The organism is Burkholderia sp. BDU5, assembly GCF_001522845.1.
Lineage (GTDB): Bacteria > Pseudomonadota > Gammaproteobacteria > Burkholderiales > Burkholderiaceae > Burkholderia > Burkholderia mayonis.
On sequence record NZ_LOWC01000082.1, the window covers coordinates 1 to 57,671 of the forward strand.

Consider the following 57,671-nt stretch of genomic DNA (forward strand, 5'->3'; position numbering starts at 1 on the left):
CTCGCCTCAAGCGCCGGAACCTCCCACTTCTTCTTTCGCGTCGCGTTTCCGTTACCGCGAAAGAGGCGTGATTCTAGGCACCATTCCGCTTTCGCGCAAGCACTTTTTAAGGGTCTCATTAAATTTCTTGTATCGACGTGGCGCACCCGGTCGATACAGCGCGTTCACCGGCGTCCGGCAGCCGCCACCAAGCGTTCCAGAGGCACTGCGTCGGCCATCGCCGCATACCCCGCATCGCTCGGATGAATATCGTCACCGCTGTTATAGCGGCGCTGTAGTTCCGACGGCTTCGACGGATCACGCAGCGCGGCATCGAAATCCACCACGCCGTCGAACGCACCCGACGCCCGAATCCACTCGTTGACCTGGCGGCGGATCGCGTCGCGCGCAGGCGGCAACGACGCAGGCGTCAGCGTCGCACCGAACACCGCGACGCCGCGCGCATGCGCGGCAGCAATCACCCGGCGGTAGCCTTCGATCAGCGCCTGTGCGTCGACCTGCGTGTGCGGCGCATCGCAATCGAGCCCCGAACGGGCGGGCATCGCCGCGAAATTGATGTCGTTGATGCCGATCAGCAGCACCGCGACCTTCACGCCAGCGAGCGTCAGCACGTCGCGCTCGAAACGACGCTCGAGCGCGACGCCGTAGCAGCGGGAGTCGCTCAGCAGCCGGTTCCCACTGATGCCGAGATTCACCACGCCGATGTCGTGCGCTCCCGCGCGCTCGAGGCGGGCCGCGAACGCATCCGGCCAGCGCCGATTGCGGTTCAGGCTTGAGCGCAGGCCGTCGGTGATCGAATCGCCCACCGCCGCGATCGTCGCCGCGCCCGGCTGCGCCGCCTCGACCGAGAGCTCGGCCACCCAGGCGGACTGTGTGAAGTGCGTCCGGTATGCGTCGGGCGCAACGTCACCCGCATGGTTGCCCGGCGTCGACACGTAATTGACCTGACTCGCGACACGATGCCAGACCGTCATCGTCTGGCGACCATTCATATATAGGCTGAGCGCGTATGGTTCGCCAGCCGTCACGCCGTATGCGACCGGATCGCTTTCCCGCTCCTGACCAGCCGGCACTTCGATCTCGCGCCGCCCGCCGAATGTCACGGCCGCCAAACGGTCGTCCGTCACTGCGGCGCCGCCCGCCGAGCGACCGATGCTCACCTCGCCGATCACGAGCGGCGTCTTGCCGTACGCATTGCTCACGCGCACACGGATCGCCCGTCCCGAGAGCGTCGGATAGACGATCTGGCGGACAGTGCGGCCCGCGACGTCCGGCGCACGATACAGCGGCGGCGGCGCCGCGAGATCCGGAATCGGCTGCAGCGCCGTCGCCCATGACGCGACCCAGCGGGTCGGCTGTGTCGGTGCGGTGGCTTGCGCGGCGCTCGCCATCTGGGATGCGACCAGCGCGAGATAGCATGAAAGAGCGAAAAGCCAACGTCGGGGCGTCATTCGAAACTCCTCACTGCAAAACTTTGGATTGTGCCTGATGTCGGTCCGCGCGCTCCGTTGAACGAGGGAATCATGCTCGGCGCCGGCTTGTCGGTTCTCGGGCCGCTGACCAGCAATCTATGAATCCAGCGAGTCGGGTTCGGGGTTCGGACATTCCAGAACAGAATTCAGGCGTCTACCTCGCAACTCGGTGCGATCCTTCAGCAGAACCGGCACGCCACCCGCAGCAAATCGCCGTCACCCGATCCGCGAATCTCGCTCATCCGCTAAAATGATTTATTAACCGACCGGTCGGTTGGTTTATACTGCGTGAACATTCCACCTGGACGAGAACATCGCCATGTACACGCAATCCCTCGACATCCCCGGCAACGTCGCGCCGCTCGATGCCGCCGCCGATTCGTCTGAACAAGCCGGATTCGATGCCGTCATCGCCGCCGACGGCAAGATCGAACCGCAGGACTGGATGCCCGACGCCTATCGCAAGACGCTCGTGCGGCAGATTTCGCAGCATGCGCACTCGGAAGTCGTCGGCATGCTGCCGGAAGGCAACTGGATCACGCGTGCGCCGAGCCTGAAGCGCAAGGCGATCCTGCTCGCAAAGGTCCAGGACGAAGCCGGTCACGGTCTCTATCTATATAGCGCCGCGGAAACGCTCGGAGTGTCGCGCGACGCGCTGATCGACGCACTGCACGCGGGCAAGGCCAAGTACTCGAGCATCTTCAATTATCCGACTCTCACGTGGGCGGACGTCGGCGTGATCGGTTGGCTCGTCGACGGCGCCGCGATCATGAACCAGATTCCGCTCTGCCGCTGCACGTACGGCCCGTATGCGCGCGCAATGATCCGCGTCTGCAAGGAGGAATCGTTCCATCAGCGGCAAGGTTTCGACGCACTGCTCGCGATGATGAAGGGCACCGACGCGCAGCGCGCGATGGTGCAGGACGCAGTGAACCGCTGGTGGTGGCCCGTGCTGATGATGTTCGGCCCGCCCGACGCCAATTCCGTCCACAGCAACCAGTCGGCCAAATGGGGGATCAAGCGGATCTCGAACGACGACCTGCGGCAGAAGTTCGTCGACGCAACGGTCGAGCAGGCCAAGGTGCTCGGCGTCACGCTGCCCGACCCCGATCTCAAGTGGAACGACGCGCGCGGCCATTTCGACTACGGCGCGCTCGACTGGGACGAATTCTGGCGCGTCGTCAACGGCGACGGCCCGTGCAACAGGGAGCGCCTCGCGACCCGCGTGAAGGCGCACGACAACGGCGCGTGGGTCCGCGAAGCCGCGCTTGCGCATGAGGAAAAGCGCCGCCGCCGTGCGCAGCAGCAAGCGGCATGACGCGCGCGAAGCGCGACGCCGCCATCCGTATTCAGGAGATTCAGGAGAAAGCGATGAACAAAGAATGGCCAATCTGGGAAGTCTTCGTGCGCAGCAAGCAAGGGCTCGACCACAAGCACTGCGGGAGCCTGCACGCGGCCGACGCGTCGATGGCGCTGCGCATGGCGCGCGACGTCTATACGCGCCGCCAGGAAGGCGTGAGCATCTGGGTCGTGCCGTCGGCAGCGATCACCGCGTCCGATCCGAACGAAAAGGCCGAGATGTTCGAACCGGCGGGCGACAAGATCTATCGCCATCCGACGTTCTACACGCTGCCCGACGAAATCAACCACATGTGAGCGGCAGGCCATGACGACGACCCCACAACACCTCGCCTACTTGCTGCGCCTCGCCGACAACGCGCTGATCCTCGGTCAGCGCAACGCCGAATGGTGCGGCCACGGTCCGGTCCTCGAGGAAGACATCGCGCTCACGAACATGAGCCTCGACCTGATCGGCCAGGCGCGCCTGCTGTATACGCACGCGGCCGAGCTCGAGCGGCAGCTCACCGGCGCCGCGCGGACCGAGGACGACTACGCGTACTTCCGCACCGAGCGCGAATTCGCGAATTACACGTTCGTCGAGCTGCCGCACTACGGCCCGCTCTGCGGCACCGCGCACGCGGAGCTCGACTACGCGGTGACCGTCGTGCGCAACTTCTTCTATTCGACGCTGATGCTGCATGTCTGGAGCGCGCTCGAGGCGTCGGGCGACGCGCAGCTCGCGGCGATCGCGGCGAAGTCGCTGAAGGAGACGCGCTATCACGAGCACCACGCGCGCGAATGGCTGATCCGCTTCGGCGACGGCACCGATGAGTCGCATCGCCGCGCGCTCGCCGCGCTCGACTATCTGACGCCATACACGCGCGAGTTCTTCGCGGCGGACGCCGTCGACGACGCGGCGGCCGCGGCCGGCATCGGCCCGGCGATCGCGTCGCTCGAGCCGGCGTGGCGCGCGGACGTCGATGCGACGCTCGCCGAGGCGACGCTCGCGCTGCCTGCGGCCGGCGAATACGTGCCGACCGGCAAGCGCGGCGAGCACTCCGAGCACATGGGCTATCTGCTCGCGGAGCTGCAGAGCGTCGCGCGCCAGTATCCGGGCGCGTCCTGGTAAGCCCGGGCGCGACGAACGACGAACGACGGAACCAGACGATGTCAGCCCTCCCCGCATCCGCCTCCGACCAAACGACCACCGCCATCGACGGCGCGGGCAACGGCCGCACCGCCTCCGCGCACGGCGACGCTCCGCTCGTCGCCCGCGCATGGGTCGCGCTCGAAGCCGTGCCCGATCCGGAAATTCCGGTCGTGTCGATCCGCGATCTCGGCATCCTGCGCGACGTGCGCCATGCCGCTGACGGCACGCTCGAAGTCGTCATCACGCCGACCTACTCCGGCTGCCCGGCAATGCAGCAGATCGCGGAAGATATCGACGCCGCGCTGCGACGGGCCGGTATAGCGCCGCACCGGACCGTGACCGTGCTCGCGCCCGCATGGACGACCGACTGGATCACCGCCGACGCCCGCGAGAAGCTCCGCGCCTATGGCATCGCGCCGCCCGTCGGCCAATGCGGCAGCGTCGGCGACACCGGCACCGCCCTCGCGCAGCGCGTCGTGCGCTTCATGCCGAAGCCGCTCGCCGCGCCCATCTGTCCACGCTGCGGCTCCGCGCACACCGAGCGGCTCGCGCAGTTCGCGTCGACCGCGTGCAAGGCGCTCTATCGCTGCGTCGACTGCCGCGAACCCTTCGACTACTTCAAACCTTATTGATATGGCGACTCCGCAATTCCATCCACTGCGCATTCGCGACGTGCGGCCCGAGACCGCCGACGCCGTCACGGTGTCGTTCGAGGTGCCGCCCGAGCTGCGCGACGCGTACCGCTTCACGCAGGGCCAGTTCGTCACGCTGAAGGCGCACGTCGACGGCGAGGAAACCCGCCGCTCGTACTCGATCTGCGTCGGCACGACCGACTACGATCGCGACGGCGAGCTGCGCATCGGCATCAAGCGCGTGCGCGGCGGCCGCTTCTCGAACTTTGCGTTCGATACGCTCAAGCCCGGCCATATGATCGACGTGATGACGCCGGATGGCCGCTTCTTCACGCACCTGAACGCCGACCACGGCAAGCAGTACGTTGCGTTCGCAGGCGGCTCGGGGATCACGCCCGTGCTCGCGATCGTCAAGACGACGCTCGAGCTCGAGCCGCGGAGCGCGTTCACGCTGATCTACGGCAACCGCAGCGTCGACTCGATCATGTTCGCCGAGGAACTCGAGGATCTGAAGAACCGCTTCATGGATCGATTCGTTCTCTATCACGTGCTGTCGGACGACTTGCAGGACGTCGAGCTGTTCAACGGCGTGCTCGACCAGGCCAAATGCGCGGCGTTCCTCGATTCGCTCGTGCCCGCCGCGACGATCGACGAAGCATTCATCTGCGGCCCGGCGCCGATGATGGATGCCGCCGAGGCCGCGCTCACCGCGGCCGGCGTGCCGCACGAGCGGGTGCACGTCGAGCGCTTCGGCACGCCGCTGCCGCAGGCGGGCGTGCCCGCCGTCGAGATCACCGACGACATGCCCGCCGCCGACCTCGAGATCGTGCTCGACGGCAAGAAGCGCAAGCTGCGCCTGCCGTACGAAGGCGTGAGCCTCCTCGACGTCGGGCTACGCGCGGGCCTCGCGCTGCCGTACGCGTGCAAGGGCGGCGTGTGCTGCACGTGCCGCGCGAAGGTGCTCGAAGGCGAGGTGCGGATGGAGAAGAACTACACGCTCGAGCCGCAGGAAATCGCCGACGGCTTCGTACTCACCTGCCAATGCCATCCGGTCAGCGACAAGGTCGTCGTCAGCTACGACGATCGATAGGCGGCGTCTTGCCGCGCGGTTACTCGCCGCCGCCCATCTCGCTTACACTAGGGGCCGCCCGCGGGCCGGACGCACGATGCGCCGGCTCCCGGGCGGCTTTTCTCATGTTGACGACAGGCCAATGAGCACCATCCACGTGACCATGGGCGGCTCCGCCGCCGCTTCTCTTCGCATCGCGCTCGCCGACGCGGGCCGCGACGAAAGCGTCGTCGAGCTGTTCGACGATCTGTCGATCGGCCCGCTGCGCGGCGCCGACGACACGCCGGAGGTCCGCGCGGCGTTCTGGGAGCGCGTGATCGGCGACGTGCAGCAGGACTGGACGGCCGGGCTCGGCGACGACTCCGCGACACTCGAGACGCTCGCGGCCGGCACGGGCCAGGTTGTCGTCTGGCACGCGCACAGCGTCGCCGATCAGCTGATGCTAAGGCGCGTCGCCTACCATCTGCGCAACACGCCGCAGCGCCTCAACGAGGTGCGGCTGTCGAGCGCGGACATCGACGATCCGCAAGCGTGGGTGCGGCTGCGCGCCGACCAGGCGACGGCCACCGGCATCTTCTCGCCCGCCCAGCTCCTCGCGAAGCTGCCGGAAGCGGCGCCGATCTCGGTGCTGCGGATCAGCCGGCTCGCGCTCGAATGGCAGGAAGCGAAGCAAGCGAACGCCGAGCTGCGCTACTGGATCTGCAATACGTTCAAGAGCGGCCACTACGCGGACATCGACGCGCTCGTGCTCGAGCATGCGCCCGACGAATGGGGTCCCGCCGCGCGCACGGTCGGCGCGGTGATGGCGTTCGCCGACCGCGGCCACCTGTTCGTCGGCGACACGATCGCGTTCTGGCGCTGCCGCGAGCTCGCGGCGGCCGGCCGCATCGAGCTGCAGGGCGCCGCCCATTCGATCGACCATCTGAAGACGGCGACGCTGCGCGTCGCGCCCGCCGTCGCCGTCCCCCGCTAACCCGACCCCGCATCCATCACACACCGAATCACATGGCCCGCACCCGAGCCCCCGATCACGAATCCCAGCGCGAACAGATCCTCGATCTCGCCGCCGCCAAGTTTGCGCAGACGAGCTACCCGAGCACGTCGATGACCGACCTCGCGAACGCGAGCGGCACGTCGAAGGCGCGGCTTTATCACTATTACGAGGGCAAGGAAGCGATCCTGTTCGACCTGCTCGACCGCTACACGAAGCGGCTGATGCTGATCATCGCCGAGGTCGAGGGCGCGAGCCAGCGGCGCGGGCTCACCGAGCGCGAAGCGTTCGCCGAGCTCGTGCAGGCGTTCCTCGTCGAATACGAGACGTCGCACAGCCGCCACGTCGCGCTGCTGAACGATGTGAAGTACCTCGAGGACACGCAGCGCCAGATCATCCTCGGCCGCCAGCGCGACATCGTCGCCGCATTCGCGCGCCAGCTCGCGCGCGCGTATCCGGAGCGAATCTCGAAGGACAACCAGACGCCCGTGACGATGATGGTGTTCGGGATGATCAACTGGACGTTCACGTGGCTGAAGCCGGGCGGCCGCCTCGGTTATCGCGACTTCGCCGAGCAGGTGATCGGCATGATCGAGCACGGCCTGGGCGGCTGAATCGTCTGATTTATTGCGGGGCAGCATACGTTGCGCCAACGTAACAGTGCGACGCTTTGCATACACCTCCATCAAAAATCCTTAAAATATCAATAAAAACAGAGACTTATTCTCTCGAATCAGTGAGTCTAGAGTCCGGCCTCAACACGAATATCCGGGTTTTCCCCAATCTCCGCACGGCCGTTCAGCTAAAATTGCGCTGCGCTGCACAATTCTGCTGCACGGTCTTTATGAGGAACCCACGATGAACAAGCCAGACCTTCGCCCTGCCGATGCGGTCGGCGTCGCCGGTCCCGCGCCAGTTCTCGTTCGGGAACTGGCTTCCGGCGACCGTCAACAACTGCTCACCCACTTTCTCGCGCTCGACGAAGACGATCGTCTGCTGCGCTTCGGTCAAGCGGTGCCCGATCACGTGATCGAGAATTACGTCCGCACGATCGACTTCGGCCGCGACACCGTGTTCGGCGTGTTCGACCACGCGCTCGAACTGATCGGCGTCGGCCATCTCGCCTATCTGCCCGCGGAAGGCGACAAGCGCACCGCCGAATTCGGCGTGTCGGTGCTCGAACGCGCGCGCGGCCAGGGCGTCGGCTCGAAGCTGTTCGAACGCGCCGCGATCCGCAGCCGCAACACGCACGTCACGACGCTGTACATGCACTGCCTGTCGCGCAACGCGACGATGATGCACATCGCGAAGAAGTCCGGAATGCGCATCGAGTACGCGTACGGCGAAGCCGATGCGTATCTGTCGCTGCCGCCCGCCGACCACTCGACGATCATCGCCGAGATGATGCAGGAGCAGGCGGCCGTGTTCGACTACGCGCTCAAGCGCCAGGCGCGACGCGCGACGCAGATCTTCGAATCGCTGCTGCCCGCGGGCCTCACCGCGTAACGCGCGGCGCTTCGCATCCGCCGAGCAGGAACGAAGACGGGCGGCCCACGACGGGCCGCCCGTTTCCTTTTCGGCGACGCAAGATTCAGCGGATCGGCAGCGCGGTCGTCTCCTTGAAGCGCTCGAGCGAGAAGCTCGTTTTCACGTCGATCACCGACGGATGGTGCAGCAGCTGCTCCTGCATGAAGCGAGAAAAATGCGCCATGTCCTCGACTTGCACGCGCAGCAGATAGTCCATGTCGCCCGTCATCGCGTGGCACGCGACGACCTCCGGCCACGCCTGCACCGCCGCGCGGAACAACTCGGCGTGCGTCGCGCCCGCGCGCGCGGACGTCTCGTCGCCGCGCGCGGGCACGACGCCGCCGCGCTTCTCCAGGCGCACGCTCACGTAGGCGAGCAGGTCGAGCCCGAGCTTCTGCGGGTCGAGCAGCGCGACATAGCCGGTAATCACGCCCATCTCCTCGAGCCGGCGGATTCGCCGCAGACACGGGCTCGGCGACAGATTCACCCGCTCGGCGATGTCCTGGTTCGACAAGCGCCCGTTCTCCTGAAGAATCGCAAGAATGCGCCGGTCAATCGCATCCAATTCCACGTGCGCCATTTCCTGCCTCCCTGCCTGTTCGTGCGGACGAGAAATTGCGCAAGCGTAGCGTTACACGACAAAGTTCGCAAGTTTCCGCCCTGCCCGCCCCGCTACACTTTGCCGCAGATACTCACCTAAGACGCATGCCCCGCCGAGGGCTAGGAGACGCTATGCAATTCCCCACCTGGGACAATCCCGTCGGTACCGACGGCTTCGAATTCATCGAATACACCGCCCCCGATCCGAAAGCGCTCGGCCAACTATTCGAGCGGATGGGCTTCACCGCGGTCGCCCGTCACCGCCACAAGGACGTGACGCTGTACCGCCAGGGCGACATCAACTTCATCATCAATGCCGAGCCGGCCTCGTTCGCGCAGCGCTTCGCACGGCTGCACGGGCCGTCGATCTGCGCAATCGCATTCCGCGTGCAGGACGCCGCGAAGGCATACAAGCACGCGCTCGAGCTGGGCGCATGGGGCTTCGACAACAAGACGGGCCCGATGGAGCTGAACATCCCGGCAATCAAGGGGATCGGCGATTCGCTGATCTATTTCGTCGACCGCTGGAAGGGCAAGAACGGCGCGAAGCCGGGCGCGATCGGCGACATCAGCATCTACGACGTCGATTTCGAGCCGATTCCGGGCGCCGATCCGAACCCGGTCGGCCACGGCCTCAGTTACATCGATCACCTGACCCACAACGTCCATCGCGGCCGGATGCAGGAATGGGCGGAGTTCTACGAGCGCCTGTTCAACTTCCGCGAGGTCCGCTACTTCGACATCGAAGGCAAGGTGACGGGCGTGAAGTCGAAGGCGATGACGTCGCCGTGCGGCAAGATCCGGATTCCGATCAACGAGGAAGGCTCGGACACCGCGGGCCAGATTCAGGAATACCTGGACGCGTATCACGGCGAAGGCATTCAGCACATCGCGCTCGGCGCGACCGACATTTACAAGGCGGTCGACGGCCTGCGCGCGAAGAGCGTGGCGCTGCTCGACACGATCGACACGTACTACGAGCTCGTCGATCGCCGCGTGCCGAACCACGGCGAGCCGCTCGACGAACTCCGCAAACGCAAGATCCTGATCGACGGCGCGCGCGACGACCTGCTGCTGCAGATCTTCACCGAAAACCAGATCGGGCCGATCTTCTTCGAGATCATCCAGCGCAAGGGCAACCAGGGCTTCGGCGAAGGCAACTTCAAGGCACTGTTCGAATCGATCGAGCTCGATCAGATCCGCCGCGGCGTCGTGCAGGACAAGGCGTAAGCGAGACCGCGCGAAGCGCCGCCGCGAACGTGCCGCGCGCCGAGCGCGGCCGCGCAAACAGAAAGGGCGGGAATCCCGGGATTCCCGCCCTTTTGCGTTATCGATCATCGGGCGACGGGCCGGCGATCGCGCGCCGTCTCGCGCCGCGCCCGTCGCGGATCACATTTGCGCCGCGCCGCCGCGCTCGCCGGTCGCGGCGCCCGCGAGCGCCGGCGCCTCCGCACCGCCCGCTGCCGCAAGCTGCAGCATCTGGGTGCTCGCCGTCGCCAACACGCTCGCGCCTTCCGAGCGCGCCGGCCCGCTCATCGCGAAAAACGCCGCGGACACCATCAGGAAATTCTGGATATATCGAGTCTTCATTGCACCTCCATTGCAACCGTCCGGCACGCATTCGCGCCGCCGGCACGAGCCGGCGCCGCCCGGCGCAACCGGACAGGGCCCCAGAGACTAACGGCATTCGCCGCGCGAGGCCCGCCGTTTTACATGCGCTTACAGCCTGTAACGCATTGATTCCTCACGTTTTCGAGTTGCACGCCACCGATTTTTGAAGCGCAGCGGCGGGTTTTTCCCAGTGCTACCATCGAACGAAACCCGCCAATATTCGGGCCGACTGACGCGTCCACAAGACGCCGACGCGCCGTTAGTTTTGGCGATCCCGAACCGGGTGAGGAGACACCGCATGAACGCCCCGCTAGACGCAGGCCAGCGCGCATCGCTCGAAGCCGCGCTGCAATCCGTCACGCTAGACGACAAATACACGCTCGAACGCGGCCGCGCGTACATGAGCGGCATCCAGGCGCTCGTGCGCCTGCCGATGCTTCAGCAGGAGCGCGATCGCGCCGCAGGCCTGAATACCGCCGGCTTCATTTCCGGCTACCGGGGCTCGCCGCTCGGCGGGCTCGATCTGTCGCTGTGGAAGGCGAAACAGCACCTCGCCGCGCATCGGATCGTGTTCCAGCCCGGCCTCAACGAAGACCTCGCGGCGACGGCCGTCTGGGGTTCCCAGCAAGTCAATCTATATCCGGGCGCGAAGCATGACGGCGTGTTCGCGATGTGGTACGGCAAGGGCCCGGGCGTCGACCGCACGGGCGACGTGTTCAAGCACGCGAACTCGGCCGGCTCGGCGCCGCACGGCGGCGTGCTCGTGCTCGCGGGCGACGATCACGCGGCGAAGTCGTCGACGCTCGCGCATCAGTCGGAGCACATCTTCAAGGCATGCGGGCTGCCCGTGCTGTTCCCGTCGAACGTGCAGGAATATCTCGATTTCGGTCTGCACGGCTGGGCGATGAGCCGCTACTCTGGCCTGTGGGTCGCGCTGAAGTGCGTGACGGACGTCGTCGAATCGTCGGCTTCCGTCGACATCGATCCGCATCGCACCGAAATCGTGCTGCCGTCCGACTTCATCATGCCCGACGGCGGCCTGAACATCCGCTGGCCCGATCCGCCGCTCGTGCAGGAAGCGCGCCTGCTCGACTACAAGTGGTACGCGGCGCTCGCATACGTGCGCGCGAACAAGCTCGACCGCATCGAGATCGATTCCCCCAACGCGCGCTTCGGCATCGTCACGGGCGGCAAGGCGTACCTCGACGTGCGCCAGGCGCTCGTCGATCTCGGTCTCGACGACGAAACCTGCGCGCGGATCGGCATTCGTCTCTACAAGGTCGGCTGCGTGTGGCCGCTCGAGGCGCAAGGCGCACAAGCGTTCGCGCGCGGGCTCGACGAGATCCTCGTCGTCGAGGAAAAGCGCCAGATTCTCGAATACGCGATCAAGGAAGAGTTGTACAACTGGCCGGACGGCCAGCGACCGCGCGTCTTCGGCAAATTCGACGAGAAGGACGGCGCGGGCGGCGAATGGTCGGTGCCGATGGGCAACTGGCTGCTGCCCGCGCACTACGAGCTGTCGCCCGCGATCATCGCGAAGGCGATCGCGACGCGGCTCGATAAGTTCGAACTGCCGTCCGACGTGCGCGCGCGGATCGCCGCGCGGATCGCGGTGATCAACGCGAAGGAAACCGCGCTCGCGAAGCCGCACGTGACGATCGAGCGCAAGCCGTGGTTCTGCTCCGGCTGCCCGCACAACACGTCGACGAACGTGCCCGACGGCTCGCGCGCGATCGCGGGCATCGGCTGCCACTACATGACGGTCTGGATGGACCGCAGCACGAGCACGTTCAGCCAGATGGGCGGCGAAGGCGTGCCGTGGATCGGCCAGGCGCCGTTCACCGACGAAAAACACGTGTTCGCGAACCTCGGCGACGGCACCTACTTCCACTCGGGCCTCCTCGCGATTCGCGCGGCGATCGCGTCGAAGGCGAACATCACGTACAAGATTCTCTACAACGACGCGGTCGCGATGACGGGCGGGCAGCCCGTCGACGGGGTGCTGACGGTGCCGCAGATCACGCACCAGCTCGCGTCGGAAGGCGCGAAGAGGATCGTGATCGTCACCGACGAGCCGCAGAAATACGACGGCCACACGTCGCTGCTCGCGCCGGGCGTGACGATCCATCATCGCGATCGGTTCGACAACGTCCAGCGCGCGCTGCGCGAGATCGAAGGCACGACGATCCTGATCTACGACCAGACCTGCGCGACCGAGAAGCGCCGCCGCCGCAAGCGCGGCGCGTATCCGGATCCGGCAAAGCGCGTCGTGATCAACGAGGCGGTCTGCGAAGGCTGCGGCGACTGCTCGGTGCAGTCGAACTGCCTGTCGGTCGAGCCGCTCGAGACCGAATTCGGCACGAAGCGGCAGATCAACCAGTCGACCTGCAACAAGGATTTCTCGTGCGTGAAGGGCTTCTGCCCGAGCTTCGTGACCATCGAAGGCGGCAAGCTGCGCAAGCCGAAGGCCGCGTCGGCCGACGCGCGCGCGCTGCCGCCGATCCCCGAGCCGGCGCTGCCCGCGATCGACCGCGCGTACGGCGTGCTCGTCACAGGCGTCGGCGGCACCGGCGTCGTGACGATCGGCGCGCTGCTCGGAATGGCCGCGCACCTCGAAAGCAAAGGCGTGACGGTACTCGACGTGACGGGCCTCGCGCAAAAGGGCGGCGCGGTGATGAGCCACGTGCAGATCTCGCACGCGCCCGCCGACATCCACGCGACCCGCATCGCGATGGGCGAAGCCGATCTCGTGATCGGCTGCGACGCGATCGTCACGGCGGGCGACGAATGCACGTCGCGGATGCGTCACGGCGTGACGCGCGTCGTCGTCAACAGCGCGAAGACGCCGACCGCCGAGTTCATCAAGAATCCGAAGTGGTCGTTCCCGGGCGCGAGCGCCGAGCTCGACATCCGCGCGGCGGCGGGCGATGCGGTCGATCTCGTCGACGCGAGCCGCTTCGCGGTCGCGCTGCTGGGCGACGCGATCTACACGAATCCGTTCGTGCTCGGCTACGCGTGGCAGCGCGGCTGGCTGCCGCTCACGCACGCGTCGCTCGTGCGCGCGATCGAGCTGAACGGCGTGCAGGTCGAGCAGAATCGCGCGGCGTTCGAATGGGGCCGTCGCGCGGCCTTCGATCCGGCGAGCGTGCGCGCCGGGGCGGCGGGCGGTGTGCAAGCGGGCGCGACGGTGATCTCGCTGCATACGAAGAAGGCGATCGACGCGCTGATCGCGACGCGCGTCGAGCACCTGAGCGCGTATCAGAACGCCGCGTACGCGGCGCGCTTCTCGGCCGCCGTCCACAAAGTGCGCGAAGCCGAGCGCACGCTCGGCGCCGACACCGCGCAGGAGCCGCTCACCGAGGCGGTCGTGCGCAATCTCTACAAGCTGATGGCGTACAAGGACGAATACGAGGTCGCGCGGCTGCAGTCCGATCCAGCGTTCGCCGCGAAGCTCGCCGAGCAGTTCGAAGGCGACTGGAAGCTCAGGTTCCACCTCGCGCCGCCGCTCTTCGCTAAGAAGGATGCGCGCGGCCGCCTCGTCAAGCGGCAATACGGACCGTGGATGATGCCGGCGTTTCGCGTGCTCGCGAAGCTGAAGTTCTTGCGCGGCACCGCGCTCGACGTGTTCGGCCGCACCGACGAACGGCGCACCGAGCGCGCACTGATCGGCGAATACGAGGCGCTCGTGCACGAGCTGCTCGACGGCCGGCTCACGCGCGACACACTGCCGCTCGCGATCGAGCTCGCGAGCCTGCCGGACGGCATCCGCGGCTATGGGCACGTGAAGGAGAACAACCTGCACGCGGTGCGCGGAAAGTGGGAGCGGTTACTCGCGCAGTGGCGCTCGCCGGAGGGCGGCCAGACGCGAAACGTCGCGTAGCGCGGCGGCCCGCGATCCGCCGCGCCGGCGACGGCGCAAACCGCGCGGACGACGACGCGACGACGCGACGCCGGACCCGCCGCCGGCGCACGCGGGCATCGGCGTTCACCGCCGGGCGAACATGCGATGCTCGTCGCTCGACAACGGCGCGACGGCGGGCGCGACAAATCCGGCGCCCGCAAATCGCGTGCTTCGCACGCCGCGCATGCGCCAATGAAAAAAGCGGCCACCCGACCGGGCGACCGCCTTTCGTCTCGTCCCGACGCCGCATGCCGGGAAGGCTTGCCGCGTCCGCATCCGTCCGCGCGTTACTTCACCTGAACGTTCGCCGCGGCGACGGCCGTCATGTTGATGATCCGACGCACGGTCGCGGCCGGCGTCAGGATGTGCACCGGCTTGCTCGCGCCGAGCAGGAACGGGCCCACCGTCACGCCTTCGCCGCCGACCATCTTCAGCAGGTTGTACGCGATGTTCGCCGCCTCGACGTTCGGCATGATCAGCAGGTTCGCCTCGCCCGACAGCGTCGTGCCGGGGAACGCGGCCTTGCGGACCACTTCGGAGAGCGCCGCGTCGCCGTGCATTTCGCCGTCGACTTCGAGGTGCGGCGCACGCTCGACGATCAGCTTGCACGCTTCGGCCATCCGGCGCGACGACGCCGACGGCGCGCTGCCGAAGTTCGAGTTCGACAAGAGCGCCGCCTTCGGCGTGATGCCGAAGCGCTCGATCTCGGCCGCGGCCTGGATCGTCATGTCGGCGAGCTGCTCGGCGCTCGGCTCTTCGTTCACGTACGTGTCGCACATGAACAGGTTGCGGCCCGGCAGCATCAGCAGGTTCATCGCCGCGAAGTGCTCGGCGCCCGACGCGCGGCCGAGCACCTGCTCGATGAACTTCAGGTGGCTGTGATACGTGTCGATCATCCCGCAGATCATGCCGTCGGCGTCGCCGAGGTGCACGAGCATCGCGCCGATCAACGTGTTGAACTTGCGCAGCGCGGCCTTCGCGACTTCGGGCGTCACGCCGTCGCGCGCGCCGATCTCGTGGTACGCCTGCCAGCATTGCTGGTAGCGCGGATCGTCCTCCGGATTGACGATCTCGAAATCGACGCCGCCCGTGAGCTTCGAGCCGATCTTCTTGAGACGCATCTCGACGACGGACGGACGGCCGACGATGATCGGCTTCGCGATCTTTTCCTGCAGCACGAACTGCGCGGCGCGCAACACGCGCTCGTCCTCGCCCTCGGCGAACACGATGCGCGCGGTCTTCGTCTTCGCGGTCGCGAACACGGGACGCATCACCATGCCGGTGCGGTAGACGGTCGCGCCGAGCTGCTCGCGGTACGCATCCATGTCGGCGATCGGGCGCGTCGCGACGCCCGATTCCATCGCGGCCTGCGCGACGGCGGGCGCGATCTTGATGATGAGGCGCGGATCGAACGGCTTCGGAATCAGGTATTCCGGGCCGAATTCGAGCGAGTGGCCTTCATACGCCTTCGCGACTTCCTCGCTCTGGTCGGTTTCCTGCGCGAGTTCGGCGATCGCGCGCACGCACGCGAGCTTCATCTCTTCGGTGATCGTCGTCGCGCCGACGTCGAGCGCGCCGCGGAAGATGAACGGGAAGCACAGGACGTTGTTGACCTGGTTCGGGTAGTCGGAGCGGCCCGTCGCGACGATCGCGTCCGGGCGCACCGCCTTCGCGTCTTCCGGGCGGATTTCCGGCTCCGGGTTCGCGAGCGCGAGGATGAGCGGCTGGTCCGCCATCGTCTTCACCATGTCCTGCTTCAGCACGCCCGCGCTCGAGCAGCCGAGGAACACGTCCGCGCCCTGGATCGCGTCGGCGAGCGTGCGCGCGCCGGTCGTCGCCGCGTAGCGCTGCTTCGACGGATCGAGGCTGCCGCGCCCCTCGTAGATCACGCCCTTCGAATCGGCGACGAGCACGTTCGCCTTGTCGAGGCCGAGCTTCACGAGCAGGTCGAGACACGCGATCGCCGCCGCGCCCGCGCCCGAGCAGACGAGCTTCACGCTCGACAGATTCTTGCCGACTACCTTCAGGCCGTTCAGGATCGCCGCCGACGCGATGATCGCGGTGCCGTGCTGATCATCATGGAAGACGGGGATCTTCATCCGCTCGCGCAGCTTCTGTTCGATGTAGAAGCACTCGGGCGCCTTGATGTCCTCGAGGTTGATGCCGCCGAGCGTCGGCTCGAGCATTGCGATCGCCTCGACGAGCTTGTCCGGATCGGACTCGGCGAGTTCGATGTCGAACACGTCGATGCCCGCGAACTTCTTGAACAGGCACCCCTTGCCCTCCATCACCGGCTTCGCGGCCAGCGGGCCGATGTTGCCGAGGCCGAGCACCGCGGTGCCGTTCGTCACGACGCCGACGAGATTGCCGCGCGACGTGTATTTTTGCGCGTCGAGCGGATCGGCGTAGATCGCATCGCACGCCGCGGCGACCCCCGGCGAATATGCGAGCGACAGATCGAGCTGGTTCGACAGCGGCTTGGTCGGCGTGACCGAAATCTTGCCGGGTTTCGGATTCTGGTGATAGGCGAGAGCGGCCTGCTTCAGTTGTTCGTCCATGATTGACCTGCGAGAGACTGACGTAATTATCTAAAGACTCAGTACCGAGCACCGGGAGCCGCGGATGCGGGAATCGAAGGGATGGTCGACTGTGGCGGCCGTCGCGAGCCGGATCGGCGCGACATGTAACCTTGGCGGGTGGCAAGCGGAAAGTACAAAGCACCGAGCAAATACTGAGGGTCGCCTAGTGTACACCGCGTGCAGGCCCGTCAGTTGCTGCGCCGCGGCAGCCCGTTGCTTCGGCGTGCTTCCTTTCAATGCCGCAAGCAAGCGGCAAATCCGCCTGTCCGGACGCTCGCGCGACGCCCGCAGCCACCATCCGGCCGCCGAAAATCTGCCGCCCGGGCGGCGTCGCGCGGCTCGAAAAGCGCTCAAATCGGGTAAAATAACGGGCTACGCGCGCAGCGATGCGGCTCGACGCCGGCGGTCACGCCCACGTCGGCCCGCAGCCCGGCCCTCACGGCCGGAATCACGCGAGCTGCGCCACCGGGCCGCGCCCGCCCCTCGCTCACCATCAAGGAACGCCCCCATGACAGGCTTCGATCGTCAGACGATCTCCGACACGACCGCCAAAATCCTGCTCGAAGTGCAAGCGGTGCACTTCAACGCCGACAAACCCTTCATCTTTACGTCCGGATGGGCGAGCCCCGTCTACATCGACTGCCGCAAACTGATCTCGTTTCCGCGCGTGCGCCGCGGCCTGATGGAAATGGCGGAAGCGACGATCCTGCGCGACGTCGGCTTCGAGCAGATCGACGCGGTGGCGGGCGGCGAAACCGCCGGCATCCCGTTCGCCGCATGGATCGCCGACCGGATGATGCTGCCGATGCAGTACGTGCGCAAGAAGCCGAAGGGTTTCGGCCGCAACGCGCAGATCGAGGGCCACCTGGAAGAAGGTTCGCGCGTGCTGCTCGTCGAGGACCTGACGACCGACAGCCGCAGCAAGATCAACTTCATCAACGCGCTGCGCACGGCGGGCGCGACGGTAAACCACTGCTTCGTGCTGTTCCACTACGACATCTTCAAGGAAAGCGTATCGGTCCTGAAGGACATCGACGTCGACCTGCACGCGCTTGCGACGTGGTGGGACGTGCTGCGCGTCGCGAAGGCGTCGGGCTACTTCGAAACGAAGACGCTCGACGAAGTCGAGAAATTCCTGCACTCGCCGGCCGAATGGTCGGCCGCGCACGGCGGTGCGACGGGCGCGCAGGCGTAACGCGAGCCCGCTTCGCCAGCGAGAAGTCCGCGCTGCGCAAAGAACCGCCTGCCGTCGATGACGGCGGGCGGTTTTTTTATGCGCGCGCTCGCGGCCGGCGCGATCTTTCGGTCAGGCGTGCCGCGTCGTGACGCGTTTCTCGCCGTGTGGCGCGTCGGTTCAGCGCTCGTCCGCGGCCTTTACTTGGCCGCACGGCGCGCCGCCCGCGATCGCCTGCCGCGTGCCGACCGTTTCGTCACCCCGCAATCCGCGTTACGCCTGCTGCGGGCTGGCGGCATCTCCATCTTGTCGCACGTCGCCGCCTCGCCCCCGCCTCGCCCCCGCCTCGTCCCGCCTCGTCCCGCCTCGTCCCGCCTCGCACCTGACCGCACCGCCGACCGCGCCTCTCGAATGCTCGTCCGGTCGTGCGTCACCGGCTCCCGATGCCGGGCTGCCCCCACTGCCACCCGTTTTTTGTCGCGCCGCCGCCGCGTTTCGAGCCGCCGTTGCACGTCACTTCCGTATCGCGATGCATGCACCCCGCGCCGTCCCGGCGGCAACAACCGCCCCGCAGCCGGAACCAGCGGCAGACGCCGTCGCACGAAGTTGACGAGACTGCCGCCGCCATGCGTCCCCTAATGCTAGACTTGGCCTCATATTCGGGTTCGAGCATCACATCTCGACAACGATCAGCGCCGGGTCGCCCCGGCACAAGTGACGGGAGAAGGGCCATATGCGTGTGGGTCGCCGAGTCGTTCCGCCTGGTTCGCCCCGTCGTCTGCTTTCGCTCGCCCTCGCCTGCGTCGCCCTTTTCGATCTGCTCGCCGGTTCGCGCGCGCTCGCCGAAGACGCGTTCACGCTGACGAGCGACGACCTGCGCCCCGGCGGGCGCGTCGGCGCGGTGCTCGTATTCAATCAAGGCGACTGCAAGGGCGGCAACCGCTCGCCGCAACTCGCCTGGCGCCACCCGCCGCCCGGCACGAAGGGCTTCGCCGTCACGATGTTCGATCCCGACGCGCCCGGCCGCGGCTGGTGGCACTGGGCCGTCGCCGGCATCCCGGCGAACGTGTCGAGCCTGCCCGCCGACGCGAGCGCGTCCGGCTATCTGCGCAAGCTCGGCGCGACCGAGGCGCGCAACGATTTCGGCGTCGACGGCTATGGCGGCCCGTGTCCGCCGCCCGGTAAGCCGCACCGCTACGTGATCACCGTCTACGCGCTGAAAGCGACCGACTTGCGCGTCGCGACGGGCCGCCCCGCACAGATGTTCGACCATGAGATCGGCACCGAGACGATCGGCTCCGCGCAACTCGTCGTCACATACGGCCGCTAGTCTCCGACGAGGTGCGGCGCGCTCGCGATTCGCTCCATCCGGGAAATTCAGTCGCACGCGACAGCGGTCGTACGCGTCATTTCGCACCGCTACACTCTTTTCGCCTGCCGTCCGCACGCGTCGCCGCGGGCAGCCATCGTCCGCCGCGCGGCCCGTCCGGGACGCGCGGCTTCGTCGTCTCATCTTGGAGAAACGGGAATGTCGAACATCGTCATCGTCTATCACAGCGGCTACGGCCACACGAAAAAGCTCGCCGAATCCGTGCTCGCGGGCGCGCAGGACGCGGGCGCGAACGCGCGGCTCGTCGCCGTCGGCGATCTCGACGACGCCGGCTGGGCCGCGCTCGACGCCGCCGACGCGATCGTCTTCGGCGCGCCGACCTACATGGGCGGCCCGTCGGCCGACTTCAAGAAGTTCGCCGATGCGACGTCGAAAGCGTGGTTCGGCCAGAAATGGAAGGACAAGATCGCGGCGGGCTTCACGAACTCCGCGTCGATGAACGGCGACAAGTTCTCGACGATCCAGTATTTCGTCACGCTCGCGATGCAGCACGGGATGGTGTGGGTCGGCACGGGCCTGCTGCCCGCGAACACGAAGGCGTCGACCCGCAACGACATCAACTACGCGGGCGGCTTCACCGGCCTCCTCGCGCAATCGCCGTCGGACGCGTCGCCCGCCGAAGCGCCCGCGAGCGGCGATCTCGAGACCGCGAAGGCGTTCGGCGCGCGCGTCGCGGCCGCGACCGCCCGCTGGCTCGCCGGCCAGTGATCCGCGCGTGATCCGCCCTTGATTCGCCCTTGATTCGCCAAGGGGCCGAATCACTTGCGCCGCCCGGCCGGCTTTTTTCGGCCGGGCCGGTTACGATGCCGCGCATCACGTCTTAAAATGGCGTTTTTCACGGCGGCGACGCGCCGCCCGCCCCGATCCAGCGAGAGCGAGATGAGCACGAAAGTTTTTGTCGACGGCCAGGAAGGCACGACCGGTCTGAAGATCTTCGAATATCTGTCCGCGCGCAGCGACGTCGAAATCCTGCGCATCGACGAAGCGAAGCGCAAGGACGTCGACGAGCGCCGCCGCCTCATCAACGCGTCGGACGTCACGTTCCTGTGCCTGCCCGACGCCGCGTCGCGCGAATCGTCGACGCTCGTCGAGAACCCCGACACAACGCTGATCGACGCGAGCACCGCGTTCCGCACGAGCGCCGACTGGGCGTACGGCCTCCCCGAGCTGAACCGCGCGCAGCGCGAGCGCATCCGCGCCGCGAAGCGCATCGCGGTGCCGGGCTGCCACGCATCGGCGTTCGTGCTCGCGATGCGCCCGCTCGTCGACGCGGGCGTCGTCGCGCCGGATTTCGCCGCGCACAGCTACTCGATCACGGGCTACAGCGGCGGCGGCAAGAAGATGATCGCCGATTACGAAGCGGGCGGCGCGAAGCTCGCGAGCCCGCGTCCGTACGCGCTCGGCCTCGCGCACAAGCATCTGCCGGAGATGGCCGCGCACACGGGCCTCGCGAGCGCGCCGATCTTCACGCCGATCGTCGGGCCGTTCTACAAGGGCCTCGCCGTCACCACGTACTTCACGCCGAGCCAACTCGCAAAACGCGTGACGCCGCAGGACGTTCAGCGCGTGCTCGCCGAGCACTATGCGGGCGAGGCGTTCGTGCGCGTCGCGCCGTTCGACGCGGCCGAGAACCTCGACGAAGGCTTCTTCGACGTGCAGGCCTGCAACGACACGAATCGCGTCGACCTCTTCGTGTTCGGCACGGCGGAGCGCTTCGTCACGGTCGCACGGCTCGACAACCTCGGCAAGGGCGCGTCAGGCGCCGCGATCCAGTGCATGAACCTCAACGTCGGCGCGGCCGAGGACACGGGGCTCAAGCGCTGAACGACACATTGCTTGCGGCACAAGACAAGCCGGCCCGAGAGGCCGGCTTTTTATTGCATCGAATGAGAATTGAAAATTATTCAAATAACGCCACGGCATTGACAGATATTTACAAACTTTCATTTCCATCCAAAAACAAATCTTGAAAACTACAAAGCCGTAATGACTATCCCGGATAGGGATTCACCCGATGCACGTGCTGAAAATGCTTGATCCAACACCACCCGACACAAAAAAACCCTGTAAAAACAAGGGCCACCACATTCCGCCGGACGAATTTCAAACCTTCATCTCGTTTTAATTTCCTCGCTTCCGCCTCTTGCTTCGCCATCCCGAATACAACGGAATGTTTAAATTGTCTTATTTAGACGATTCCATCAATTGACAGCTGAAAACGACGCAGCCAAATTAGCCCACACAATTAAACACATTGGAGACAGAGGCATGTCGGACGCCTTTTCAAAAGGGGTGGCAATGGCCATAGCCCTCGCCCCTTTGTTCGCCGCCTGCAGTGGAGGGGGCGGCGGCACTCCGGCTCCCATCGACGTTACACAATGCTCCGGCGCGAGCTGCGGCGTCCAGGGACCGCCGAGCTCGGCCGCGGGCAATACGTCGCTTTGCCCCGCCAGTGCGGACATAGGCAGCAGCACGTATCTCGGCGGCGCAGGCAGCGGTGAAATCGTGAGCCTGAACATCAACGCGGCAACGATGACGTACACGCTCAAGTGGCTCGAGTCGCCGATTCCGCTCGCGACCGGGACGGTCACGCCGACGCGCGCCGGCACGACGATCACGGGCAGCGTCGCGCACCCGCCCGCCGGCACGCTGCCGACCGCCGAGCAGACGCGCTGCGCGTTCGTGCTGCTGCCGGGCAGCGGCACGTCGCCCGCGACGAACTCAACCTACTCGACCGCAGCGGACTTCAACCAGGCGAACCCGCCGATGATCCTCGTCGGCTTCGGCGTCGCGGGCGGCGGCATCCCGGGCGCGACGGTTCAGTACAGCGGCCTCACGATCATCCCGGGCGTGCTGCAGAACATCGGCCAGGTGCCGCAGCGTCACTTCGACTTCTATCCGTTCCTCGCCTTCTCGAACACGACGGCCGATCTCACGAAGCTGCCTGGCACGTACAACGCGCTCCTCTATCACCTCGTGCCGTCGGGCAACTACGCGACGAAGGGGATCAATTCGAGCGAGACATTCGATTCGAACGGCGCGTGCACGTCGACGAGCACGTCGGGCTGCATGACGACGGGCAACCCGTGGACGTCGAGCGGCAGCGGCTACTTCAACAGCACGCAGGCGCCGCAGGTCCTGCCGCAAACGCAATTGCCGCTCATCGGCGCGACGGGCAAGTCGGCGGTCGCGCACATGGTGCTCGGCCAGTTGAACGGCGCGACCGTGCCCGTCGTCGTGCGCACGGGCAACGTGAACCTCGGCACGCCGCCGCTGCACACCGACGCGCAGGTCGACGACGAGTCCGGCATCGCGGTGCTCGGGCCGGCAACGGCGCTCGCGCTGGGCAGCGTCGACGGCGGCTATGCAGGCGCGGACTCGAACTTCAAGTACACGGCGACGGTGGTCAAGGGGACGACGGCCACGTTCGTCAATCCGAGCACGCAACAGGCGGAAACCGGCCTCAACCTCGACTACGGTCAGTCGACGCCGGGCCTCCTCGGCGTCACGACGACCGATACGTCGGCGCCGGGCTTCGTGATCGCGAACGGCGGACTGTTCGCGGCGCTGATCCAGGGCACCGTCAACGGCGGGATCACGCAGAGCTCGGCGATCGCAGGACAGACGCCGTCCGCGCCGTACTTCGGCGTCGGCGCGCAGGTCAGCAAGTAACGAGACCCGAACGCACGATCCGGCGCGACGCATCGCGCCGGATCGTGCCGCAGCGGGCGAAATCGAGAGCGGCCGACAGGGAGCTGGCCGCCGGATAAAGACAATTCTGGAGTTTGGAGGAGCAACATGAAGCAGCGGAATCTCATTTTGGCGATGGCCTGCGCCGCGCCCTTCATTTCGGCGTGCAGCGGCGGCAGTAGCGGCAGCGATTCGCAGCCGCTCGTCGAAACGGCACTCTGCCCGTCGACGGTCGACTACAGCACGGTCTACACGGGCGGCGGCGGCGACGGCGAACTCGTCAAACTGCAGATCGACACGACGAAACTCACCTGGCAGATCACCTACGTCGCGTCGCCGATTCCGCAAACGACGGGCACCGCCGCGCCGTCGCGCGCCGGCACGACCCAAAACGGCACGCTCACGCAGGAAACCTTGCTGCCGACGCAAAAGCTCAACAACTGCGCATACCGCCTGAACGGCGCGAGCCTCGATCCGAACCGGCCGGCGCGCATTTTCCTCGGCATGGGCATCGTAGGCGGCACGATTCCCGGCGCGGAGCTTCAGTACGGCGGCCTGCTCGGCCAGGGCGCGATTCCCGACACCAAGTTCCCGTACTATCCGTTCATCGCATTCTCAACGCTCGAAACCAACATCGCCAAGCTCGCCGGCACGTATAGCCAGCTCGGCTACGGTCAGGTGGCGTCGCAAAGCTTCGCGCCCGTAACGATCGACGCGAAGGTGACGATCAACCCAGACGGCACCTGGATCCGCTGCGACTCGACGGGCATCTATGCGGGCACTTGCCGCCAGCCCGGCACGAACCTCGTGCAATCGCCGAACGGCACCGGCGCGTTCGAGACCGATCACTTCCAGAGCCAGCTGAAGCCGACGCTCTCGACGGTCCCGCAAGCGAAGGGCTTCCTCATCGTCGGCAAGGTGAACAACCAGCTCGTACCGGTCATGATCCGCACGGGCGTCGCCAATCCGAACCCGACGCCCGACGCGAACGGCGTGCCGGGCCTCACCGCCGACGACGAATCGAGCATCTCGCTCCTCGCGCCGCAGACGGCGATCAACGTCGGCTTCGTCAACGGCGAATACATCGGTGTCGACAGCCAGTTCGACTACCGTTCGACGGTGCTCGTCGACAAGCAGGCGACGCTTCTCGATCCGTTCAATCCGTCGCAAGCATCGCTCGCCACCGCGCTCAATCTCGACTACACGCAGACGGTGCCGGGCACGATCACGTCGACGCACGTCGGCGCGAGCAGTTCGACGCCGACCGGCAAGTTCATCTTCACCGGCGCGGGCGGGGCATTTGGCTTCCTCGATATGTCGAACTCGTCGTCGCCGTATTTCACGGTCGGCGCCTTCGTGCAATAAGCGCCAGAGAGGCCGTATGAAAAAAATACTCTGCGCGGCGCTCGGCGCCGCCGCATTGACGCCGCTCGCCGCTCACGCGCAAAGCGCGGGCAGCAACGTCGTCACGCTCGGCTGGTTCCACGTGATGCCGCAGCAAAGCACCACGCCGCTCACGACGAGCGTCGCGCCGACGCCGATCAACACGCCGCTCGGGCTGACGGGATCGTTCACGTCGCCGGGCACCGGCACGCGCACGAGCGGCGCGGACACAGTCGGCCTGACCACGAGCCACTTCCTGACCGACAACATCGCGGTCACGACGGTGGCGGGCGTGCCGCCCGTCTTCAAGATCACCGGGCAAGGCACGATCCGCCCGCCCGGACCGGCGGGCGCGCTCGCGTCGCAAAACCTCGGCGATCCGCAGATCAACCCGATCGTCAAGAGCGTGCGTCAGTGGAGTCCGGCCGTGCTGTTCCAGTACTACTTCGCGCAGGCGAACTCGAAGGTCCGGCCGTTCGTCGGAATCGGCGTGTCGTACAACTGGTTCAGCGATCTTCAGCTGAACCGCAACTTCGTGAAGTCGACGCAGGACAACCTCGGCGCCGTGCTCGCCGCGGGCGCCGGCAAGCCGGGACCGACGCAGGTGTCGGCGAAGGCGTCGTCGTCGTGGCAGCCGGTGTTCAATGCGGGCATCACGTACAACTTCACCGATCACTGGGGCCTGCTCGCATCGGTCACGTACATCCCGCTGAAGACGACGTCGACAGTGACGATCAAGGCCGCCGACGGGACGGTGCTGGCGGAATCGAAGAACGAGCTGAAGGCGGATCCGATCGTCAGTTTCGTCGCAGTGTCCTACAAGTTCTGACGGAGGGTCGGCGCGGGCGTCGCTCGAATGCCGATGAACCAAAAAAAAGCCCGCCTGAAGAGGCGGGCTGAATCCATATCAGAGGAGACATGGAGGAGACGGTTCAAACTATACCGGTTTGTTTGACGCAATGCAACATTCCCATCGAGAAAATACGGATTTTCCCTTGAATGCCGGCTCTAATGAGCCGGCATTTTTGCTTCGTCCCCTGATCGCCTGCGGTTTTCCGCCTCCAGCACCGCGACGAGCCGCTCGCGCAGCAGCTCGACCGGCCGCATCAGCCGCCCCGGCAGCACGCCGTGCACGAGCCACACGTTGATCCCCGGCTCGACGTCCGCCGTGTCGACGACCTGCAGCGCATCGCGGTGCGGGCTGCGCGCGAGCGCGGCCGTCGACGCGATGCCGAGCCCCGCCCCGCGCGCGACGAGCGACAACTGCAAGTCCGAGCCGAACGCCTCGACCGCGACGTCGAACGGCAGTCCCGCCGCGCTGAACGCGCGGCTCAGCGCCGAGCGCATCCCGCAACCATCCTGGCTCAGCACCCACGGATAGCGCGACAGCGCGTCGAGCGGCACCGGCCCCGGCGGCAGCGCGAAGTCGCGCGCGGCGACGAGCACGGTCGGCTGCACGCCGAGCAGCGTCGACACGAGCGTCTCCGGCATCGGGAAGCTCGCCGGCATCATCACCGCGGCGGCGTCGAGCGCCGCGCGCTCGACGCTTTGCAAGAGCGCCGGCGACCAGCCGGCCGTGATCCGCAGCGTGAGGCGCGGAAATGCTTCGCGCAGCCGGTCGATCGGCCCTTCGAGCGCGAGCTCCGACAGAAACGGCGGCACGCCGATCCGCAGCTCGCCCGCCGGCTCGCTGCCGGGCGCGGCGACGGCGAGCAGTTCGTCGACCGAGCGCAGCACGTTGCGCGCGAGCGCGTAAACCTCGCGGCCCGCCGCGCTCGGCTTGAGCGGCTTGCTCTGCCGGTCGAGGAGCGGCACGCCGAGCGTCGTCTCGAGGTTCTGCACGCGCCGCGTGAGACCCGGCTGCGTCAAATGGAGCTTGGTCGCGGCGGCCACCATCGAGCCGCTGTCGACGACCGCCACGAAAGCTTGGAGATCGCGCGTATTCAAAACAAACTCGCATAAACATATTAAAGATATTTCAATTGTCGCATAACAAGCGCGTCTCTACGATGAGAGCTCTTCACGTTTCCAAGGCCATTTCGATGAACCGCTCAGCCGATCTTCGCGCCGACTCGCTCGCCAACCGACCGTGCGCCTCTCCCGCGCTAACGCTCACGCCCGCGCTCACCGTGTTCTTCTCCGTGACGGTCGGCGTGATCGTCCTCAACCTGTTCGCCGCGCAGCCGCTGACCGGCCCGATCGCCGCCGATCTGCGCCTGCCGTCGAGCCTGACCGGGCTCGTCGCGATGCTGCCGCAGCTCGGCTATGCGGCAGGCCTCGCGCTGCTCGTGCCGCTCATCGACCTGATCGAGAACCGCCGGCTCATCGTAACGACGCTCGCCGTCTGCGCAGCGACGCTCGCGCTGCCCGCCGTCACGCGCTCGGGCACCGTGTATCTCGCCGCGGTGTTCATCGCGGGTGCGGCATCGAGTGTGATCCAGATGCTCGTGCCGATGGCAGCGTCGATGGCGCCGGAGAAGAAGCGCGGCCGCGCGGTCGGCAACGTGATGAGCGGCCTGATGCTCGGCATCCTGCTGTCGCGGCCGCTCGCGAGCCTGATCGCCGGCACGGCCGGCTGGCGCGCGTTCTACGGCACGGCGGCCGCCGCCGACATCGCGATCGCCGCGGTGCTCGCCGCGAAACTGCCGCCGCGCGCGCCGTCGCTGTCGACCCGCTATGCAGCGCTGCTCGGCTCGCTCTGGACACTCGTCTCGACCGAGCGCGTGCTGCAGCGGCGCGCGCTGTCCGCCGGGCTGTCGATGGGCGCGTTCAGCGCGTTCTGGACCGCGATCGGCTTGCGTCTCGCCGCCGCGCCGTTCGGCCTCGGGCTGCATGGAATCGCGATGTTCGCGTTCGCCGGCGCGACGGGCGCGATCGTCACGCCGTTCGCGGGCCTCGCCGGCGACCGCGGCTGGGAGCGCGGCGCGTTGCGCGGCGCGCATGTGGCGATGCTCGTCGCGTTGGCGGCATTGGGCGTCGCGGGCGCGGACTGGGGCGGCTTCGACGCGACCGCACACCCGATGCTCGCACTCGCGTTGCTCGTCGCCGGCGCAGCGGCGCTCGATGCAGGCGTCGTCGCCGACCAGACGCTTGGCCGCCGCGCGATCAACCTGCTGAATCCCGCCGCGCGCGGGCGGCTCAACGGGTTGTTCGTCGGGTTGTTCTTCGTCGGCGGGTCGCTCGGCGCGATGCTGGCGGGCGCGGCGTGGGCATGGGCGGGCTGGGGCGCGGTATGCGCGGTGGGCTTCGCGTTCGCGGGCGCCGCGTTCGCGCTGGACTGGGTCGCCGTGCGGCGGCGTACGGAATGCTGAAAAAACGACGCCCCGCGTCGTCGCCGATGCAGAGCGTTTTCGCCGTTTATGGAAGCGCGATCGGCGTGCTGCGATTCATCGACGCTCGAGGTCGCAGTCGACCGCGCGGAGCGGCTTCATCGCCGCCCGAGATTCCGCGGGACTCGAGGCCGCCTGTCGCTTCGATTCGTGCGAGCCGGCAACGCGCCTGCAACCGCGTTTCGTCAGTCGGCGTGCCGCGAACTTCGGCGCGAGCCGCCTGCGCGCTTTCGCCATCTCACGAACGGCGATGCGGCGCGCGTGCGGCGGCTTTACCGCTTCGCCGACTCATCACTGCGCCGACTTGACGACTCACCGGCTGAAGCACGCCGCTCAGTGCCGCACGAGCGCCATCATCGCGCCGAAGCCGACGAACAGGCCACCCGTCAGACGGTTGAAAATCTTCGCGACGTTCGCACTCCGGAGCGTCACGCCGATCCGCGTGCCGAACGACGCATACACGATGTACCAGCTCACCTCGATGACCGCGAATGTGGCGACGAGGATGCCGAACTGCGGCAGCGTCGGCACGGACGCGTCGATGAACTGCGGCAGGAGCGCGGCGGCGAACAGGATTGCCTTCGGGTTGCTGCCCGCGACGAGAAAGCCATTTCGAAAGAGCGCCCAGCGCGACGCGGACGCGCTCGCGCGGCCCGCTTGCGGCGGGGCGTCGGCGGCATCCGCGGCGGATTCCGCGTCGACGCGCGCGCGCCACGCCTTCACGCCGAGATAGATCAGATACGCGGCGCCCGCGAAGCGGAGCGCATCGAACATCGCCGGCCACGCTTCGAGGAACACGCCGAGCCCCGCGGCGGATACCGACAGCATCGCGACGAGCGCCGTCATGCAGCCCGCCATTGTCGCCGTCGAACGCCGCAGCCCGTGACGCGCGCCGTGCGTCATCACGAGCAGCATGTTCGGACCGGGAATTGCCGACACGACGAACACCGTCGCGACAAACAACCACCACGTATGCAGATTCATTACCGCCCCGCTATCGAAATGGAAATGGAAGCGTCGATTATGCCGGGGAACGTGCGTCGTTGTCTGCGGCGGGGCGGCCGCAAGCCGCTCGCGGCTCCGGTACGCGTCACCGCCCCGCCCGGCGCGCCGCGACCTGCCCGAGCACTGCGAAATCCTTGTCGCCGTCGCCGTGCGCGACCGCTTCGATCAGGCTGTCGCGCACGACGCTCGCGACAGGCAGCGGCACCGACAACGCGTCGCCCGCCTCGAGCGCGAGCCGCACGTCCTTCAAGCCGAGCCGCGCCTTGAAGAGCGCCGGCTCGTAGCGCGATTCGGCGATCATCGCGCCGTAGCCCTGATAGACGGGGCCGGGGAACACGCTGTTCGTGATCACGTCGAGATAGTCGTTCATCGCGACGCCGTGCGCGGCGAGCAGCGCCGCCGCCTCGCCCATCGTCTCGATCGCCGATGCGATCGTGAAGTTGGCCGCGATCTTCACCGCATTCGCGTGTTGCGGCAGCGAGCCGAGCCGCCAGGTCTTCTGGCCGATCGCGTCGAACGCGGGCTGCATCCGGTCGATCGCCTCTGCGGGTCCGGCCGTGATGATCGTCAGGCGCGCCGCCGCCGCGACGTGCGGACGCCCCATCACGGGCGCCGCGACATAGTGGATCCCGCGCGCCGCGTGCGCATGCGCGAGCTGCTCGGCGAGCGCGACGGAGATCGTCGCCATGTTCACGTGGATGAGGCCGCGAGGCGCATGCTCGAGGAGCGACGCGTCGAACACGCCGCGCGCAGCCGCGTCGTCGGCGAGCATCGAGAACACCGCGTCGCCCGTGAATGCTTCGGCGACCGTCGCGACGTGCTGCGCGCCTAGTTCGACGAGCGGCGCAACGCGTTCGGCCGAACGGTTCCACACCCGCACGCGATGCCCCGCCTTCAGTAGATTCGCCGCGATGGCGCCGCCCATCTCGCCCACGCCGATAAATCCGATGTCCATGTCCTGTTCCTTGTATTCGTCATATCCGTCGAAAGCACGAGTAAAGCACAGGCGCGCGACATTTGCCGTCTCGCACCCATCGACTCGCACGACGTGCGGGAAACGCGCGGCGGTGCGATACTTCATCGATGGTCACCGTGACTTTCCGCTTCTATGAGGAGTTGAACGATTTCCTCGCGCGGCCGCTGCGCCGCCGAGCATTCGAGCACGCGTGCATGCGCGGTGCGAGCGTCAAGCATGCGATCGAAGCGCTCGGCGTCCCGCACACCGAAGTCGAGCTGATTCTCGTCAACGGCGAATCGTCGCCGTTCGGCCGCGTGCTCGAGCACGGCGACCGCGTCGCCGTCTACCCGGCCTTCGAAGCGATCGACATCCGCCCGCTGCTGCGCGTGCGCGCTGCGCCGCTGCGCGTCACGCGCTTCATCGCGGACGCGCATCTCGGCGGGCTTGCGCAATTGCTGCGTCTCGCGGGCTTCGACACGCTGTACGACAACCACTATCCGGACGACCTGATCGAGGCGATCGCCGCGCGCGAAGCGCGGATCGTCCTCACGCGCGATCGCGAGCTGCTCAAGCGCCGCACGATCACGCACGGCTGCTACGTGCGCGCGCTGAAGCCGCAGGCGCAGCTGCGCGAGCTGTTCGACCGGCTCGATCTGGCCGGCAACGCGCGGCCGTTCCGGCTGTGCCTGTCGTGCAACGCGCCGCTGCGACGCATCGATCCTGCCGAAGCCGAAGGCCGCGCGCCGCAAGGCGTGCTGCAGCGCCACACGCGTTTCGTCACCTGCGACGTGTGCCGCCGCGTGTTCTGGGAAGGCTCGCACTGGCAGCGAATGCGCGCGCTGATCGATCACGTGTCGCAACCGAAACCGCCGCACGCGTGACGCGCGCGTAAAAACAAACCCCGCGTTCGCGAGAACGCGGGGTTCGTCATGACGAGCCACGACGGCGGCGATGCGCCGCCGCGGGCAAGCGCTTACTGCTGCGCGCCCTTGCCGTTCGTACCGGCCGCCGAAGCGGCGGAGGCCTTCGCCTTGGCCTTCTCCGAACCGTGCAGCTTCAGCTCGTGCTTCGGCTTGCTCTTGTCATGCTTGACAGCCGAAGCAGCCGCCGGCGCCGAAGCTGCCGGTGCCGATGCTTGTGCGAACACGGAAGCCGAAGCGAATGCGATAGCGGCGGTTGCCACCGAAGCGATGATCTTCTTCATTGTTTTTCCTTGAATATCCAAACGGAAATATCCGGTTAATCACGATGCGTTGGAGCGCATCCGGCGCCGGTATTGTTCGAGGTTCACGATGCGCACCCTACAAAATGCAAGGATTTCGTCAGCGTGAACACTCGTGCGCCGGTTCTATAACGCAGCGAATGCACGCCGCGTTGACACGCTCCGCACGTCTTTCGAGCCGATTCGAATTTGGCTCGAAACATCAAATAGATAGCACGATCGTCCGGAATTTCCTGGATCTCGGTCAAATGCATCGCACTGAAATGGCTCGCGCCATTCGAATCTCGCGCTTTAACCTGTCCGATCAAATTCGAAGCGAATTCGATTCGATGAGCGAATGTGTCGCATCTCGCCGGCTGGTCGCGATGGAAACGACGCCGGGCGACGCCGCGCTGCGGTCGCGCGCATCGTGAAAGCATCGCATCGAATGGCAGGACGCCGGCGAGCGCGGCGAAGCAGTCGCCGAACGTGGCGAAGCGATGGTGCGGGACCGATGACCGGCAATCGTGCGCATCAGCGAACCCACGCGTGAAGCGCGACATGTAGTGCGAATGTTCGATCCGCGCATCGCGCATGCGTGCCGGTATGTGCCGGTACATGTCGATACGCGCAACAATCGATGCTCGACACGCCACACCGTTCTCGCAAGACGCGCGGCATGCCGGCGCGCTCGACATCGGCCGACCGCGCACGACCGCACGCCGCCGTGCGATGCCATCGCGTTTGCCCGGCGTTCGATTCGCGCACGATGCACGTCGTCGTAAACGATCGCAATCGGCGCGATGCGCGCGAACGAAAACAATTTTTAACACAAACGATGCGCCTGCCTTGTTAGGCTCGCGACACGCTCGGATTTTCCTCAATCTCGTCGGCGCACCGCCCTTCACGCGACGTCGCGCATCGGAACGATGCGGAATGCATGGAATCCGGATGCGTTTTTGCCGAATGACTCACCTTGGATCGCCCATGAAATCGACTCGGATTCTCGCCAGCTGCGCGCTCGTCGGCGCCGTCGCGGCGCTCGCTGGTTGCGCAGGCTCACCGGCGAACGGCCCGCAGGCCGAATCGCCCAGCGGCCGGATCATCTACGTCGCGTCGCCGCGCAGCCCGACCGACGTCGAGCGCTGCCTGACGAGTCGCGTGCCGCAGGCGCGCGTCGCGCAGCACAATCCGACCACGGTCCTGATCGGCCCGTACTCGTCCGATTCCGATTGGACCGTCACGCTCGCGCCGACCGCGTCGGCCGGCACGAACATCGGCGTCTATCGCCCGCGCAGCGGCGACGGCGATCCGGAGGAGTCGGAACTGCGCTTCCACATCGCGCGCTGCGCGGTCTGATGCGCATCGAACGACGAACGTCACGCAACGCGCATCGCCGCAAGCGAGCGGCGCGCGATCGATGCCCTCACTGCGTCGCGGCTGCGCGCCGCGCACTTCGCCACGTCGCGCAGGCCACGAGCAGCAGCAGCACGCCGATCAGCGCGAACGGCGCCTGCGGGCGCCAGTCGTACAGCGCGGTGCCGACGAGCGGCGCCACGATCATGCTGAGCCCCTGCGCGACCGACATCGTGCCCGCACACGCGCCCTGCTCGCGCGCATCGACCGCCGCGCTCGCGAGTGCGGCGACGGCCGGAAACGACGCCCCCATCCCGAACGCCGCGACGAGATAGCCCGCGCAGACGGCCATCGGCTGCGCCGGTTCGACGAGCAGCACCGACGCGAATCCCGCCGCGCTCGCGAGCGCGCCCCAGCGCAGCCATTGCAGCGGCGCGATGCGCGGCAGCCGCGCAACCGCCGACTGCATCACGATCAGGCCAAGCCCCGCGCAGCCGAGCGCATAGCCGACGACGGCCGCCGCGTGCCGCGCGTCGACGTGCAACCAATCGATCACATAAAACCCGAGCGCGCTGTTCGCGATCGCGATGACGCTGTACAGCGCGAATGCGCTGAGCCACGGCCTCCGGATCCGCGCGTCGGTCATCTTGAGCCGCGGCGGCGCACCGCGCGCCTCGCGCGGCCGCGCATCATCGAGGCGGCCGAGCCCCGGCAGGCCCGCGAGCGGCAATAGCGCGAACACGGCGAGCGTCGCGGCAAGATCGTAACGGCCGATCCAGCCGGCGAGCGGCGGCGCGATCACCATGCCGATCGCGCCCGCCGCGCCGAAGCGCGCCATCGTCGCCGCACGCCGCTGCGGCGCGGTGCGGTCCGCGATCCACGCGGTCGCCGCGACGGGCAGCCCCGCAAAGCAGCCGCCCATCGCCGCGCGCGTGACGAACAGCGCGGCCAGGCTCAGCGCGAGCGACGGCACGCCGTTCGCGCCGTCTCGCAGCGCCCACCACACGTAGAGCGCGAGCAGCAGGTAGCAGGCGACAAAGCCCGCGATCGCGGTTCGCATCGCCGGCACGCGGCCGCGGATGTCCGCGGCGCGCCCCCAGCGACGCGCAGTCGCAATCCAGACGACTCCGACGACGGCGATGACCGCGCCGATGTGCGACGCCTGCAGATGCAGCATCCGCGCGAGCGGCGCCGCGATCGCGACGAACGCGTAGTTGCCCGCCATCATCGTGAAGTTCGCGATGAGGAGCGGCGTCAGCGGCAAGCCGGCGCGCTCGGCGGCGGCCGGGGTTTCAACGGAAGTCGTGGACATGAGGCTCCTGTTCGTTCGATGAATGGATGCGCAACGCGCGCGCGGGCGCGTCAACGGCGCGCGACGTGAGCGGCGAGACGCGCGTGCGCGGCGACGAGCGCCGCTTCGGTCGCGTCCCAGCCGAGACAGGGATCGGTAATCGAGCAGCCGTAGCGCAGCGCGTCGGCCCCGTCGTCGAGCGACTGCCGCCCTTCTTCGAGAAAACTCTCGAGCATCACGCCGCGGATCGAGCGATTGCCGGCGCAGATCTGGTCGACGATGTCGTCGAGCACCGCGACCTGCCGCGCATGCTGCTTGTCGCAGTTCGCATGCGAGCAATCGACGACGACGTTCGTCGGCAGCCGGTTCGCGCGCAGCGCGTGCTCGGCCGCCGCGACGCTCGCGGCGTCGTAGTTCGGGCCGTCGCGGCCGCCTCGCAGCACGAGGTGCGCGTACGGATTGCCGTCGGTGTGCCGCACGACCGGATAACCTTCGTCGTGCAAGCCGATGAACGCGTGCGGCCGCATGCTGCTCTGCATCGCGTGAATCGCGATCTCGACGCCGCCGTCCGTGCCGTTCTTGAATCCGACCGGCATCGGCAGCCCCGACGCCATCTCGCGATGCACCTGCGATTCGGTCGTGCGCGCGCCGATCGCCGCCCAGCTCACGAGATCCCCGAGGTAATGCGGCGTGACGAGATCGAGCGCCTCGATCGCGGCCGGCAGCCCAAGCGCGTTCACTTCGCACAGCAGCCGGCGCGCGGTCGCGAGCCCTTCGTCGATCCGATAGCTGCCGTCGAGGCGCGGATCGTTGATGAGCCCCTTCCAGCCGACCGTCGTGCGCGGCTTTTCGAAATACACGCGCATCACGACGCAGAACACGTCCCGCACCGCATCCGCGAGGCGCGCGAGATGCAGCGCGTAGTCGAGCGCCGCCTGCGGATCGTGGATCGAGCACGGTCCGACGATCGCGAGCCAGCGCGGATCGCGCTGCTCGAGAATCGCCTGCACTTGCCGTCGGCCCGCGTCGACGGTCGTCTGGATGGTCGCCGAGAGCGGATAGCGGCGGCGCAGCGCGGCGGGCGTCGGCAGCCGCATGCCGACCCGCTGCCGCGCGACGCTCGCACGCGCCCCGGCCACGCCGCCGTTCGGGTACAGGGTGATGTTTTTCATAACCGGATAGCGAGAGAAGAGAAGTAGCCGGTGCGCCTGTCCGCCGCGCGCCGGCTGCCGCGTCACGCACCGAGCGTCGCGCCGCCGTCGACGCACAGGCTGTGCAGCGTCACGTGGCGCGATGCGTTCGACAGCAGGAACAGCACGACCGACGCGACGTCGTCCGGATCGGCGATCCGGCGCAGCGGGATGCCGGTCCGGAACGCGGGCAGCGAGCCCGCGATCACCGCGTCGACGCTGCGCTCGTCGGTCCAGAGCTGGCGCTGCATCTGCGTGTCGGTCGAGCCGGGCGCGACGACGTTGCAGCGAATCCCGTGCTCGGCGAGTTCGAGCCCGAGGCATTTCGTGAATTGATGCGCGGCCGCCTTCGACGCCGCATAGGCCGCCATCTGCGTCCGCGGAACGAGCGCCGCGTTCGAGCCGACCGTGACGATGCTGCCTGCGCGCCGCGGGATCATCCGCTGCGCGACCGCGCGCGACAGATGGAACACGCCGTGCGTGTTGACGGCGAAGCTGTGCGCCCAGTCTTCGTCGCTCAGCGTGCGGACGTCGGCGAGACGCAGGATGCCCGCGACGTTCGCGAGCATGCCGATCGGGCCGAGCGTCGTATCGATGCGTTCGACGGCCGCTCGCACCGCGTCGGCATTCGCGACGTCGACGTCGAACGGATGGATGCGCCCGCCGACCGATTCGGCATCGGCTGCGAGCTGCGCGAGCGCATCCGCACGCACGTCGAGCGCTGCGACGGCGATGCCGCGCGCGGCCAGCGCACGGGTGACCGCCGCGCCGATGCCCTGCGCGGCGCCGCTCACCACGGCGACGGTCCCCGGAAAATCGGTGAAGGTGCTGCTCATCGGATCAAGCTCCTGAAAAATCGTCGAAGTTGCGCGCGTCCCAGCGAAGACGCTCGGCGAGCGCCGCGCCGATCTCGGCCATCGGCGCGGGATCGGACATCCCGTCGTGCGAGCACGCGAGCGTGCGGCACGCGAGCGCACCCGGCCGCAGATGGACTTCCCATGCGCCGGGCGCCGGCGCGTGCGCTGGATTGCGGGCCGCACGAAACAGCAGCACCTCGCCGTCGTAGCGCGGCGTCTTGCTTGTACGGAACAGCCGCATCTGCCGCAGCATCTGCTCCGCATGCGCGTCGAGGCCCGCCGCGCCGAGCGCGGCGAACGCGCTGTTCGCACGCAGCAACCGCTGGCGCAGCACGTCGTCTGCGACGCCTTCGGTCTCGAAATCGCCGTTCGCGGTCAACAGGATCTGCAACGCATCGCGCAGCGTCGGCATTGGATGCGCAGCCCACGCCGACGCGGGATAGCTGTCCATCAGCGCGAGCAGGCCGATCGCGTGCCCGTCGCCGCGCAGCTTCGCGGCGACGCCGTGCGCAAGCGCGCCGCCCAGCGACCAGCCGAGCAAGTGGTACGGCCCGTCCGGCTGCAACGCGCGCACGCGCGCCGCATAGCACTCGACGAGCGCATCGAAGTTTCGCGCTTCGCACGTCTCGCCGATCGCCAATTGCAGACCGTGCACGGTCGCATCCGGCAGATGGCGCGCGACGCGCAGATAGCCCCATGCGAGTCCGTCGGCCGGATGAATGCAGATCAGCGCAGGCGCGCCTGCCGGGCCGGACTGGATCGCGAGCGTCGGCGCGAACGCGTCGTGCGCGGTCCGCGGCCGGTGATACGCGAGCGGCGCCGTCAGCGCGTGCGCGAGCGCCTGCACGGTCGCGTGACGGAACAGCATCGACACCGGCACGTCGCGCCGCAGCTCGATTGCAAGCTGCGCGGCCGCCTGGATCGCCTGCAGCGACTTGCCGCCCAGGTCGAAGAAATTCGACGCGCTCGTCAGCGACACGTCGCCGAGCACCTGCCGCCAGACCTTCATCACCTGCCGTTCCAGCGCGCTCGCGCCGACATCGTGGCCGACGGCATCCGCCTGACGCTGCGTCGCACGCTGCAGCAGCGCCTTGCGGTCGGTCTTCCCGTTCGGATTGCGCGGTAGCGCGTCGAGCACGTGCCACGCGTCGGGAATCGCGGGCGACGGCAGCGATTGCGCAAGCAGCGCGCGCAGCGCGTTCACGTCGCGTTCGCCCGCGACGAACGCCGTCAGCGTGCAGATTCCCGCGCCGCGCGCCACCGGCACGACGGCGGCTTCGCGCACGTTCGGCATCCGAAGCAACAAATTCTCGATCTCGAGCGGCTCGATGCGCAGGCCGCTGATCTTCACCTGATGATCGATGCGGCCGGCGAATCGCAACTGCCCTTCGTGCAAGTGCGCGAGGTCGCCCGTTCGATACGCGCGCTCGCCGGTGTCCGGCAGCGCGACGAAACGCGCGGCGGTCAGTTCGGGACCGTGCAGATACTCGAGCGCGAGCGCATCGCCGACGAGCACCAGCTCGCCGACTCGCCCGGCCGCGACCGGATACAGCCGCTCATCGACGATCCGCGCATCGACGCCCGGGCGCGGGCGGCCGATCGGCACTGCGTCGCCTGCGGTCCAGACGGCTTGCGGGCCGCCGACGCGTGCGGCCGTCGCGATGATCGTCGCTTCGGTCGGCCCATACGTGTTCATCAACACTTGCTGCGGCAGCAGCTCGCGCCAGCGCGCGATCCGTTCGGGCAGCGCGGCCTCGCCGCCGACGATCGTCAATCGCACGCCGCCGAGCTGGCGCGCGGCCTCGGCATCGAGCGCGTGCGCGAGCACGTGCCAGTACGCGGTCGGCAAATCGAGTACGGTAATCCCGAGACGCTCGATCGCGGCGGCGAACGTCGCGACCGAATCGAGCATCGCGTCGTCGCGCAGCACGAGCGTCGCGCCGCGGCAGAGCGTGACGAAGATCTCCTCGAGACTCGCATCGAAATGCAGCGGCGCGAACTGCAGCACGCGATCGGCCGGGCCGACGCCGTACAGCGCGCGCGTGCTCGCGACGAACTGCGCGAGCGCGAAGCGGCCGACCAGCACGCCATTCGGTCTGCCGGTCGAGCCGGACGTGTAGAGCAAATAGGCGGGATGCCGAGGGTCCGGTTCGATGCGCAGCGCGGCGTCGAGGAGTGCGCTGCGCGTGGCGTCGGCGTCGGCGTCGGCATCCAATGCATCCGATGCGCCGAATGCGTCGATCTCGTCGAGATCGAGCGTCGTCGCCGCGCCTGCATTGCGCCGCCATGGTGCACGCGTCAGCACGAGATCAGGTGCGGCGTCCGCGAGCACGCTCGCCATGCGCTGCGCGGGACCGTCCGGATCGAGCGGCACGAACGCCGCGCCGATCTGCAGCACGGCAAGCATCGACGCGATCGCATCCAGCGAGCGCGGCGCAAGTATCGCAACCCGGCTGCGATCGTTCGCGCCGTGCTCGGCAAGCGCGGCGGCGATCGCATCGACACGCGCGAGCAGCGCCCGGTAATCGATCCGCGTGTCGCCCGCTTCGATCGCGATCCGGCTCGGCGCACGCTCGGCCGCCTGCCGTACGAGCGCGAGCACGTCAACGACGGGTTCGACAAGCGGCTCGCCGCGGCAAATCGACGACGGCGGCAGATCGCGCAGCAACGGCTCGAGCGGCGCATCCGGCTCGTGCGCGGCGAACGCGAGCAGCCAGCCGGACAGGCTGTCCGCGAGCGCCGACGCGCGCGTGTCGTCGTACGCATTCGGATTCGCTTCGAGCGCGACATGCCATGCGCCGTCGCGCACAACGAGCGTCACATTCAGATCTTTGACGGGGCCGCCGCTCACGGGTCGCGTGTCGCTCTTCAATCCGGCGAATGCGATCCGCCGGTCGAACGGCATCAGATTCACCGCCTGGTTGAACAGAAACGTGTTGTGCTCGAGCAGGCCGAGATCGCCGCGAATCCATCCGTAGCGGTAGTACAGATGCGGCCGGATCGCACGCAGATCGCGGATCGTGTCGGCCGCGAGCGTGCGCGGCGTCGCGTCCGCGCGAACGTGCACGCGAAGCGGCACGATGTTCATCGCCATGCACGGCACGTTGAGCGCGGGCGTGCCGAGGCGGTTCATCACTGGCAGGCCGAACGTCAGGTCGCGCTGGCCCGCCTGCTTGCCGAGCCATACGCCGATCGCGGCCAGCATCCAAGCGGTCCATTCGGCGCCCGCGCGCTCGGCGGCCGCGCAAAGCGTGCGGACCTGCGCCGGCTCGAGCGTCAGCACGCGCCGCCGCGCCGTGTTGCCGACGTCCCGCTTCGGCGCGATCTCGGCGGGTGCGGGCACGTCGCGCAGATGCTCGATCCAGAACGCGCGATCGCGCTCGAAGCGGCCCGTCTCGCGATACGCGGCTTCCGCTGCGACGACTCGCTCGATGTTCCAATCGGGCAGCGCAGGCAGCGGCGTCGCCGCGACGCGCGCGTTGTAGCGCGCGGCCGCCGCTTGCTGGATCAGGCTGTAGCCGAACCCGTCGATCGCTATGTGATGAATCTGCAGATACCACCAGTGGCGCTGCGGCGACAGCCGCAGCAACGCAGTTCGGTACAGCACGTCCGACGTCACGTCGCAGCAGACCGACAGCGACGCCTGCATCCACGCATGCGCGGCCGCGCCGGGATCGTCGTGCGCACTGAAGTCGACGACGGGCAGCCGCGCGCACGCGGGACGGCGATGCTGCCAAAGCGTGTCGTCGGCCCATTCGAAGCGCATGTGCAGCGTGTCGGCGCGATCGATCACTTCTTCGACGCCAGCGACAAGCGCGTCGACGTCGAGCACGCCGACGAGCTCGATCGCCTCGGCTGTGAGATAGCCCGGATCTTCCGGGTCGACCTGTTGCGCGACCCAAATGCCGTATTGCGCGGAGGTCGCGCGCATCCGTTGACTCGTGTGCTGCATGTAGCCTTGTGCGGAAGAAGAAAAGAATAGGCGATGCGCGTCAGGCGCGCCGCCAGTCGACGACCAGTTGCTTGTTGCGCGCCATTAGCGCGAGGTGCTCGTCCATCACGTACTGGATCTGTTCGAGCTTCTCGATCGAATCGGCTTCGCAGCGGATGCTCAAGGTGTCGTCGGTGCGCAGCACGTGGCACTTGCCGTACGGAAAGTCGATCGCCGCGCGATGCGCGTCGAACGCGACCGGCACCTTGATCGCGTAGTGCTTGCACATCTTGAACAGCACGCGGTCGGCCTGCGGCACCGTGAGTTCGGCGGTGCTGACGAGGAGCGCATCCGACGGCGCGTTCGAATCCGGCTGTTGCATCGTCGTTCCCCCCGTCATGCGGCCACGCGGTCCGCGCGTTGAAGCAGTTGCGCCCATGCGGCGAGCGTCGGCGCTTCGGCGAGCTGCACGAACGACACGTCGCGCCCCGCCTGACGCCACGTCTCGACGAGCGTCATGATCCGCACCGAGTCGAGCCCATGGTCGAGCAGGTTGTCGTGCGGCGGCAGGTCCGCTGCGGCGATCTGCAGCAAGCGCGCAACCTGCGCCGCGACGGCCGCGATCGATTCCGGCTCGGCCGCGGCCCGCCGATCGTCGGCGAGCTCGCGCGCGAGCACGACCTTGCCGCAGCGGCGCGCGACGTAATCGAGCGCCATCCGATGCTCGTGCTCGGAGAAATCGGCGAGTGCATCGGCAACGAAGAACGGCTGGACATCCTTCATGAACGCCTCGCATGCGGTCATCAGGCAGCCGATATGCGCATAGATGCCGCAGATCGCGAGCTGGTCGCGCTGCGCGCCGCGCAGCATCGATTCGAAATCCGAACGTTGAAATGCGCTGTAGCGCCACTTGTCGAGAACGATGTCGCCCGATGCCGGCGCGAGCGCCGAGCAGATCGGCGCGCGCCCGGGCTGCGCGGTCAGGCCCGGTCCCCACATGTCGGTCAACAGCCCGCGCTCGGCGGCCGATTGCTGCGGCAACTGCGCGGTGTAGTACACCGGCATGCCGTTCGCGTGCGCGAAATCGATCAGGCGACGCACGTTCGCGATCGCATCGGGAATCGGCGCCGCGTCGCGATCGTAGAAGTCGAGGAAGTAGTCCTGCATGTCGTGCACGAGGAGCGCCGCGCGAGCGGCGTCGAAGCGCCATGCGACGCGACTCTCGGGGATGTCCGCAGGCATCGGATATGAAGGGATCTTCGGAATGGCCATATCGATCTTGAAGTTATTTTGGAGTGTCAAGGAACGCCGCACGCGAGGTCAGCCGACGGTCGCTTCGGCCGTGGCCAGCCGATTCGCGATGTCGCTGCGCAGCGCTTTCTTGTCGGTCTTGCCGACGGGCGTCTTCGGGAATGCGCCGACGAATTCGATTCGATCGGGAATCTTGTAGGCGGCGATGCCTTGCTCGCGCAGGAAGCGCAGCAGCTCCGTCGCGCGCGGCGTCGGCTCGCTGCCGATCACGTACGCGCAGCTCTTCTCGCCGAGATACGGATCGGGCATCGCGACGAGCGCCGCGTCGACGACGCCCGGATGCGCGAGCAGCAGATGCTCGACCTCTTCGGCCGCGATCTTCTCGCCGCCACGGTTGATCTGATCCTTCGCGCGCCCTTCGACGACGAGATGACCGGCCGCGGTCATCCGCACGCGGTCGCCCGTCCGATAGAAGCCGTCCGGCGTAAACGCGCGCACGTTGTGCGCGTCCGCTTTGTAGTAGCCTCGAATCGTGTACGGCCCGCGCGTCAGCAGATGCCCTACCTCGCCCGGCGCGACCGGACGATCGCCGTCGTCGACGATGCGGATCTCGTCGTCCGAGGAAATCGGCCGACCTTGCGTGTGGACGACCACGTCGACGGGATCGTCGAGCCGCGTGTAGTTGACGAGACCCTCAGCCATCCCGAATACCTGCTGCAGCTTCGCGCCGAGCTCCGGCTCGATGCGCCGCGCGAGTGTCACGTCGAAGCGCGCGCCGCCGACCTGCACGACGCGCAGACTCGCGAGCGCGACGCGCCGTTTCGCGGCGGCGGCAAGCCACACGGGAACGAGCGACGGCACGAGCGCTGCGATCGTCACGCGTTCGCGCTCGATCAACGGAAATGCCTGATCGGGACTGCCGCCGTCGCACAACACGACGGTGGCGCCTGCGTACAGCGCGCCGAACGTGCCGGGCGAGCTCAGTGCGTAGTTGTGCGCGACGGGCAGCGCGCACAGGTAGACACTCGCTTCGTCGAGCCCGCAGATGCGCGCGCTTTCGCGGATGCTGTACAGATAGTCGTCATGCGTGCGTGGAATCAGTTTCGGCGTACCCGTGCTGCCGCCCGACAACTGCAGAAACGCGACTTCGTGCGCGCCTGGGCCGTCTGGCAGCGCGATCGCTTCGTCGTCGCCCAGATCGGCCAGCGCGACGTGCTCGCCCGCATCGCCGACGATCAGCACGTGCTCGAGCGTCGGCGCTTCCGCCTGCACGGTCTTCGCGAGTGCGCGGTAGTCGAATCCGCCGTGCCGGTCCGCCGCGACGTATGCGACCGCTTCCGCGTGCCTGCAAAAGTGGCCGATCTCCTGCCTGCGATGCGCGGGCAGCGCGAACACGGGCAGCGCGCCGAGCCTGAACAGCGCGAAGACGACCGCGAAGAACTCGACGCAGTTCGGCAACTGGACGACGACGCGATCGTGCGGACGAATACCGCGCGCCGCGAGTCCGCGCGCGACGCGCGTCGCTTCGTTCGCGAGCCGCCGGTACGACCAGCGCGTGTCGCCGTCGACGAGCGCGATGCGCTCGCCGTGCCGCGTGGCAAGCTCGTCGAGCAGGTCTCCGAACGATTGCCCTTGCCAATAGCCTTTGCGCCGATACTCGGCTGCGACGCCGTCCGGCCACGGCGTCCAATGCGCGAGCGTCATGCGACGATCCCCGAGGCCGCGTCGGTCGTGTCGGTCGCATCGGTTGCCGCCGTTCGATCGACGCCCATCGCGTCGAGCATCGTGCGGAACTTCGCGGCCGTTTCCGCGAGCTCCGCTTCCGGCCGAGAATCGCCAACGATGCCCGCGCCCGCGAAGAGCCGTAACGTGTCGCCCCGCGCTTCCGCGCAGCGGATCGTGACGATCCACTCGCCGTCGCCGCGTGCATCGACCCAGCCGAGCGTGCCCGCATAGAAGCCGCGATCGAACGGCTCGGCGCGCAGGATCGCTTCGCGCGCGTCGCTGCGCGGATGGCCGCAAACGGCTGGCGTCGGATGCAGCGCGAGCGCGAGCGCCAGCGCATCGGCGCTCGTTTCGCCGGTGACTTCGGTCGACAGATGCCACATCGTCTGCGTATGGACGAGCGACGGACGCGCGGGCACGACGAGCTTCTTGCAGAACGGCGCAAGGCTTTCCTTCACCGCGTCGACGACGACGCGATGCTCGTCGAGATCCTTCGCCGACGCGAGCAGCGCCTCCGCGCGCCTGCGGTCTTCGACCGGATCGCTGCTGCGCGGCGCGGACCCGGCGAGCGGATTCGCGCGCATCACGCCCTGGAAGCGGCTGACGAGCAGCTCGGGGCTCGCGCCGAGCAGCGTGCGCCCGTCTCCGACGTCGACCGAAAACGTATAGCCGTGCGGATTGCGCGCGGCGAGCCTTTCGATCAGCGCGCGCACGTCGACCGGCTGCGTGCCCGTCAGCTCGAGCGTGCGTGCGAGCACGACCTTGTCGAGATGCCCGGCGCGAATGCTCGCGACCGCTTGCGCGACGGCGGCCGCATAATCGTCGCCCGACGGCGTCGCGCGCGTGTCGTAGCGATGCGCGGCGGGCGGCGGCGCCTGCACGTCGGCGAGCGGGCCGCCGCGCAGCATCGCGCGCACGACGCTGAGCGCCGCGGGACGCTCGACGTCGAACGGCACCGCGCCGACGACCGCCGCATCGTCGTGCCCCTGCTCGCGAGCTTGCGCGAGCGCACGCTGCACGCGCGCGCCGAGCGGCTCGTCCGCATGCGGCACTCGCTCGACGATGTCCTGCGCGAGCAGCGTATGGCTCGGCGTCGCGAAGAAGAGCGCCGCATCGGGCTCGTATGCGTCGAGCATATTCTGGATAACTGATAAAGACTCAGGCTTGGGAAGCGCGTTCACGTTCTGCTCTCCGAATTCGATTCGTCTGGATCGACGCGCCGCGTCGCGCGGCGCGTTCGCATTACATCTCTGCGGTGAGACTCACCGCGATGCGGCGGCCCTGGTCGACGAGCCAGTTGCCGCTCAGGCCGGTCGCCCGCGTGCGGTCGTCGATCGGCACCATCCTGTTCGTCAGGTTCAGCACCGCGAAATTGACCGAGAGGTGCTTGTCGATCCGGTAGCGCCCGCCGATGTCGAACGTCGTCGTCGACGGCCGTTCGCGCACGCCCTGCGCGCCGTTGCGGAATGCGGCCCAGTACTCGGTGCCTGTGTAGTTGACGTTCGCGTACAGATCGAGGCGCGGCGTCGGCGTCCAGTCGACCTGCACGTTGAATTTGTGCTTCGGCGTCTTGTCGAGCGGGAAGCCGTCGAGCGAGCTGCCGTTGAACGCCTTCTCGCCGCTGCCCTCGCGGCGCGATTGCGTGAACGTGTACGCGCCCGAGAGCTTCACTTGCTTCACGACGCGCGCGCCCGCGCCGATTTCGAGCCCGTACAGCTTCACGCGGTCGACGTTGTCGTACACGTAGATGTTGCGGCCGGGCGAGTGCGGATCGGCGACGCCCGAGTCGTAGCTCGCGACCTTGTTCTTGAACAGGTTGTTGAACAGCGTGAGGCTCACGTGGCTCTCGCCGCGGTCGTACCGGATGCCGAGCTCTTCGCTCAGGCTCGTTTCCGGCTTCAGGTCCGGATTGCCGCACAGCGTGCCGGGCACCGCGCCCGCCGCGCCGCCCGACGTCATGCAGTAGCCGGCCGTGCTCTGGCGCAGCGAAGGCGGCTTGAAGCCGGCGGACACGCCGCCGCGCAGCGTGAGCGTCGGGCTCAGCTTGTAGACGCCATACGCGCGCGGGCTCACGTGGCTGCCGTAGCGCTCGTCGTGGTCGAGCCGCACGCCCGTCGTCAGCGTAAAGCGGCTGTCGAAGAAGTAATCGTTCTCCGCGAAGAGCGCCCACGCATTGCGCTGGATGCTGTCCGAGTTGACGCCGTAGCCCTTCGGCACCGCATCCTGCCGCCCCGCGCCGGACAGCCGCGACCAGATGTGCTGCGCGCCCGCCGTCAGGATGTTGCGCTCGCCCCACCACGGCACCTCGACCTTGCCTTCGAGCACGGTGTCGGTGATCGCCGGCTTCACGGACGACGGCGCGAGCGCCGTCCATTGCTCCTGCGTGCCGCGCTCGCCGTACAGCGACAGCGTCGAATTGCCGAAGCCCCAGCGGCCGTTGTGCGTGATGCCCCAGTAGTCGCGCACGTGGCGCGTCTCGACGATCGTCGTCGCGGCCGTATTCGGCTTCGCGGGCGCGATGCTCTTGCCCGGCGTGCTCAGATAGCTGAACTGATCGTGGCCCGCGTTCAGCGTGATGTCCTGATTGCTCGCGGGCTTCGCGGTCAGCTTCACGTCGAAGTTCGCGACGCGCTGTCCGTTCGCGCCGCTCGTCGCGCTCTTCGGGTAATAAATGCGGTCTTCGCTCCGATGCAGCGCGCGCCCCGACACCTGCAGGCCGAGCACGTCGCGCTTAAGCGGGCCGCCGACCCAGAAGTCGACGCTTTGCGTGTCGCCCTGATTCGATTCGAGCTGGAACACGCTGCCCGCCGTGACAGTGCCGCCCCAGCGCTTCGGCACCTTGCGGGTGATCACGTTGATCACGCCGCCCATTGCGTCGGCGCCGTACAGCGACGACATCGGCCCGCGCACGACCTCGATCCGCTCGATCGCGGAGAGCGGCGGCAGCAGGTTGCTCTGCACACCACCCGTGCCGCGGTTCATCGTCTCGCGGGTGGTCTGGCGGCGGCCGTCGACGAGGATCAGCGTGTATTCGCCGGGCATCCCGCGAATCGAGATGTCCTGATCGTTCGGCGACGCGCCGACGACGCTCACGCCCTCGACCTTGCCGACGATGTCGGCGAATGACGTGTACGGCTTCGCCTCGATCTCGTCGCGGGTGATGACGGAGATGCTCGCGGGCGCCTCCTTGATCGCCTGCTCGCGCTGGCTGGCGGTCACGACGATCGCCTTCAGCGCGGCGGCATCCTCGACGGGCGCGGGCTCGGCAGCCTGCTGAGCCCATCCGACGGACGCCCCCATCATGTATAGACCGGCGGCGACCGCCGGCTTTATCGCAAAGCCTGGAACGTGACTCGACATAACGACTTTCTAGTTCGACAAATGGAATTGATTCTCATTTCCATTATCAATGACGAAAGGCGTTGATAGATTTGTGAAAGGTACGAAATTGTTTGCGCAACGCGACGTCGTGCTCGACGCCGCGCGCGACGCTCCGTGCTCAGTGCTGGCCGCTGCGGCGCGCGAGCTTCGGCGTCACACCGAAGCGCCGCTTGTACGCGGTCGCGAAGTTCGCCGCGCTCGTGTAGCCCGCGAGCGCCGCCGCCTGCTTGACGCTGATCGCGTCGCGCTCGAGCGCGAGGCGCGCGCGCTGCAAGCTGCTTTCGCGCAGGAAGTCGAAGATCGTCGTGCCATAGACGCTGCGGAACTGGCGCTGCATCGCGTTCGCGTTCATCCCCACCTGGCGCGCGATGTCGTCGAGGGACAATTGTTGCGCGGCCTCGCTGCCGAGGAACGCGCGCAAATCGGCCATCCGGCGATAGCCGCGCGAGCCGAGGCTCGCCGCGTCCGACGCCGCGCCCGCCGCGGGCAAATGCTGGTCGGCTTGCAGCGGCGCGAGCGCTTCGGCGAGCAGATCGAGCACGCGGCTTTCGAGGTAGATCGCCTGGAGCATCGGCTGATATGCGGGCGGCCGCACGATCTGCTCGGCGAGCGCGATCGCGCGCGGCGTCGGCTGCCAGAAGCGCACCGACAGATGCGCGGACAGCAGCGAATCGAGCCGCTCGGGCATCGCCGCGCGGCTTGCCGTCTGCAGGTGCTGCAGCCATTCGCCCGAGATGCCGAGACTCAAGCGGCGCGCATAGCCGCCCTTGCTGATGCGCCGGCTGAACGTGTCCGGCTCGACCGCGTTCACGAGGAACGCCCGCATTTCGCCCAGCGGCTTGCGGCCGAGCGGCCGGGCCTGCCGTGCGTCCGGCCGGCAAGCGGTCGTCAGCACGATGCGGCGATCGCCGTACGACACGTCGAGCTCGCCTTCGAGCAACAGCACGAGATGCAGCCCCGCTGTGCATTGACCGGACATGACCGCGTCGAACTCGTCGATTGCGTCGTCCGCATGAACACGCAGGCCCGGCCGTACTTCGCGGACCTTGGCGACATGCGCCGCATGGTCGCGGCGACCGGAAGGAAACAGGTTTTCTACGCGCGCATTCAATTTCTTCGACCCCGCCCGCACTTCGCTCGCCCCTCGACGCCGCGGCCCGGCGACGCACGTCGCCGCTCACGCAAACCATTCCGTTGCTCGGCCAAACATCGGACGCGGCTACAGGGGCGTAATCTCGGTTAGAATTAAATGAGAATAATTATCATTTATATCGTATCGGGAATAGCGTGAGAAACACAAGCAGATTTTGGTCACTGCTTTGCGCATGGTTGACCGCGGCGTTGATCCATTCCGCACACGCGCAGCAGACCGTCACCGATCTCGCGGGCCGCACCGTCCGCCTGCCGTCGAACGTCGAGCGCGTGCTGCTCGGCGAAGGGCGTTTGCTGCCCGCGCTCGCGATCGTCGAACGCGGCGACCCGAGCCGCCGGCTAGTCGGCATGATGGGCGACTTCGAGCAACTCGATCCGGCAAGCTACGCGCAGTGGCGCGGCACGTTTCCGCATCTGGACGACGTGCCGCGGATCGGCCGTTCGCAGGCGGGCAGCTTCAGCGACGAACGCGCGCTCGCGCTGCGACCGCAAGTCGCGATCTTCGGACTGGGCGGCGGCCACGGCCCCGGCGAGCGCGATCGCGAGACGCTCGCGCGGCTCGAAGCGGCAGGCGTCGCGATCGTGTTCGTCGATTTCCGGCACGACCCGCTCGGCAACACGCCGCGCAGCGTCGCGGTGCTCGGCCAGGTGTTCGGCGCGTCCGAGCGCGCGGCCGCGTTCAATGCCGAGTGGCAGCGGCAGCTCGACGTCGTCCGGCAGCGGCTGAAGACCGCGCATCCCGCCGCGCCGACCGTGTTTCTCGAAAGCCGCGTCGGTCTCGCGACCGACTGCTGCGACACGATGACGGGCATGATGGGGCGCCTCCTCGATGCCGCCGGCGGCGCCAATGTCGCGAAGGGCATCGTGCCCGGCGAGCACGGAATGCTCAATCCCGAATACCTGCTGAGCCGCCAGCCGTCGGTCTACATCGGCACCGCGATCGGCTCCGCGCAGACGCTGCAAAGCGCACCGCAGCGCATCGCGCTCGGCGCGGGCGTGTCCGCCGACGTCGCTCGGCGCTCGCTCGAGCAATCACTGCGGCGACCGCAGCTCGCGCCGCTCCGGGCGATCCGGCAAGGCCGCGCGCATGCGATCTGGCATCACTTCTACAACTCGCCGTTCAACATCGTCGCCGTGCAGGCGATGGCCAAATGGCTGCATCCCGAGCTGTTCGCCGATCTCGATCCGCGCCGCACGCTCGAGCAGATGTACGCGCGCTTTCAGCCGGTCGCGCTGAACGGCGAATACTGGATCAGCGAGGCGCGCTGACATGACCGGCTCCCCTTCCGCGACGCGACGCTCGCTGCTGCTCGCCGGGATCGGCAGCGCGCTGTCCCCGCTGCCTTGCCACGCGGCGCCGGCGAGCGCCGCTCACGGCGTCCGGCGCATCGATACGCTGCCCGGCCTCACCGACGCGCCCGCCGTCCAGACGCCGCGAAGCCGTCAGATCGACGTGTCGATCGCCGGCCAGCGACGGCGCATCTTCGTCGCGCTGCCGCCGCAGCCCGTACCGCCCGCGGGCCATCCGGTGCTGTACGCGCTCGACGGCAATGCGGTGTTCCATCTGTTCGCGCAGCTCGCGCGCAATCACGCGGCGCGGCCGGGCGCCGATCCGGCGAACGTACCCGCGATCGTCGCGCTCGGCTATGCGACCGACGCGTCGTACGACATGCAAGCGCGCGCCGCCGACTACACGCTCGCGCCGCTCGTGGGCAACGCGCCGAACCACGCGGTCGATGCGGCCGCCACGGTCGACGACGCGACCGATGCCGATGCGCGCCGTGCCGCCGGCACGCTGCGCACCGGCGCGGACCGCTTCCTCGATTTCGTCGAGCACGACCTCCAGCCGTGGCTCGCGCAGCAATTCGCCGTCGACGCGCGCCGCCAGACGCTGTTCGGTCATTCGTACGGCGGGCTGCTCACGCTGTACGCGCTGCTTACGCGCACGCACCTGTTCCAGCGCTACGTCGCGGCGAGCCCGTCGATCTGGTGGGGCGACCGCGCGCTGCTGCCGTTTCGCGACCGCTTCGTCGAACGCGCCGCGCCGCTCGATACGCGCGTCGACCTGCTCGTCACCGCAGGCGGTCTCGAGGAAGGTGTGCCGAATCCCGATCCAGAGCGTGCGCGGCGTCAGCAAGCGCGCAAGCAGGTCAGCTCCGCCCGCGAGTTCGTGCAAAGCGTGCAGCCGGTGCGCGGCCTGCACGCCGAATGCCGCGTGATCGCCGGCGAAGATCACGGCAGCCTCGTGCTGCCGAGCGCCGCGCTCGCCGTGCGCATCGCCGCCGGGCCCATCGCGGCAGTCACCGCTGTCCCGTCCGATTCACGCGCATGAATACGCTGCCCGTTTCGCAAACGTCGCTCAGGACACGCTACCGTGCGATCGCCGCGCGCCGCCTCGCCGCGCTCGCGCTGCTCGCCGGCCTGCTCACGACGCTCGTCGTGATCGACGTCGCCACGGGGCCGTCGACGTTCGCGCCCGCCGACATCGTCGCCGGGCTCTTCTCCCCCGACAGCCTGCCGCTCGAACAGTGCGTGATCCTGTGGAACGTGCGCCTGCCTTACGCGCTGATGGCGATCCTCGTCGGCGCCGCGCTCGGCCTCGCCGGCGCCGAAATGCAGACCGTGCTCAACAACCCGCTCGCGAGCCCGTTCACGCTCGGCCTGTCCGCCGCCGCGAGCGTCGGCGCATCGATCGTCGTGCTCGCCGGCTGGCAGCTCGCCGTATGGAACGAGAACCTCGCGCTGTCGCTCGGCGCATTCGCGAGCGCGACGGCCGCGACGCTCCTCATCGTCTGGCTCGCATGGCGGCACGGCGCGACGACCGAGACCGTCGTGCTGTTCGGCATCGGCCTGATGTTCAGCTTCGAGGCACTGCTGTGGCTGTTGCAGTTCATCGCCGACAGCAACGCGCTCGAGCAGATCGTGTTCTGGAGCATGGGCAGCCTCGCGCGCGCGAGCTGGAGCAAGATCGCGATCCTCGCATGCGTGCTCGCCGCGTGCGCGCTGTGGGCGAGCGCGCACGTGTGGTCGATGACCGCGCTGCGCGCCGGCGAAGAGCAGGCGCGCAGCATGGGCATCGCCGTCGAGCGGCTGCGGCTCGTCACGCTCGTGCGCATCAGCCTCCTGTCCGCGACCGCGCTGTCGTTCGTCGGCACGATCGGCTTCGTCGGGCTCGTCGGGCCGCACATCGCGCGGCTTCTCGTCGGCGACGATCACCGCTACTACCTGCCGGGCGGCATGCTCGCGGGCGCAATCATGCTGTCGGGCGCGTCGATCCTCAGCAAGACGCTCATCAGCGGCCTCGTGTTGCCGATCGGCATCATCACCGCGCTCGTCGGCGTGCCGCTTTTCATGACGCTGATCAGTCGGCGCAGACGCGATGGCTGAGCTGCGAATCGACCGTCTGAGCGTCGCGTATGGCCGCCGCGCGATCCTCGACGAACTCACGCTGCGCCCGATCGAGCCGGGCTGCATGGTGGCGGTGCTGGGGCCGAACGGCGTCGGCAAGTCGACGCTGCTGCGCGCAATCGCGCAGCTCGTGCGCGCACGCGGCTCGGTCTCGCTCGATCGCGTCGACCTGCTGCGCGGCTCGCGGCGCGAGCACATGCGGCGCGTTGGCTATCTCCCGCAAACACTGCCCCAGGCGTCGACGCTCCTCGTCTACGAAGCGGTCAGCGGCGCGCTGCGCGCGACGTGCGGCGGGCTGTCGAGCGCCGAGCACGACGCGCGGCTGCAGGCGGTGTTCGAGCAGTTACGCCTGCACCGGCTCGCGATGAAGCCGCTCGACAGCCTGTCGGGCGGCCAGCGCCAGATGGTCGGCCTCGCGCAGGTACTGGTGCGGCACACGCCGCTCCTGCTGCTCGACGAGCCGACGAGCGCGCTCGACCTGCGCTGGCAATTGCTCGCGCTGGAAGCGATGCGCGACGCGGCAAGCCGCCGGTCGGCGATCGTCGTCGTCGCGATGCACGACCTGAATCTCGCATCGCGCTTCTGCGACCGGATGGTGCTGCTCGGGCCGGACGGCGTGCTGGCGGACGGCTTGCCGTCGGAAGTGCTCGAACCGACGCGCTTGCGGCGCGCCTATGCGGTCGATGCGCGGGTCGAACGCACTTCGGCGGGAGAGCACCTCGTACTCGTCGAGCGGGCGGTTCCTGGCGTCGATTACGAGACGACGGGCCGGTAAGCGCGACCGCGCCGTCCGGGCTTTTCATCGGCACGCACGCGGCGGAGATGCTTGCGCATGCATGCTTCGCTCTCTTCGGAGTCTTTTCCTTGTGCATGTCGATTCGCATTCGGCTGCGGATCGCGCTGCTCGGTAACGAAGGCAATCCGCATTCAGCCGCGCAACGTTACGCCTCCCGCGAGCCCGTTTCTGTGCGCCTCCGCGAACGCTCGATGGCTGCAAGCTTGCTCGAATCCGAATCGACGCGACGACGCATCGGCACGCCTTTCTCCATCCAATCGATTCGAACCGAACACAGTTCTCATCAACCCTGCCAATGCGGCTTTGTTCCATTCGACTCGTCGACTGCCTTCAGCGTCGACACAAGCGCCGTCGGCCGTTTTGTCTTCAATTCTTTTAATTGATGTATGTATACATAGTAAGAGTTAACAATAGCGTCCCTTTCCTGTGGACAACCCGGGTTTTCCCAGACGGATCAGAGCAGCATCGATTCCATAACCGTATCGGCTGTGCGTGAATATCCGCCGCGAGCGAAGGATAACTTCGACGCGTTTGGAAGCGAGGCCGGTTTTATCAAGATTTGGTCCACAGGCTGGGCGGCGAGTTATCCCAAGGATTTCCAGAGCTGGGCGTGGATAACTCTTGTTCTTCGCACGCAGGCCCAATGTTTTCCTGTGTACGGGCTCGCGCGATTGAATCGCCTTTTGTCTATCAAGCCGGACATCCCTGCGAAGCGCCGAGCGTGGATGCAGCGGTGATCGGTAAATTGAGAAACGATGCTTGCGCTGCGGTCTTTGCTCGTTAGTTGCAAAGTGGTTTTTGCATTCGCTTTCGTGGCCGTTTCACGTCGACGCGCACAAACCCGGCATTCAGTCGAACGAGCCCGAAAAGCGCAGCCGAATCAGCGCTCCCAGCGCTTGCCGAACGACACCGTCGCTTCGCACATGCAGCCGATCAACACGCCGACTATCCCGACGAACGTGACCGTGATCCCGAGCGACGAGAGCGCCGACGCATCGGGCGCGCGGATCGCGACGCCGATTGCCACAAGCATGCCGAAGAGCATCGCGCATGCACACGCCATCGAATAGCCGCGCATCAGTTTCGGATAGCGCGAGCGAGACGGCCCAATGGCACGAAAAAGCGCGTAGCCGAAACAGAAGACGTAGATGGCAACCGGCAACCCTGTAGACGCAACCCAACTGCTCTCGATCGGCATGATCGGACTCCGTAAATGTCGTCGTTCGGATGGAACACGCAATCGGGACGAATCGTGCACGACGATGCGCCGTCATGTGGCCATAGTTTCTTTTTCTGAAATTAAGACAAATACAGGAACATCCACTCGCGAACAGCCACTAGCATAGCGCCAAATACCAGACTCCGACCGAGGGGCATCTGTTCATGCATGCTGGAGACACTGCTCGATGCATCCACCGATTCGCCGCGCGAACCGATACGCGCGTTTCACGCCAGCCATCGCCGCCGAACGCCGACTGCGCCGGACGGCGTCGTGTTCCGATTCGCTGCGCCTTGTCCGTCTCCTCTTCCATTTAAGCCACGCCGGCCCGCGCAAGCGAACCGCGCGCACCTGAAACTGCGCCTGCGCGCCTTCGCACAGCCGATCCATGTCCACTCGCCGTCGTTGCGGCGAGGCAAGACACGCGTCCGCCGCATGACGCCGACGTGCGCTACGCCAATTTCACCAAACCCGAAGGAGACGTCCCCATGGAGAAAAGAAGCACCGAAACCGACCTACATCGAGGACTCGGGCAACGGCAGATGCGCTTGATCGCGCTCGGCGCGGCGATCGGCGTCGGCCTCTTTCTCGGCTCGGCCAACGCGATCAAGATGGCGGGACCCGGCATCGTCCTGTCGTACATCATCGGCGGCGCCGTGATCTTCGTGATCATGCGCGCGCTCGGCGAGATGGCTGTGCACGAGCCGGTCGCCGGTTCGTTCAGCCGCTACGCGCGCAACTATCTCGGGCCGCTCGCCGGCTATCTGACGGGCTGGAACTACTGGTTCCTCTGGCTCGTCACCTGCATCGCCGAAATCACCGCGGTCGGCATCTACATGGGCATCTGGTTCCCGGACGTGCCGCGCTGGATCTGGGCGCTCGCCGCGCTGGCCGCGATGGGCTCCGTGAATCTGCTCACCGTGAAGGCGTACGGCGAATTCGAATTCTGGTTTGCGCTGATCAAGGTCGTGACGATCGTCGTGATGATTGCGGTCGGCATCGCGATGATTACGTTCGGCATCGGCAATCACGGCGTGCCGATGGGCATCTCGAATCTCTGGGCGCACGGAGGCTTCTTTCCGAACGGCGCGCAGGGCGTGCTGATGTCGATGCAGATGGTGATGTTCGCGTATCTCGGCGTCGAGATGATCGGGCTGACGGCGGGTGAAGCGGAGAATCCGCAGAAGTCGATTCCGGGCGCGATCAACTCGGTGTTCTGGCGCATCCTGCTCTTTTACGGCGGCGCGCTGTTCGTGATTCTGTCGATCTATCCGTGGAACGAAATCGGCACGCAAGGCAGCCCGTTCGTGATGACGTTCGAGCGGCTCGGCATCAAGACGGCCGCGGGCATCATCAATTTCGTGGTGCTCACGGCGGCGCTGTCGTCTTGCAACGGCGGCATCTTCAGCACCGGACGCATGCTGTACAACCTCGCGCAGCAGGGCCACGCGCCGCGCGCGTTCGGCGAGACGACGGAAGGCGGCGTGCCGCGCCGGGCGATCGTCGTGTCGATGGCGGCGCTGCTCGTCGGCGTGCTGCTCAACTATCTCGTGCCGGAAAAGGTGTTCGTCTGGGTAACGTCGATCTCGACGTTCGGCGCGATCTGGACGTGGGGCGTCATTCTCGTCACGCAGATGAAGTTTCGCGCAAGCCTTGCACGGGCCGAGGAACGTGCGCTGCGGTTTCGGATGCCGTTCTGGCCTTACGGCTCATGGATTGCGCTTGCGTTTCTCGTGCTCGTGATCGGGTTGATGGCGTATTTTCCGGATACGCGGATCGCACTTTATGTCGGGCCGGCTTGGCTCGTGTTGCTCGTCGTGCTGTATTACGTGCTGAAGCTCGAGCCGGAAGGCGGGAAGTCGGCGAGGTTGGCGCGGAGGTATGGGCAGGGGTGATTAACGAATGAACGGCGCGCGGCGGTTGGCCAGGTGGGATCGGGGGCGAACCGCCGAGCCAAATGAAAAGGGCCTAGCCATCCGGCTAAGCCCTTGAATTCGATTGGTGGAGCGGAGGAGGATCGAACTCCCGACCTTCGCATTGCGAATGAGGTTTCGATCCGCCTAGGCCCATCTGATCAAAGTTCTTGATTCCGAAGAGCTTTTCGGCGATCCAGCAAGATCCTTTAAAATCAATCAGTTGCCGAACATTTCGGGCCACGCACAAATTTCGGTAGATTCGGGTACACGCCGGGATTTGGTATCGTACCGAAAAATTCCGTAGTCGAGTGGAGCAGATTTGGAGCGTCGGCCCGTAGGTGATCAGATCACGGTAACAAAGGCCTTCCCAACTCCGCGAGGAATTCGTTGTGCCGCTCGGTCGCTATCTTGATCCTCTCATCCAGCGAAACCAGTTCAGCATGCACGGCCGCAAGGTCGATTTCCTCCTCGACCACCGCTGTACTCACATAGCGCGCGATATTCAGATTGAAATCGTTCTTCTTCTCGATTTCGTCCGTGCTCACCCGCCGCGAGTAACGTGGATCCTCCTTACGGAACCGGTAGGTGTCGATAATCTTGTCGATGTGCTCAGGTAGCAGCCGGTTCTGCCGCTTGCCCTTCTCGAAGTGTTCGGCCGCGTTGATGAACAGCACGTCGTCCGGCTTTTTACACTTCTTCAGCACCAGAATGCACACCGGAATACCAGTGGAGAAGAACAAATTGGGCGGCAGCCCGATCACCGTGTCGATGTGGCCGTCCTTGAGCAGCTTGGTACGGATGCGCGCCTCTGCTCCACCACGGAACAACACGCCGTGCGGGAGGATGATGGCCATCACGCCGTCCTCCTTCAAGAAGTGGACGCCGTGCAGCAAAAAGGCAAAGTCCGCGGCCGATTTTGGCGCCAGGCCGTGGTTCTTGAAACGCACGTCCTCACTCAGCGCTTCAGTCGGCTCCCAGCGATAGCTGAACGGCGGATTGGCGACAACAGCATCAAACTTCGGCATCTTGGCCGGGTTAGTCTCGCGCAACATGTCCCACTCGTTGAGCAAGGTGTCGCCGTGGAAGATATCGAACTCGGAATCCTTCACCCCGTGCAGCAGCATGTTCATGCGCGCGAGGTTGTAGGTGGTGATGTTCTTCTCCTGCCCGTAAATCTTGCCGATGCCGTGCGGCCCCATACGGTGGCGCACATTGAGCAGTAACGACCCCGAGCCGCAGGCGAAGTCCAGCACACTGTCCATATGCTTGCGCTGGCCGGTGGCCGGCTCTTGCCCGTCCAGCGTGACGATGGCCGAGAGGATGCTGGAAATGGGCTGTGGCGTATAGAACTCACCGGCTTTCTTGCCGGAGCCGGCCGCAAACTGGCCGATCAGGTATTCGTAGGCATCGCCCAGAGCGTCACTATCGGTGGAAAATTGCGTCAGCCCCTTGGCAATTTCGCTGATGATCTTACACAGGCGCGCATTGCGTTCGTCGTAATTCTTCCCGAGCTTGTCCGAGGCAAGATTGATCTCGGAGAACAGTCCCCGGAAGGTGCTGGCAAAGGATTCTGTTTCAATGTAGTCAAAGCCCTTTTGAAGCGTATCCAGCAAATAGCTGCTCTGTTCGCGCGCCATCTTTGCAATGTTGCCCCAGAGGTATTGCGGCTCGATCACATAATGCACCTTGCGACGCATCTGTTTTTCGAACTCGGGCACATCATCAAGATTGCCCTCATACCAAAGCTGCAACGGCGTGGACACCGAGCTGTCAAGCTGGGTAGGGTAATCCGGCCCCAGCTCCTTCTTTGCGGCAGCCTCGTAATTATCAGACAGATAGCGCAGAAATAGAAAGGCCAGCATGTAGTCGCGGAAGTCGTCCGCGTTCATCGCGCCGCGCAGTTGATCGGCAATAGTCCAGAGGGTCTTGCCTAGTTTCTGTTTTTCAAATTCTGTCATGCTGGGGTTCCTGCTGGTTCTGCCTGAAGATCGGGCAAGAAAAATTGATAACGATCGAGAAAGGCGCTCAGAATCTGGCGGAAAAGCGCCTTGGTGTCTTCGACCATTTCGCGCGGTTCATAGATGGCGTACTTGCCGTGGCTCAGCAGATTCAATGCACGGGCATAGAGCACTTCATCGTCTACGCCGTGGATACAGGCCGAGAAATCGTCGTGACCGAAGAAGGTCGCAGTTTTTTCCAAAATGCTGCGCAACATATTGAAGTGGTAGGTGTAGAGCGCATCCGATTCCGCCGCTCTCTTGACCTCGCTCAGCATGGCGACGTGATGAAAGAATGGCGTATCGTTCGTTGCGCGCAGCGCATATTCACTACCCCGATTCGGGCGGTGCAGGAAATACTTTTTGTGCGCCTCCTTCTTCAACTCATTGCAGACAACATTAAAAAATAGGGAATGATGGGACGAAATCGCCACCTTGAACCTATCTTTTCCCTTGCGCAATAGTTGAGCCAAGTCGCTCGCGACAGCAATGGCGTTGTTGTCATCAAGTGATGAAATCGGGTCGTCAATGTAGAGGTATTTGACCCAGGCATACGAGGGATGACCGTCAATCACGCGCTCGCAAATTGCCATGAACAGGCACCAGATGAAAATGTTTTCCTCACCGCGTGACACTTTTATGTGTTCTGCCTTGCCCTTGCTGAACGAAATCGTCCAGTTTTCATAATTCACATCGAAATCAAAGTCGGCATAGCGCCCCAGATAAGACTGGATACTTTCCTCCAGAGCCAGTTCCTTAATGCCCGAGAAAAAGCTCGATGCAGAATTGATGCGCAATACCCGCTGGCTGTCGTTATCGAGGTCGTTGTCCCAATGAAAGAGATCCTCGGTAAAGGCGTTAAAATACAGCGTGTCAGGATTGCCGCCGTTCTTGTGCTTTCCAACATCCTTGAAATCCATCGAAAGGCGTGTCTTGCCAGTGCCGTTGTAGGCATAGAGCAGCACAAAGCTCTGGCCGCCGCCATTTAGGTCATCGCGCAACCGTTGAGCAAGCCGCCGGATGGTTTGATACCGTTGCACAGTCATCCCTGTACCTCATCCAGCACAGGGAAAAGCCGTTGCATAAGACCCTTTTTATGGGCTTTCAGGGCGTCAATCTTTTGACTTCTGATTGCAATCAGATCGTCGAGTGAAGAAAACAAATTTGCAAGTTCTTCTTGCTCCTTTGTGCCAGGGTA

General features: G+C 66.5%; 49 protein-coding genes (1 of these 49 running past the window's edge). 26 read left to right on the forward strand and 23 right to left on the reverse strand.

The genetic code is table 11. The features are described from left to right. Window positions 1-164: 164 nt before the first annotated feature. Window positions 165-1,451 carry an SGNH/GDSL hydrolase family protein gene (locus WS69_RS14260; RefSeq protein WP_059471405.1) on the reverse strand — a complete coding sequence of 429 codons (1,287 nt, stop codon included), beginning with the start codon at window positions 1,449-1,451 and terminating at the stop codon, window positions 165-167. 340 nt (window positions 1,452-1,791) lie between these two features. Between WS69_RS14260 and paaA the strand changes: the two genes are divergently transcribed. From paaA to WS69_RS14300, 8 genes are all read left to right on the forward strand, one after another. After that, entirely contained in the window at window positions 1,792-2,790 is a 999-nt protein-coding gene (gene paaA / locus WS69_RS14265; RefSeq protein WP_059471406.1) for a 1,2-phenylacetyl-CoA epoxidase subunit PaaA, read from the forward strand. Window positions 2,791-2,843: 53 nt separating this feature from the next. After that, on the forward strand, window positions 2,844-3,128 hold the full coding sequence (paaB, locus tag WS69_RS14270; protein ID WP_059471449.1) for a 1,2-phenylacetyl-CoA epoxidase subunit PaaB: 285 nt from the start codon (window positions 2,844-2,846) through the stop codon (window positions 3,126-3,128). 10 nt (window positions 3,129-3,138) lie between these two features. Next, window positions 3,139-3,942, forward strand: coding sequence for a 1,2-phenylacetyl-CoA epoxidase subunit PaaC (paaC, locus tag WS69_RS14275; RefSeq protein WP_059471407.1), 804 nt, complete (start codon window positions 3,139-3,141; stop codon window positions 3,940-3,942). Between the two features lie 38 nt (window positions 3,943-3,980). Next, a complete protein-coding gene (paaD, locus tag WS69_RS14280; RefSeq protein WP_059471408.1) occupies window positions 3,981-4,595 on the forward strand; it encodes a 1,2-phenylacetyl-CoA epoxidase subunit PaaD in 615 nt (204 codons plus the stop codon). A 1-nt stretch (window position 4,596) separates the two neighbouring features. After that, entirely contained in the window at window positions 4,597-5,685 is a 1,089-nt protein-coding gene (paaE, locus tag WS69_RS14285; RefSeq protein WP_059471409.1) for a 1,2-phenylacetyl-CoA epoxidase subunit PaaE, read from the forward strand. Between the two features lie 121 nt (window positions 5,686-5,806). Then, complete coding sequence (locus tag WS69_RS14290) at window positions 5,807-6,637, forward strand: DUF1835 domain-containing protein (RefSeq protein ID WP_059471410.1); 831 nt, start codon at window positions 5,807-5,809, stop codon at window positions 6,635-6,637. A 32-nt stretch (window positions 6,638-6,669) separates the two neighbouring features. Further along, window positions 6,670-7,269, forward strand: a complete 600-nt coding sequence (locus tag WS69_RS14295) for a TetR/AcrR family transcriptional regulator (protein WP_059471411.1) — start codon at window positions 6,670-6,672, stop codon at window positions 7,267-7,269. A gap of 244 nt (window positions 7,270-7,513) precedes the next feature. Beyond that, window positions 7,514-8,161: a GNAT family N-acetyltransferase gene (locus WS69_RS14300; protein ID WP_010106994.1), complete on the forward strand. Its 648-nt coding sequence runs from the start codon at window positions 7,514-7,516 to the stop codon at window positions 8,159-8,161. 85 nt (window positions 8,162-8,246) lie between these two features. Here the strand turns inward: WS69_RS14300 and WS69_RS14305 are convergent, their stop codons facing one another. Then, window positions 8,247-8,762 carry an Lrp/AsnC family transcriptional regulator gene (locus tag WS69_RS14305; RefSeq protein WP_059471412.1) on the reverse strand — a complete coding sequence of 172 codons (516 nt, stop codon included), beginning with the start codon at window positions 8,760-8,762 and terminating at the stop codon, window positions 8,247-8,249. A 152-nt stretch (window positions 8,763-8,914) separates the two neighbouring features. On the opposite strand from WS69_RS14305, the gene hppD reads away from it, so the two are divergent. Beyond that, the gene (hppD, locus tag WS69_RS14310) at window positions 8,915-10,012 is read left to right on the forward strand and encodes a 4-hydroxyphenylpyruvate dioxygenase (RefSeq protein WP_059471413.1); all 1,098 of its coding nucleotides are present in this window, start codon (window positions 8,915-8,917) and stop codon (window positions 10,010-10,012) included. A gap of 159 nt (window positions 10,013-10,171) precedes the next feature. Here the strand turns inward: hppD and WS69_RS14315 are convergent, their stop codons facing one another. Next, window positions 10,172-10,372, reverse strand: a complete 201-nt coding sequence (locus WS69_RS14315; RefSeq protein WP_059471414.1) for a hypothetical protein — start codon at window positions 10,370-10,372, stop codon at window positions 10,172-10,174. A gap of 319 nt (window positions 10,373-10,691) precedes the next feature. On the opposite strand from WS69_RS14315, the gene WS69_RS14320 reads away from it, so the two are divergent. Next, window positions 10,692-14,273 (forward strand): indolepyruvate ferredoxin oxidoreductase family protein, encoded by a 3,582-nt coding sequence (locus tag WS69_RS14320; protein WP_059471415.1) that lies wholly within the window; start codon window positions 10,692-10,694, stop codon window positions 14,271-14,273. A gap of 308 nt (window positions 14,274-14,581) precedes the next feature. On the opposite strand, the gene WS69_RS14325 is transcribed toward WS69_RS14320, so the two are convergent. Further along, window positions 14,582-16,852, reverse strand: a complete 2,271-nt coding sequence (locus WS69_RS14325) for an NADP-dependent malic enzyme (RefSeq protein ID WP_059471416.1) — start codon at window positions 16,850-16,852, stop codon at window positions 14,582-14,584. 529 nt (window positions 16,853-17,381) lie between these two features. On the opposite strand from WS69_RS14325, the gene WS69_RS14330 reads away from it, so the two are divergent. From WS69_RS14330 to WS69_RS14360, 7 genes are all read left to right on the forward strand, one after another. Beyond that, window positions 17,382-18,068 carry an orotate phosphoribosyltransferase gene (locus WS69_RS14330; protein ID WP_059471417.1) on the forward strand — a complete coding sequence of 229 codons (687 nt, stop codon included), beginning with the start codon at window positions 17,382-17,384 and terminating at the stop codon, window positions 18,066-18,068. 712 nt (window positions 18,069-18,780) lie between these two features. Continuing rightward, window positions 18,781-19,377, forward strand: coding sequence for a YbhB/YbcL family Raf kinase inhibitor-like protein (locus WS69_RS14335; protein ID WP_059471418.1), 597 nt, complete (start codon window positions 18,781-18,783; stop codon window positions 19,375-19,377). 198 nt (window positions 19,378-19,575) lie between these two features. Further along, complete coding sequence (locus WS69_RS14340; protein WP_059471419.1) at window positions 19,576-20,145, forward strand: flavodoxin family protein; 570 nt, start codon at window positions 19,576-19,578, stop codon at window positions 20,143-20,145. Between the two features lie 171 nt (window positions 20,146-20,316). Further along, window positions 20,317-21,261, forward strand: a complete 945-nt coding sequence (gene argC / locus WS69_RS14345; RefSeq protein ID WP_059471450.1) for an N-acetyl-gamma-glutamyl-phosphate reductase — start codon at window positions 20,317-20,319, stop codon at window positions 21,259-21,261. A gap of 474 nt (window positions 21,262-21,735) precedes the next feature. Beyond that, window positions 21,736-23,109: a DUF2957 domain-containing protein gene (locus WS69_RS14350; RefSeq protein WP_059471420.1), complete on the forward strand. Its 1,374-nt coding sequence runs from the start codon at window positions 21,736-21,738 to the stop codon at window positions 23,107-23,109. A gap of 126 nt (window positions 23,110-23,235) precedes the next feature. Next, complete coding sequence (locus tag WS69_RS14355; RefSeq protein WP_059471421.1) at window positions 23,236-24,492, forward strand: DUF2957 domain-containing protein; 1,257 nt, start codon at window positions 23,236-23,238, stop codon at window positions 24,490-24,492. A 16-nt stretch (window positions 24,493-24,508) separates the two neighbouring features. Beyond that, window positions 24,509-25,339, forward strand: a complete 831-nt coding sequence (locus WS69_RS14360) for an OmpW/AlkL family protein (protein ID WP_059471422.1) — start codon at window positions 24,509-24,511, stop codon at window positions 25,337-25,339. A gap of 179 nt (window positions 25,340-25,518) precedes the next feature. Here the strand turns inward: WS69_RS14360 and WS69_RS14365 are convergent, their stop codons facing one another. Continuing rightward, window positions 25,519-26,457: a LysR family transcriptional regulator gene (locus WS69_RS14365; RefSeq protein WP_059471423.1), complete on the reverse strand. Its 939-nt coding sequence runs from the start codon at window positions 26,455-26,457 to the stop codon at window positions 25,519-25,521. A gap of 95 nt (window positions 26,458-26,552) precedes the next feature. Here WS69_RS14365 and WS69_RS14370 point away from each other — a divergent pair, with 95 nt between their 5' ends. Further along, window positions 26,553-27,821, forward strand: coding sequence for an MFS transporter (locus WS69_RS14370; protein ID WP_059471424.1), 1,269 nt, complete (start codon window positions 26,553-26,555; stop codon window positions 27,819-27,821). 351 nt (window positions 27,822-28,172) lie between these two features. On the opposite strand, the gene WS69_RS14380 is transcribed toward WS69_RS14370, so the two are convergent. Both WS69_RS14380 and WS69_RS14385 read right to left on the reverse strand, forming a co-directional pair. Then, window positions 28,173-28,823: a LysE family translocator gene (locus WS69_RS14380; protein ID WP_059471426.1), complete on the reverse strand. Its 651-nt coding sequence runs from the start codon at window positions 28,821-28,823 to the stop codon at window positions 28,173-28,175. 106 nt (window positions 28,824-28,929) lie between these two features. Continuing rightward, window positions 28,930-29,799 (reverse strand): NAD(P)-dependent oxidoreductase, encoded by an 870-nt coding sequence (locus WS69_RS14385; RefSeq protein ID WP_059471451.1) that lies wholly within the window; start codon window positions 29,797-29,799, stop codon window positions 28,930-28,932. Between the two features lie 128 nt (window positions 29,800-29,927). Between WS69_RS14385 and WS69_RS14390 the strand changes: the two genes are divergently transcribed. Further along, window positions 29,928-30,683 (forward strand): Mut7-C RNAse domain-containing protein, encoded by a 756-nt coding sequence (locus WS69_RS14390; protein ID WP_059471427.1) that lies wholly within the window; start codon window positions 29,928-29,930, stop codon window positions 30,681-30,683. 92 nt (window positions 30,684-30,775) lie between these two features. On the opposite strand, the gene WS69_RS34155 is transcribed toward WS69_RS14390, so the two are convergent. Beyond that, window positions 30,776-31,006 carry a hypothetical protein gene (locus tag WS69_RS34155; RefSeq protein WP_059471428.1) on the reverse strand — a complete coding sequence of 77 codons (231 nt, stop codon included), beginning with the start codon at window positions 31,004-31,006 and terminating at the stop codon, window positions 30,776-30,778. 83 nt (window positions 31,007-31,089) lie between these two features. Beyond that, window positions 31,090-31,836: a hypothetical protein gene (locus WS69_RS33350; protein ID WP_197419260.1), complete on the reverse strand. Its 747-nt coding sequence runs from the start codon at window positions 31,834-31,836 to the stop codon at window positions 31,090-31,092. A gap of 154 nt (window positions 31,837-31,990) precedes the next feature. On the opposite strand from WS69_RS33350, the gene WS69_RS14405 reads away from it, so the two are divergent. Beyond that, window positions 31,991-32,362, forward strand: a complete 372-nt coding sequence (locus WS69_RS14405; RefSeq protein ID WP_059471430.1) for a hypothetical protein — start codon at window positions 31,991-31,993, stop codon at window positions 32,360-32,362. Window positions 32,363-32,429: 67 nt separating this feature from the next. On the opposite strand, the gene WS69_RS14410 is transcribed toward WS69_RS14405, so the two are convergent. The 10 genes from WS69_RS14410 to WS69_RS14455 form a co-directional block, all read right to left on the reverse strand. After that, window positions 32,430-33,671 carry an MFS transporter gene (locus tag WS69_RS14410; protein ID WP_059471431.1) on the reverse strand — a complete coding sequence of 414 codons (1,242 nt, stop codon included), beginning with the start codon at window positions 33,669-33,671 and terminating at the stop codon, window positions 32,430-32,432. 50 nt (window positions 33,672-33,721) lie between these two features. After that, window positions 33,722-34,822 carry a 3-deoxy-7-phosphoheptulonate synthase gene (locus tag WS69_RS14415; protein ID WP_059471432.1) on the reverse strand — a complete coding sequence of 367 codons (1,101 nt, stop codon included), beginning with the start codon at window positions 34,820-34,822 and terminating at the stop codon, window positions 33,722-33,724. 62 nt (window positions 34,823-34,884) lie between these two features. Further along, window positions 34,885-35,676 carry a 2,3-dihydro-2,3-dihydroxybenzoate dehydrogenase gene (locus WS69_RS14420; protein ID WP_059471433.1) on the reverse strand — a complete coding sequence of 264 codons (792 nt, stop codon included), beginning with the start codon at window positions 35,674-35,676 and terminating at the stop codon, window positions 34,885-34,887. Window positions 35,677-35,680: 4 nt separating this feature from the next. Further along, window positions 35,681-39,628 carry a non-ribosomal peptide synthetase gene (locus WS69_RS14425; protein WP_231747139.1) on the reverse strand — a complete coding sequence of 1,316 codons (3,948 nt, stop codon included), beginning with the start codon at window positions 39,626-39,628 and terminating at the stop codon, window positions 35,681-35,683. Window positions 39,629-39,689: 61 nt separating this feature from the next. Further along, on the reverse strand, window positions 39,690-40,010 hold the full coding sequence (locus WS69_RS14430; RefSeq protein ID WP_108033987.1) for a DUF2218 domain-containing protein: 321 nt from the start codon (window positions 40,008-40,010) through the stop codon (window positions 39,690-39,692). Between the two features lie 14 nt (window positions 40,011-40,024). Continuing rightward, entirely contained in the window at window positions 40,025-40,900 is an 876-nt protein-coding gene (locus WS69_RS14435) for an isochorismatase family protein (protein ID WP_197419261.1), read from the reverse strand. A gap of 48 nt (window positions 40,901-40,948) precedes the next feature. Next, window positions 40,949-42,583 (reverse strand): (2,3-dihydroxybenzoyl)adenylate synthase, encoded by a 1,635-nt coding sequence (locus WS69_RS14440; protein WP_059471436.1) that lies wholly within the window; start codon window positions 42,581-42,583, stop codon window positions 40,949-40,951. Continuing rightward, a complete protein-coding gene (locus WS69_RS14445) occupies window positions 42,580-43,785 on the reverse strand; it encodes an isochorismate synthase (RefSeq protein WP_059471437.1) in 1,206 nt (401 codons plus the stop codon). The genes WS69_RS14440 and WS69_RS14445 overlap by 4 nt, the downstream gene beginning before the upstream one ends. 61 nt (window positions 43,786-43,846) lie before the next feature. After that, window positions 43,847-45,964, reverse strand: coding sequence for a TonB-dependent receptor domain-containing protein (locus WS69_RS14450; protein WP_059471438.1), 2,118 nt, complete (start codon window positions 45,962-45,964; stop codon window positions 43,847-43,849). Between the two features lie 139 nt (window positions 45,965-46,103). Next, a complete protein-coding gene (locus WS69_RS14455; protein ID WP_082716204.1) occupies window positions 46,104-46,964 on the reverse strand; it encodes a helix-turn-helix transcriptional regulator in 861 nt (286 codons plus the stop codon). Between the two features lie 362 nt (window positions 46,965-47,326). On the opposite strand from WS69_RS14455, the gene WS69_RS14460 reads away from it, so the two are divergent. The 5 genes from WS69_RS14460 to WS69_RS33355 all read left to right on the forward strand — a co-directional run bounded on the left by WS69_RS14460 (window position 47,327) and on the right by WS69_RS33355 (window position 51,724). Further along, the gene (locus WS69_RS14460; RefSeq protein WP_231747141.1) at window positions 47,327-48,406 is read left to right on the forward strand and encodes an ABC transporter substrate-binding protein; all 1,080 of its coding nucleotides are present in this window, start codon (window positions 47,327-47,329) and stop codon (window positions 48,404-48,406) included. Between the two features lies 1 nt (window position 48,407). Further along, window positions 48,408-49,469 carry an alpha/beta hydrolase gene (locus WS69_RS14465; protein ID WP_059471441.1) on the forward strand — a complete coding sequence of 354 codons (1,062 nt, stop codon included), beginning with the start codon at window positions 48,408-48,410 and terminating at the stop codon, window positions 49,467-49,469. Beyond that, window positions 49,466-50,524: a FecCD family ABC transporter permease gene (locus tag WS69_RS14470; protein ID WP_059471442.1), complete on the forward strand. Its 1,059-nt coding sequence runs from the start codon at window positions 49,466-49,468 to the stop codon at window positions 50,522-50,524. The genes WS69_RS14465 and WS69_RS14470 overlap by 4 nt, the downstream gene beginning before the upstream one ends. Beyond that, window positions 50,517-51,320, forward strand: coding sequence for an ABC transporter ATP-binding protein (locus WS69_RS14475; protein WP_059471443.1), 804 nt, complete (start codon window positions 50,517-50,519; stop codon window positions 51,318-51,320). Before WS69_RS14470 ends, WS69_RS14475 begins: the two co-directional genes overlap by 8 nt. Before the next feature lie 95 nt (window positions 51,321-51,415). Then, a complete protein-coding gene (locus WS69_RS33355; RefSeq protein WP_156438144.1) occupies window positions 51,416-51,724 on the forward strand; it encodes a hypothetical protein in 309 nt (102 codons plus the stop codon). A gap of 497 nt (window positions 51,725-52,221) precedes the next feature. Here WS69_RS33355 and WS69_RS14480 read toward each other — a convergent pair whose 3' ends face one another. Continuing rightward, window positions 52,222-52,539, reverse strand: a complete 318-nt coding sequence (locus WS69_RS14480; protein ID WP_059471444.1) for a hypothetical protein — start codon at window positions 52,537-52,539, stop codon at window positions 52,222-52,224. A gap of 509 nt (window positions 52,540-53,048) precedes the next feature. Here WS69_RS14480 and WS69_RS14485 point away from each other — a divergent pair. After that, window positions 53,049-54,455 (forward strand): amino acid permease, encoded by a 1,407-nt coding sequence (locus WS69_RS14485; RefSeq protein ID WP_059471445.1) that lies wholly within the window; start codon window positions 53,049-53,051, stop codon window positions 54,453-54,455. Window positions 54,456-54,823: 368 nt separating this feature from the next. On the opposite strand, the gene WS69_RS14490 is transcribed toward WS69_RS14485, so the two are convergent. The 3 genes in view from WS69_RS14490 to WS69_RS14500 are tightly spaced (each overlapping or abutting the next) and all read right to left on the reverse strand, a layout consistent with a single transcriptional unit that may run on beyond the window. After that, the gene (locus WS69_RS14490) at window positions 54,824-56,434 is read right to left on the reverse strand and encodes a type I restriction-modification system subunit M (protein ID WP_059471446.1); all 1,611 of its coding nucleotides are present in this window, start codon (window positions 56,432-56,434) and stop codon (window positions 54,824-54,826) included. Beyond that, entirely contained in the window at window positions 56,431-57,519 is a 1,089-nt protein-coding gene (locus WS69_RS14495; RefSeq protein ID WP_059471447.1) for an AAA family ATPase, read from the reverse strand. The genes WS69_RS14490 and WS69_RS14495 overlap by 4 nt, the downstream gene beginning before the upstream one ends. Continuing rightward, window positions 57,516-57,671, reverse strand: partial view of a restriction endonuclease subunit S gene (locus tag WS69_RS14500; protein ID WP_059471453.1) — the end only. It continues 1,098 nt past the right edge of the window; the window shows 156 of its 1,254 coding nt (coding positions 1,099-1,254); its start codon lies beyond the right edge, outside the window — the gene reads right to left on this strand; it ends in the stop codon at window positions 57,516-57,518. The genes WS69_RS14495 and WS69_RS14500 overlap by 4 nt, the downstream gene beginning before the upstream one ends.

Coding starts and splice junctions, on each gene's coding strand:
- WS69_RS14260 (WP_059471405.1), bottom strand. CDS start 1,451: ATGACGCCCCGACGTTGGCTTTTCGCTCTTTCATGCTATCTCGCGCTG.
- paaA (WP_059471406.1), top strand. CDS start 1,792: ATGTACACGCAATCCCTCGACATCCCCGGCAACGTCGCGCCGCTCGAT.
- paaB (WP_059471449.1), top strand. CDS start 2,844: ATGAACAAAGAATGGCCAATCTGGGAAGTCTTCGTGCGCAGCAAGCAA.
- paaC (WP_059471407.1), top strand. CDS start 3,139: ATGACGACGACCCCACAACACCTCGCCTACTTGCTGCGCCTCGCCGAC.
- paaD (WP_059471408.1), top strand. CDS start 3,981: ATGTCAGCCCTCCCCGCATCCGCCTCCGACCAAACGACCACCGCCATC.
- paaE (WP_059471409.1), top strand. CDS start 4,597: ATGGCGACTCCGCAATTCCATCCACTGCGCATTCGCGACGTGCGGCCC.
- WS69_RS14290 (WP_059471410.1), top strand. CDS start 5,807: ATGAGCACCATCCACGTGACCATGGGCGGCTCCGCCGCCGCTTCTCTT.
- WS69_RS14295 (WP_059471411.1), top strand. CDS start 6,670: ATGGCCCGCACCCGAGCCCCCGATCACGAATCCCAGCGCGAACAGATC.
- WS69_RS14300 (WP_010106994.1), top strand. CDS start 7,514: ATGAACAAGCCAGACCTTCGCCCTGCCGATGCGGTCGGCGTCGCCGGT.
- WS69_RS14305 (WP_059471412.1), bottom strand. CDS start 8,762: ATGGCGCACGTGGAATTGGATGCGATTGACCGGCGCATTCTTGCGATT.
- hppD (WP_059471413.1), top strand. CDS start 8,915: ATGCAATTCCCCACCTGGGACAATCCCGTCGGTACCGACGGCTTCGAA.
- WS69_RS14315 (WP_059471414.1), bottom strand. CDS start 10,372: ATGAAGACTCGATATATCCAGAATTTCCTGATGGTGTCCGCGGCGTTT.
- WS69_RS14320 (WP_059471415.1), top strand. CDS start 10,692: ATGAACGCCCCGCTAGACGCAGGCCAGCGCGCATCGCTCGAAGCCGCG.
- WS69_RS14325 (WP_059471416.1), bottom strand. CDS start 16,852: ATGGACGAACAACTGAAGCAGGCCGCTCTCGCCTATCACCAGAATCCG.
- WS69_RS14330 (WP_059471417.1), top strand. CDS start 17,382: ATGACAGGCTTCGATCGTCAGACGATCTCCGACACGACCGCCAAAATC.
- WS69_RS14335 (WP_059471418.1), top strand. CDS start 18,781: ATGCGTGTGGGTCGCCGAGTCGTTCCGCCTGGTTCGCCCCGTCGTCTG.
- WS69_RS14340 (WP_059471419.1), top strand. CDS start 19,576: ATGTCGAACATCGTCATCGTCTATCACAGCGGCTACGGCCACACGAAA.
- argC (WP_059471450.1), top strand. CDS start 20,317: ATGAGCACGAAAGTTTTTGTCGACGGCCAGGAAGGCACGACCGGTCTG.
- WS69_RS14350 (WP_059471420.1), top strand. CDS start 21,736: ATGGCCATAGCCCTCGCCCCTTTGTTCGCCGCCTGCAGTGGAGGGGGC.
- WS69_RS14355 (WP_059471421.1), top strand. CDS start 23,236: ATGAAGCAGCGGAATCTCATTTTGGCGATGGCCTGCGCCGCGCCCTTC.
- WS69_RS14360 (WP_059471422.1), top strand. CDS start 24,509: ATGAAAAAAATACTCTGCGCGGCGCTCGGCGCCGCCGCATTGACGCCG.
- WS69_RS14370 (WP_059471424.1), top strand. CDS start 26,553: ATGAACCGCTCAGCCGATCTTCGCGCCGACTCGCTCGCCAACCGACCG.
- WS69_RS14380 (WP_059471426.1), bottom strand. CDS start 28,823: ATGAATCTGCATACGTGGTGGTTGTTTGTCGCGACGGTGTTCGTCGTG.
- WS69_RS14385 (WP_059471451.1), bottom strand. CDS start 29,799: ATGGACATCGGATTTATCGGCGTGGGCGAGATGGGCGGCGCCATCGCG.
- WS69_RS14390 (WP_059471427.1), top strand. CDS start 29,928: ATGGTCACCGTGACTTTCCGCTTCTATGAGGAGTTGAACGATTTCCTC.
- WS69_RS34155 (WP_059471428.1), bottom strand. CDS start 31,006: ATGAAGAAGATCATCGCTTCGGTGGCAACCGCCGCTATCGCATTCGCT.
- WS69_RS14405 (WP_059471430.1), top strand. CDS start 31,991: ATGAAATCGACTCGGATTCTCGCCAGCTGCGCGCTCGTCGGCGCCGTC.
- WS69_RS14410 (WP_059471431.1), bottom strand. CDS start 33,671: ATGTCCACGACTTCCGTTGAAACCCCGGCCGCCGCCGAGCGCGCCGGC.
- WS69_RS14415 (WP_059471432.1), bottom strand. CDS start 34,822: ATGAAAAACATCACCCTGTACCCGAACGGCGGCGTGGCCGGGGCGCGT.
- WS69_RS14420 (WP_059471433.1), bottom strand. CDS start 35,676: ATGAGCAGCACCTTCACCGATTTTCCGGGGACCGTCGCCGTGGTGAGC.
- WS69_RS14425 (WP_231747139.1), bottom strand. CDS start 39,628: ATGCGCGCGACCTCCGCGCAATACGGCATTTGGGTCGCGCAACAGGTC.
- WS69_RS14430 (WP_108033987.1), bottom strand. CDS start 40,010: ATGCAACAGCCGGATTCGAACGCGCCGTCGGATGCGCTCCTCGTCAGC.
- WS69_RS14435 (WP_197419261.1), bottom strand. CDS start 40,900: ATGGCCATTCCGAAGATCCCTTCATATCCGATGCCTGCGGACATCCCC.
- WS69_RS14440 (WP_059471436.1), bottom strand. CDS start 42,583: ATGACGCTCGCGCATTGGACGCCGTGGCCGGACGGCGTCGCAGCCGAG.
- WS69_RS14450 (WP_059471438.1), bottom strand. CDS start 45,964: ATGTCGAGTCACGTTCCAGGCTTTGCGATAAAGCCGGCGGTCGCCGCC.
- WS69_RS14455 (WP_082716204.1), bottom strand. CDS start 46,964: ATGTCCGGTCAATGCACAGCGGGGCTGCATCTCGTGCTGTTGCTCGAA.
- WS69_RS14465 (WP_059471441.1), top strand. CDS start 48,408: ATGACCGGCTCCCCTTCCGCGACGCGACGCTCGCTGCTGCTCGCCGGG.
- WS69_RS14470 (WP_059471442.1), top strand. CDS start 49,466: ATGAATACGCTGCCCGTTTCGCAAACGTCGCTCAGGACACGCTACCGT.
- WS69_RS14475 (WP_059471443.1), top strand. CDS start 50,517: ATGGCTGAGCTGCGAATCGACCGTCTGAGCGTCGCGTATGGCCGCCGC.
- WS69_RS33355 (WP_156438144.1), top strand. CDS start 51,416: ATGTCGATTCGCATTCGGCTGCGGATCGCGCTGCTCGGTAACGAAGGC.
- WS69_RS14480 (WP_059471444.1), bottom strand. CDS start 52,539: ATGCCGATCGAGAGCAGTTGGGTTGCGTCTACAGGGTTGCCGGTTGCC.
- WS69_RS14485 (WP_059471445.1), top strand. CDS start 53,049: ATGGAGAAAAGAAGCACCGAAACCGACCTACATCGAGGACTCGGGCAA.
- WS69_RS14490 (WP_059471446.1), bottom strand. CDS start 56,434: ATGACAGAATTTGAAAAACAGAAACTAGGCAAGACCCTCTGGACTATT.
- WS69_RS14495 (WP_059471447.1), bottom strand. CDS start 57,519: ATGACTGTGCAACGGTATCAAACCATCCGGCGGCTTGCTCAACGGTTG.